Origin of the sequence: Mesorhizobium sp. M7A.F.Ca.CA.001.04.2.1 (assembly GCF_003998485.1) — a bacterium.
Taxonomy (GTDB): Bacteria; Pseudomonadota; Alphaproteobacteria; order Rhizobiales; family Rhizobiaceae; genus Mesorhizobium; species Mesorhizobium ciceri.
Genome location: NZ_RZQT01000031.1, coordinates 1 through 56409 on the forward strand (window position 1 = coordinate 1; position 56409 = coordinate 56409).

Annotated in this window: 55 protein-coding genes and 1 tRNA gene (1 of these 56 only partly in view); 28 read left to right on the forward strand and 28 right to left on the reverse strand. The window is 63.7% G+C overall.

The window, feature by feature from the left end; genetic code table 11:
- The 6 genes from EN955_RS12520 to EN955_RS12545 form a co-directional block, all read left to right on the forward strand.
- A partial coding sequence (locus EN955_RS12520; RefSeq protein ID WP_281034481.1) for a CoA-transferase occupies positions 1 to 364 on the forward strand: 364 nt, incomplete at its 5' end.
- A 1-nt stretch (position 365) separates the two neighbouring features.
- On the forward strand, positions 366 to 1571 hold the full coding sequence (gene pcaF / locus EN955_RS12525; protein ID WP_024504734.1) for a 3-oxoadipyl-CoA thiolase: 1206 nt from the start codon (positions 366 to 368) through the stop codon (positions 1569 to 1571).
- A gap of 143 nt (positions 1572 to 1714) precedes the next feature.
- Entirely contained in the window at positions 1715 to 2746 is a 1032-nt protein-coding gene (locus tag EN955_RS12530; protein ID WP_013528955.1) for a BMP family protein, read from the forward strand.
- Between the two features lie 236 nt (positions 2747 to 2982).
- Positions 2983 to 4494: an ABC transporter ATP-binding protein gene (locus EN955_RS12535; RefSeq protein ID WP_024504733.1), complete on the forward strand. Its 1512-nt coding sequence runs from the start codon at positions 2983 to 2985 to the stop codon at positions 4492 to 4494.
- On the forward strand, positions 4494 to 5549 hold the full coding sequence (locus EN955_RS12540; protein ID WP_024504732.1) for an ABC transporter permease: 1056 nt from the start codon (positions 4494 to 4496) through the stop codon (positions 5547 to 5549). The genes EN955_RS12535 and EN955_RS12540 overlap by 1 nt, the downstream gene beginning before the upstream one ends.
- Entirely contained in the window at positions 5546 to 6490 is a 945-nt protein-coding gene (locus EN955_RS12545) for an ABC transporter permease (protein WP_013528958.1), read from the forward strand. The genes EN955_RS12540 and EN955_RS12545 overlap by 4 nt, the downstream gene beginning before the upstream one ends.
- Before the next feature lie 27 nt (positions 6491 to 6517).
- On the opposite strand, the gene EN955_RS12550 is transcribed toward EN955_RS12545, so the two are convergent.
- The gene (locus tag EN955_RS12550; protein WP_024504731.1) at positions 6518 to 7285 is read right to left on the reverse strand and encodes an SDR family oxidoreductase; all 768 of its coding nucleotides are present in this window, start codon (positions 7283 to 7285) and stop codon (positions 6518 to 6520) included.
- Between the two features lie 289 nt (positions 7286 to 7574).
- Here EN955_RS12550 and EN955_RS12555 point away from each other — a divergent pair, with 289 nt between their 5' ends.
- Together EN955_RS12555 and EN955_RS12560 are read left to right on the forward strand one after the other, a co-directional pair.
- Entirely contained in the window at positions 7575 to 7730 is a 156-nt protein-coding gene (locus EN955_RS12555) for a hypothetical protein (RefSeq protein ID WP_013528960.1), read from the forward strand.
- 110 nt (positions 7731 to 7840) lie between these two features.
- Positions 7841 to 8782 (forward strand): LLM class flavin-dependent oxidoreductase, encoded by a 942-nt coding sequence (locus tag EN955_RS12560; protein WP_013528961.1) that lies wholly within the window; start codon positions 7841 to 7843, stop codon positions 8780 to 8782.
- Positions 8783 to 8788: 6 nt separating this feature from the next.
- Here the strand turns inward: EN955_RS12560 and EN955_RS12565 are convergent, their stop codons facing one another.
- From EN955_RS12565 to EN955_RS12585, 5 genes are all read right to left on the reverse strand, one after another.
- Positions 8789 to 9475 (reverse strand): isochorismatase family cysteine hydrolase, encoded by a 687-nt coding sequence (locus tag EN955_RS12565; protein WP_013528962.1) that lies wholly within the window; start codon positions 9473 to 9475, stop codon positions 8789 to 8791.
- A 35-nt stretch (positions 9476 to 9510) separates the two neighbouring features.
- A complete protein-coding gene (locus EN955_RS12570; protein ID WP_024504730.1) occupies positions 9511 to 11235 on the reverse strand; it encodes an ABC transporter ATP-binding protein in 1725 nt (574 codons plus the stop codon).
- A 109-nt stretch (positions 11236 to 11344) separates the two neighbouring features.
- Positions 11345 to 13348, reverse strand: coding sequence for a Fe(3+)-hydroxamate ABC transporter permease FhuB (gene fhuB / locus EN955_RS12575; RefSeq protein WP_024504729.1), 2004 nt, complete (start codon positions 13346 to 13348; stop codon positions 11345 to 11347).
- Positions 13345 to 14205 carry an ABC transporter substrate-binding protein gene (locus tag EN955_RS12580; RefSeq protein WP_024504728.1) on the reverse strand — a complete coding sequence of 287 codons (861 nt, stop codon included), beginning with the start codon at positions 14203 to 14205 and terminating at the stop codon, positions 13345 to 13347. The genes fhuB and EN955_RS12580 overlap by 4 nt, the downstream gene beginning before the upstream one ends.
- Before the next feature lie 25 nt (positions 14206 to 14230).
- On the reverse strand, positions 14231 to 16414 hold the full coding sequence (locus tag EN955_RS12585) for a TonB-dependent siderophore receptor (protein WP_245265383.1): 2184 nt from the start codon (positions 16412 to 16414) through the stop codon (positions 14231 to 14233).
- 212 nt (positions 16415 to 16626) lie between these two features.
- On the opposite strand from EN955_RS12585, the gene EN955_RS12590 reads away from it, so the two are divergent.
- From EN955_RS12590 to EN955_RS12605, 4 genes are all read left to right on the forward strand, one after another.
- Entirely contained in the window at positions 16627 to 17418 is a 792-nt protein-coding gene (locus EN955_RS12590; RefSeq protein WP_024504726.1) for an ATP-binding cassette domain-containing protein, read from the forward strand.
- A gap of 65 nt (positions 17419 to 17483) precedes the next feature.
- Positions 17484 to 18455 carry a tonB-system energizer ExbB gene (gene exbB / locus EN955_RS12595; protein ID WP_024504725.1) on the forward strand — a complete coding sequence of 324 codons (972 nt, stop codon included), beginning with the start codon at positions 17484 to 17486 and terminating at the stop codon, positions 18453 to 18455.
- 4 nt (positions 18456 to 18459) lie between these two features.
- Positions 18460 to 18927: a TonB system transport protein ExbD gene (gene exbD / locus EN955_RS12600; RefSeq protein ID WP_013528969.1), complete on the forward strand. Its 468-nt coding sequence runs from the start codon at positions 18460 to 18462 to the stop codon at positions 18925 to 18927.
- The gene (locus EN955_RS12605) at positions 18924 to 19868 is read left to right on the forward strand and encodes an energy transducer TonB (protein ID WP_024504724.1); all 945 of its coding nucleotides are present in this window, start codon (positions 18924 to 18926) and stop codon (positions 19866 to 19868) included. The genes exbD and EN955_RS12605 overlap by 4 nt, the downstream gene beginning before the upstream one ends.
- 148 nt (positions 19869 to 20016) lie before the next feature.
- Here EN955_RS12605 and EN955_RS12610 read toward each other — a convergent pair whose 3' ends face one another.
- The 6 genes from EN955_RS12610 to EN955_RS12640 form a co-directional block, all read right to left on the reverse strand.
- The gene (locus EN955_RS12610) at positions 20017 to 20337 is read right to left on the reverse strand and encodes a hypothetical protein (RefSeq protein WP_024504723.1); all 321 of its coding nucleotides are present in this window, start codon (positions 20335 to 20337) and stop codon (positions 20017 to 20019) included.
- Between the two features lie 128 nt (positions 20338 to 20465).
- A complete protein-coding gene (locus EN955_RS12615) occupies positions 20466 to 20726 on the reverse strand; it encodes a hypothetical protein (protein WP_024504722.1) in 261 nt (86 codons plus the stop codon).
- A gap of 4 nt (positions 20727 to 20730) precedes the next feature.
- The gene (locus EN955_RS12620; RefSeq protein ID WP_024504721.1) at positions 20731 to 20985 is read right to left on the reverse strand and encodes a hypothetical protein; all 255 of its coding nucleotides are present in this window, start codon (positions 20983 to 20985) and stop codon (positions 20731 to 20733) included.
- A 68-nt stretch (positions 20986 to 21053) separates the two neighbouring features.
- Positions 21054 to 22118 carry a SagB/ThcOx family dehydrogenase gene (locus EN955_RS12625; protein WP_024504720.1) on the reverse strand — a complete coding sequence of 355 codons (1065 nt, stop codon included), beginning with the start codon at positions 22116 to 22118 and terminating at the stop codon, positions 21054 to 21056.
- Positions 22119 to 22546: 428 nt separating this feature from the next.
- The gene (locus EN955_RS12635) at positions 22547 to 23296 is read right to left on the reverse strand and encodes a helix-turn-helix transcriptional regulator (protein WP_024504719.1); all 750 of its coding nucleotides are present in this window, start codon (positions 23294 to 23296) and stop codon (positions 22547 to 22549) included.
- 331 nt (positions 23297 to 23627) lie between these two features.
- A tRNA-Ala gene (locus tag EN955_RS12640) sits at positions 23628 to 23703 on the reverse strand.
- A 160-nt stretch (positions 23704 to 23863) separates the two neighbouring features.
- On the opposite strand from EN955_RS12640, the gene EN955_RS12645 reads away from it, so the two are divergent.
- Positions 23864 to 24154, forward strand: coding sequence for a YggT family protein (locus EN955_RS12645; protein WP_013528977.1), 291 nt, complete (start codon positions 23864 to 23866; stop codon positions 24152 to 24154).
- Between the two features lie 13 nt (positions 24155 to 24167).
- Positions 24168 to 24485, forward strand: a complete 318-nt coding sequence (locus EN955_RS12650; RefSeq protein WP_024504718.1) for a DUF167 family protein — start codon at positions 24168 to 24170, stop codon at positions 24483 to 24485.
- 16 nt (positions 24486 to 24501) lie between these two features.
- On the opposite strand, the gene EN955_RS12655 is transcribed toward EN955_RS12650, so the two are convergent.
- From EN955_RS12655 to EN955_RS12665, 3 genes are read right to left on the reverse strand one after another with little or no spacing between them, the layout of a single operon-like run.
- Positions 24502 to 25383 carry a MurR/RpiR family transcriptional regulator gene (locus EN955_RS12655; protein WP_024504717.1) on the reverse strand — a complete coding sequence of 294 codons (882 nt, stop codon included), beginning with the start codon at positions 25381 to 25383 and terminating at the stop codon, positions 24502 to 24504.
- A 10-nt stretch (positions 25384 to 25393) separates the two neighbouring features.
- Positions 25394 to 26461: a sn-glycerol-3-phosphate ABC transporter ATP-binding protein UgpC gene (ugpC, locus tag EN955_RS12660; RefSeq protein ID WP_013528980.1), complete on the reverse strand. Its 1068-nt coding sequence runs from the start codon at positions 26459 to 26461 to the stop codon at positions 25394 to 25396.
- A gap of 2 nt (positions 26462 to 26463) precedes the next feature.
- Positions 26464 to 27252, reverse strand: coding sequence for an SDR family oxidoreductase (locus tag EN955_RS12665; protein WP_024504716.1), 789 nt, complete (start codon positions 27250 to 27252; stop codon positions 26464 to 26466).
- A gap of 183 nt (positions 27253 to 27435) precedes the next feature.
- Here EN955_RS12665 and EN955_RS12670 point away from each other — a divergent pair, with 183 nt between their 5' ends.
- The 4 genes from EN955_RS12670 to EN955_RS12685 all read left to right on the forward strand — a co-directional run bounded on the left by EN955_RS12670 (position 27436) and on the right by EN955_RS12685 (position 32349).
- Complete coding sequence (locus EN955_RS12670) at positions 27436 to 28668, forward strand: sugar ABC transporter substrate-binding protein (protein ID WP_013528982.1); 1233 nt, start codon at positions 27436 to 27438, stop codon at positions 28666 to 28668.
- Between the two features lie 490 nt (positions 28669 to 29158).
- Positions 29159 to 30028 carry a sugar ABC transporter permease gene (locus EN955_RS12675; RefSeq protein WP_024504714.1) on the forward strand — a complete coding sequence of 290 codons (870 nt, stop codon included), beginning with the start codon at positions 29159 to 29161 and terminating at the stop codon, positions 30026 to 30028.
- The gene (locus EN955_RS12680; RefSeq protein WP_013528984.1) at positions 30025 to 30849 is read left to right on the forward strand and encodes a carbohydrate ABC transporter permease; all 825 of its coding nucleotides are present in this window, start codon (positions 30025 to 30027) and stop codon (positions 30847 to 30849) included. Before EN955_RS12675 ends, EN955_RS12680 begins: the two co-directional genes overlap by 4 nt.
- Before the next feature lie 24 nt (positions 30850 to 30873).
- Complete coding sequence (locus EN955_RS12685) at positions 30874 to 32349, forward strand: M81 family metallopeptidase (RefSeq protein ID WP_024504713.1); 1476 nt, start codon at positions 30874 to 30876, stop codon at positions 32347 to 32349.
- Positions 32350 to 32513: 164 nt separating this feature from the next.
- Here EN955_RS12685 and EN955_RS12690 read toward each other — a convergent pair whose 3' ends face one another.
- The 6 genes from EN955_RS12690 to EN955_RS12715 all read right to left on the reverse strand — a co-directional run bounded on the left by EN955_RS12690 (position 32514) and on the right by EN955_RS12715 (position 37805).
- Positions 32514 to 34568 carry a M3 family metallopeptidase gene (locus tag EN955_RS12690; protein WP_024504712.1) on the reverse strand — a complete coding sequence of 685 codons (2055 nt, stop codon included), beginning with the start codon at positions 34566 to 34568 and terminating at the stop codon, positions 32514 to 32516.
- 96 nt (positions 34569 to 34664) lie between these two features.
- On the reverse strand, positions 34665 to 35099 hold the full coding sequence (locus EN955_RS12695) for a hypothetical protein (RefSeq protein ID WP_024504711.1): 435 nt from the start codon (positions 35097 to 35099) through the stop codon (positions 34665 to 34667).
- Positions 35096 to 35740, reverse strand: a complete 645-nt coding sequence (locus EN955_RS12700; RefSeq protein WP_023811712.1) for a carbonic anhydrase — start codon at positions 35738 to 35740, stop codon at positions 35096 to 35098. Before EN955_RS12700 ends, EN955_RS12695 begins: the two co-directional genes overlap by 4 nt.
- 148 nt (positions 35741 to 35888) lie before the next feature.
- Entirely contained in the window at positions 35889 to 36659 is a 771-nt protein-coding gene (locus tag EN955_RS12705) for a DUF429 domain-containing protein (RefSeq protein WP_024504710.1), read from the reverse strand.
- A complete protein-coding gene (pdxY, locus tag EN955_RS12710) occupies positions 36656 to 37540 on the reverse strand; it encodes a pyridoxal kinase PdxY (RefSeq protein WP_024504709.1) in 885 nt (294 codons plus the stop codon). The genes EN955_RS12705 and pdxY overlap by 4 nt, the downstream gene beginning before the upstream one ends.
- A gap of 13 nt (positions 37541 to 37553) precedes the next feature.
- Positions 37554 to 37805 carry a hypothetical protein gene (locus EN955_RS12715; protein WP_024504708.1) on the reverse strand — a complete coding sequence of 84 codons (252 nt, stop codon included), beginning with the start codon at positions 37803 to 37805 and terminating at the stop codon, positions 37554 to 37556.
- Positions 37806 to 37966: 161 nt separating this feature from the next.
- On the opposite strand from EN955_RS12715, the gene EN955_RS12720 reads away from it, so the two are divergent.
- The 5 genes from EN955_RS12720 (at position 37967) to ppa (ending at position 41411) form a co-directional block, all read left to right on the forward strand.
- A complete protein-coding gene (locus EN955_RS12720) occupies positions 37967 to 38605 on the forward strand; it encodes a LemA family protein (protein WP_024504707.1) in 639 nt (212 codons plus the stop codon).
- Positions 38606 to 38629: 24 nt separating this feature from the next.
- On the forward strand, positions 38630 to 39493 hold the full coding sequence (locus EN955_RS12725; protein WP_245492100.1) for a YgcG family protein: 864 nt from the start codon (positions 38630 to 38632) through the stop codon (positions 39491 to 39493).
- Positions 39494 to 39501: 8 nt separating this feature from the next.
- Positions 39502 to 40140 carry a TPM domain-containing protein gene (locus tag EN955_RS12730; protein ID WP_024504194.1) on the forward strand — a complete coding sequence of 213 codons (639 nt, stop codon included), beginning with the start codon at positions 39502 to 39504 and terminating at the stop codon, positions 40138 to 40140.
- Positions 40141 to 40258: 118 nt separating this feature from the next.
- On the forward strand, positions 40259 to 40765 hold the full coding sequence (locus tag EN955_RS12735; protein ID WP_013528996.1) for a GNAT family N-acetyltransferase: 507 nt from the start codon (positions 40259 to 40261) through the stop codon (positions 40763 to 40765).
- Between the two features lie 112 nt (positions 40766 to 40877).
- Positions 40878 to 41411, forward strand: a complete 534-nt coding sequence (ppa, locus tag EN955_RS12740; RefSeq protein WP_024504195.1) for an inorganic diphosphatase — start codon at positions 40878 to 40880, stop codon at positions 41409 to 41411.
- 9 nt (positions 41412 to 41420) lie between these two features.
- Here the strand turns inward: ppa and EN955_RS12745 are convergent, their stop codons facing one another.
- Positions 41421 to 42014, reverse strand: coding sequence for a hypothetical protein (locus tag EN955_RS12745; protein WP_024504196.1), 594 nt, complete (start codon positions 42012 to 42014; stop codon positions 41421 to 41423).
- Positions 42015 to 42059: 45 nt separating this feature from the next.
- A complete protein-coding gene (locus EN955_RS12750) occupies positions 42060 to 42677 on the reverse strand; it encodes a TetR/AcrR family transcriptional regulator (protein ID WP_024504197.1) in 618 nt (205 codons plus the stop codon).
- Positions 42678 to 42751: 74 nt separating this feature from the next.
- Between EN955_RS12750 and EN955_RS12755 the strand changes: the two genes are divergently transcribed.
- Both EN955_RS12755 and EN955_RS12760 read left to right on the forward strand, forming a co-directional pair.
- Positions 42752 to 44035 (forward strand): MFS transporter, encoded by a 1284-nt coding sequence (locus tag EN955_RS12755; RefSeq protein WP_024504198.1) that lies wholly within the window; start codon positions 42752 to 42754, stop codon positions 44033 to 44035.
- A gap of 180 nt (positions 44036 to 44215) precedes the next feature.
- The gene (locus tag EN955_RS12760; RefSeq protein WP_024504199.1) at positions 44216 to 45790 is read left to right on the forward strand and encodes an alkaline phosphatase; all 1575 of its coding nucleotides are present in this window, start codon (positions 44216 to 44218) and stop codon (positions 45788 to 45790) included.
- Positions 45791 to 45836: 46 nt separating this feature from the next.
- Here EN955_RS12760 and EN955_RS12765 read toward each other — a convergent pair whose 3' ends face one another.
- On the reverse strand, positions 45837 to 46118 hold the full coding sequence (locus tag EN955_RS12765) for a hypothetical protein (RefSeq protein WP_244506871.1): 282 nt from the start codon (positions 46116 to 46118) through the stop codon (positions 45837 to 45839).
- Between the two features lie 197 nt (positions 46119 to 46315).
- On the opposite strand from EN955_RS12765, the gene typA reads away from it, so the two are divergent.
- Positions 46316 to 48145 (forward strand): translational GTPase TypA, encoded by a 1830-nt coding sequence (gene typA / locus EN955_RS12770; RefSeq protein ID WP_013529003.1) that lies wholly within the window; start codon positions 46316 to 46318, stop codon positions 48143 to 48145.
- A 61-nt stretch (positions 48146 to 48206) separates the two neighbouring features.
- On the opposite strand, the gene EN955_RS12775 is transcribed toward typA, so the two are convergent.
- Entirely contained in the window at positions 48207 to 48833 is a 627-nt protein-coding gene (locus EN955_RS12775) for a DUF1062 domain-containing protein (protein ID WP_013529004.1), read from the reverse strand.
- Between the two features lie 394 nt (positions 48834 to 49227).
- Between EN955_RS12775 and EN955_RS12780 the strand changes: the two genes are divergently transcribed.
- Entirely contained in the window at positions 49228 to 49842 is a 615-nt protein-coding gene (locus EN955_RS12780; RefSeq protein ID WP_024504201.1) for a LysE family translocator, read from the forward strand.
- 9 nt (positions 49843 to 49851) lie between these two features.
- Here EN955_RS12780 and EN955_RS12785 read toward each other — a convergent pair whose 3' ends face one another.
- Together EN955_RS12785 and EN955_RS12790 are read right to left on the reverse strand one after the other, a co-directional pair.
- Entirely contained in the window at positions 49852 to 50175 is a 324-nt protein-coding gene (locus EN955_RS12785; protein ID WP_013529006.1) for a hypothetical protein, read from the reverse strand.
- A 138-nt stretch (positions 50176 to 50313) separates the two neighbouring features.
- Positions 50314 to 50877, reverse strand: coding sequence for a peroxidase-related enzyme (locus tag EN955_RS12790; RefSeq protein ID WP_024504202.1), 564 nt, complete (start codon positions 50875 to 50877; stop codon positions 50314 to 50316).
- Positions 50878 to 51013: 136 nt separating this feature from the next.
- Between EN955_RS12790 and EN955_RS12795 the strand changes: the two genes are divergently transcribed.
- Complete coding sequence (locus tag EN955_RS12795; protein WP_024504203.1) at positions 51014 to 55828, forward strand: NAD-glutamate dehydrogenase; 4815 nt, start codon at positions 51014 to 51016, stop codon at positions 55826 to 55828.
- Positions 55829 to 55908: 80 nt separating this feature from the next.
- Here the strand turns inward: EN955_RS12795 and EN955_RS12800 are convergent, their stop codons facing one another.
- Positions 55909 to 56409 carry the 3' end of a TonB-dependent siderophore receptor gene (locus tag EN955_RS12800; protein ID WP_024504204.1) on the reverse strand. It continues 1644 nt past the right edge of the window, so 501 of the gene's 2145 nt are visible here — the last part of the coding sequence; its start codon lies off the right edge, out of view; the stop codon is at positions 55909 to 55911.

Sequence of the window (56409 nt, forward strand, 5' to 3'; positions counted from 1 at the left end):
CATCACAATGGCGCAGACCACGCGCGGCATGGTCGAGAAGATCGACTTCTTCACCTCCTTCGGCCATGGCGAGGGTGGCGACCATCGCAAGCGGCTTGGCATCGACACATCAGGTCCGACCTTGCTGATCACCGATCTCGCCATCTGGAAGCCGGATCCGGTGACCAAGGAATTCACCGTCGTGTCGCTGCATCCGGGCGTCACGCGCCAGCAGGTGCAGGAGAGCTGTGGCTGGGTGGTAAAGTTCGCGGAGGCGCTTGACGAAACACCGGCGCCAAGCGAACTCGAATTGAAGACATTGCGCGACCTGCAGGCCCGCACCAAGGCGGCGCATGAGGGAACCGGAAAAGCAAAGGCTGCATGACATGGCCGAGGCCTACATCTGCGACTACATCCGCACGCCGATCGGCCGCTTCGGCGGTTCGCTGTCTTCGGTACGATCGGACGATCTAGGCGCCATCCCGCTGAGGGCACTGGTTGAGCGCAATGCCGGCATCGACTGGCAGGCGATCGACGATGTCGTCTATGGCTGCGCCAACCAGGCCGGCGAGGACAATCGCAACGTAGCGCGCATGGCGCTGCTGCTGGCAGGGCTGCCAAAGGAGGTCCCGGGCTCGACCGTCAATCGCCTGTGCGGCTCCGGCATGGATGCGCTGACCATTGCCGCCCGAGCCATCAAGGCCGGCGAGGCGGAGCTGATGATCGCGGGCGGCGTCGAATCGATGAGCCGGGCACCCTTCGTCATGCCCAAGGCCGACACGGCGTTCTCGCGCAATGCCGAGATTTACGACACCACCATCGGCTGGCGCTTCGTCAACCCGCTGATGAAGAAGCAGTATGGCGTCGATTCCATGCCGGAAACCGGCGAGAACGTCGCCGAGGATTTTTCGGTGTCGCGGGCCGACCAGGACGCCTTCGCAGTGCGCAGCCAGAACAAGGCCGTCGCCGCACAAGCCAATGGAAGATTGGCGAAGGAGATCACCCCAGTGACCATCCTGCAGCGCAAGGGCGATGCGCTCATTGTCAGCAAGGATGAACACCCCCGCGCAGGCTCAACGGTCGAGGCGCTAGCCAAGCTGCCGACGCCGTTCCGGCAGGGCGGCACGGTGACGGCCGGCAACGCCTCCGGCGTCAATGACGGCGCGGCGGTGCTGATCGTTGCCTCCGAGGCGGCGGTGAAAAAGTATGGGCTGACGCCGATCGCCCGCATCGTCGGCGGAGCCGCCGCAGGTGTGGCGCCGCGCATCATGGGCATCGGCCCGGTGCCGGCGACGCAAAAACTCTGCGCGCGGCTTGGCCTGACGCCAAAACAGTTCGACGTCATCGAGCTCAACGAAGCCTTTGCCTCGCAAGGCATCGCCGTGCTGCGCCAGCTCGGCATTGCCGAGGACGCCGAACACGTCAACCCGAATGGCGGCGCCATCGCGCTCGGCCATCCCCTGGGCATGTCGGGCGCCCGCATATCCGGCACGGCGGCGCTGGAGCTTCGCGAGCGCGGCGGCCGGTATGCGCTTGCCACCATGTGCATCGGCGTCGGCCAGGGCATCGCGATCGCGCTGGAACGGGTCTGATCGGCAAGTCTCTCCGGCTAACTTCGAGAATCCGGTGCGGTCAAATTTGACCACGTGGACAAAAGTCCGGACCCGTTCCATAGTTCCTCGTCTGATTTTTAGAACAGCCGGCTCGACACGGCTGTCGAACAGAGGGGAATACAATGGAAAACCGAAAGAACAGATTTCAATCCGCACGCGAAGGGCTTTCGCGACGCAATGTGCTGGAGTTGGGCGCGCTTGGCCTGGCTGCGGCAATGCTGCCGGGCGCTGCCTTCGGCAAGGACAAGAAACTGAAGGTGGCGGCGATCTTCGCTACGCCGATCGAGGAGCCATGGGACAACCAGATCCATGTCGCCCTGCAGAAGGCCGAGAAGGAACTCGGCATCGAATACAAATGGTCGGAGAAGGTGCAGACCGCCGATTTCAGCCGCGTCATGCGCGAATACGCGCAAGGCGGCTACCAGCTGGTGCTGGGTGATGCCTTCGCCGCCGAGCGTGAGTCGCGCCGCACCGCCAAGCAGTTCCCGAAGACCGCCTGGCTGTTCGGCTCGGGTGCCGGGCCGGCGGAACCGAATTTCGGCGTGTTCGACAACTGGATCCACGAGCCCGCCTATCTCTCCGGCATGATCGCCGGCAAGATGTCGAAGTCGGGCACGATCGGCGCTGTCGCGGCGATGGGCATTCCGGAAGTGAACCGGCTGGTCAACGCCTTCTTCGCCGGTGCCAAGGAGGTCAACCCGAACATCAAGAAGAAGGTCGCCTTCATCGGCTCTTTCTTCGATCCGCCCAAGGCCAAGGAAGCGGCGGTCGCGCAGATCGACGCCGGTGTCGACGTCATCTATGCCGAGCGCTTCGGTGTCATCGAAGCGGCGGTCGACAAGAAGATCCTTGCCATCTCCAACATGTCCGACCAGTCGAGTCTCGGCCCGGATACGGTCATCACCGGCCCGGTCTGGGACATGTATCCGACGGTCGAACAGGCGATCAAGCTGGTCAAGGCCGGCGTCTTCACCGCGCAGGACTATGGCGACTTCTCGCGCATGGCCAAGGGCGGCTCGCATCTGGCGCCTTACCACAAGTTCGACAAGACGCTGCCGGCTGATGTGAAGGAGCTGGTCGAAAAGAAGAAAGCCGAGATCCTCGAAGGCAATTTCCGCGTCGACGTGGACGAGAACACGCCGGTTTCGGATTGAGTTCTGGTTTGAGGGGCTGGCGCTAGGCGCCCCCCTCTGTCCTGCCGGACATCTCCCCCTCAAGGAGGGAGATTAGCAGTTTCGGCGACGCGCTGTTCTTTCAAGAAAATTGGCGAAAGCCGATATGACATCCAATCTCCCCCTTGAGGGGGAGATGGCCGGCAGGCCAGAGGGGGGTGCAGCGTATTCCTCTCAATCAAAGCTGAATCGCAAAGCCCGTCCGTTCAGGAGCCCCCTTGTCCGCCCCCCTCATCGAAATGCGCGGCATCACCAAGAGCTTCGGCGCCGTCAAGGCGAACGAGGCCGTTGATCTCAGCGTCGCGCCGGGCGAAATCCTCGGGTTGCTGGGCGAGAACGGCGCCGGCAAGACGACGCTGATGAATGTGCTGTTCGGCGCCTATGCGCCCGACGCCGGCGAGATTCTCATCCAGGGCAGGCCGGTGCGGATCACAAGTTCCGCCGATGCGCTAGCCGCCGGCATCGGCATGGTGCACCAGCATTTTCATCTGGCGCCAAGGCTGACGGTGCTGGAGAACCTGCTGATAGGCATTCCCGGCAAGACAGGGCGGATCGACCGCGCCGGCGGGCTGGCGCGGCTGGCCGAGATCGGCCGCCAGCATGGGCTGACGCTTGATCCCGATCTTCCGGTCTCGGCGCTGTCGGTCGGCGAGCAGCAGCGGCTCGAAATCGTCAAGGCACTGTTTCGCGGCGCCAGGCTCTTGATCCTCGACGAGCCGACGGCGGTGCTGGCGCCGAGCGAGGTCGACGGGCTGTTTTCGGCGTTGCGGTCGATGGCGGCGCAAGGGCTCGGCATCATCTTCATCTCGCACAAGCTCAACGAGGTGCGGGCACTGACGCATCGCTGCACAGTGCTGCGGCATGGGCGCGTCGCCGGCCGCGTCGACGATCCCGCCAACACGACATCGTCCGCAATGGCGCAACTGATGTGCGGCCATGAGATCGTGCCGCCGGCGCGGGGACAGTCGACGCCCGGTGCTGCGGTGCTGACCCTCGACGGCATTTCCACCTCGCGTCATTCGGGTACGGCGCTGCGCGACGTGTCGCTTGCCGTGCGTGCAGGCGAAATCCTCGGCATTGCCGGCGTGTCGGGCAATGGCCAGCGCGCGCTGGCGGAGGTCATCTCCGGCGTGCGCGTACCTGACGCCGGCCGGATGACGATCGCCGGCCAGAAAGTCTCACGCTTTTCGCCGCGCGAAGTGCAGGCGCTCGGTCTTGGCCGCATCCCGGAAGACCGTATGACGACGGGGCTGGTTACCAACCTGCCGCTCGCGGATTCGATGGTGTTGCCGCGCATCGGCACCGCCGCGTTCAGCAGCAAGGGCCTGCTCAAGCCGGATGCGATCCGCGCCTTCGCGGAAGAGCAGATCAAGGCCTATGATATAAGGTGCCCTGGGCCGATGACCCGCGCCGGGGCGCTGTCCGGCGGCAATCTGCAGAAGGCGCTCTTGGCACGCGAACTGGCCTTCGACCCGAAGGTTCTGATCGTCTCGCAACCGACGCGCGGGCTCGATATCGGCGCGGCGCGTTTCATCCACGAAAAGTTCCTCGACATGCGGGCCAAGGGCTGCGGCATCATCGTCATCGGCGAAGATCTGGAAGAGCTGCTGGTGCTCTGCGATCGCATCGCGGTGATGTATGAGGGCCGCATTGTCGGCACGCTCGACAGCGCCGATGCGACGATCGCACAGCTCGGCCTGATGATGACCGGGGCGGAGGGGCACAGCTGATGTTTCGCCTGGAAGTCCGCACCTCTACGCCGGCCTGGTTCAACCTCGCTTTGCCGCTGCTGGCTATCGGCGCTACGCTTGTCCTGTGCAGTGGCCTGATCGCGCTGGCCGGCGCCGGCGTGCTCAATGCGTATGGCGTGATGTTCACGGCCTCGCTGGGCGACAGCTATGCGATCACCGAAACGATGGTGCGCGCCGCGCCGATGATCTTCACCGGACTGGCGGTGGCGGTCGCCTTCCGGGCAAAATTCTGGAACATCGGCGCCGAGGGTCAATTGCTGGCCGGCGCGGTGGCCAGCTGCTTTGTCGGCGCCATCCCGATGCCGGGACCGCTCGCCATGGTGTTGATGGCGGTCGCAGGCGCTGCGGCCGGGGCCGCGGTCGCGCTGGTGCCGGCGACCCTCAGGGTAAAATTCAAGGTCGACGATGTCGTCAGTTCGCTGCTGCTCAATTCGGTCATCTACTACGCGCTGATGGCGCTGATCGAAGGACCGTGGAAGGACTCCTTCAGCGGCTATCCGATCTCGCCGCCGATAGAGGATTCGGCCAATTTCCCTGTGCTGATCGAAGGTACAAGGCTGCATCTCGGCGTTATCGTGGCGCTGCTGGCGGCACCGCTGATCTGGTTCCTGATCGTGCGCACCACGCTCGGCTTCAGGATAAGGGTCACCGGCGAAAACCCGGAAGCGGCCAGATATGGCGGCATCCATGTCGAGCGCGTGCTGATCTCGACAGCGCTGCTGTCCGGCGCGCTGGCCGGACTGGCCGGCGTCGGCGAGGTCGGCGGCGTGCATTTCCAGGTGATGAGCGACATCTCGCCGGGCTACGGCTATTCCGGCATCGTCGTTGCCATGCTGGCGCGGCTCAACCCGCTTGGCGTCGTGCCGGCGGCGATCTTCCTTGCCGCCGTGATGACCGGCGCCGAGGCGATGTCGCGGGCGACCGGCGTGCCGGCCTTCCTCAGCGATGTCATCCAGGGCACCGCACTGCTCGCCATGCTGGTGGCGCTGCTGTTCACCGCCTATCGCATCCGCCGCGTCGGGGTTGCCCGATGAGCGCGGTGTTCGAACAGATCTTCCAGGTCGGCTTTCTGGCCGCGATCATCCGCATCGCCACGCCGCTGGCTTTTGCAACGCTGGGCGAAATGTTCTCGGAACGGGCAGGCGTGCTCAATCTCGGCATCGAAGGCATCATGCTTTTGTCGGCGATGACAGGCTTCACCGCTGCCAGCCTCAGCGGCAGCCTGTGGCTCGGCGTGCTGGCGGCGGTGCTGACCGGCATGCTGATGGGTGCGCTGCATGCGTTGTTCACGGTGGTGCTCGGCCTCAGCCAGCATGTCTGCGGCATCGGCGTGACGCTGTTCTCGTCGGGCCTTGCCTATTTCCTCTACCGGCTGATCTTCGGCCAGCAGTCTGTGCCGCCCAACATCAATGGTTTTCAGACGCTGCCGATCCCGATCCTGTCCGACATTCCGGTGCTCGGGCCGGCGGTGTTCAACCAGTTCGCGCTGGTCTACATGGCGATCCTGGCCATTCCGTTGGCCGCTTTCATACTCTACCGCACGCCATGGGGCCTGTCGGTGCGCATGGTCGGTGAAAATCCGCGTGCTGCCGATTCGGCCGGTGTCAGCGTCATCGCCACGCGCTTTCAGGCGGTTGTCCTCGGCGGCGCGCTGATGGGGCTGGCCGGCGCCTTCCTGTCGATGGCGCAGTTCAACGCCTTCACCTTCGGCGTCGTCTCCGGGCGCGGCTGGGTGGCGATCGCGCTGGTCGTCTTCGGTCGCTGGGATCCATGGCGCTCGGCGGGTGCGGCACTTCTGTTCGCCTTCGTCGATGCCTTGCAGCTGCGCATGCAGGCGAGCGGGCTCGGACACATCCCCTACGAGGCGTTCCTGATGCTGCCGTTCATCTTCACCATCGTCGCCATGGCTGTGATGTCGCGCAACGCGGTGGCACCGTCGGCGCTGCTCAAGCCATTTAGACGGGAAGAGCGCTGACAGCCGGGCGGCTGTCGGCGTAGCTGTTCACATCGCGGTAAAACCGTTGTCGACGAACAGATGCGTGCCGTTGACGAAGCTCGACTCGTCGCTGGCGAGGTAAAGCGCCGCCCTCGCCACCTCTTCCGGCTCGCCGATGCGGCCCTGCTGCGCGGCCAGCGCTGCGTCCGAGACATCGACGCCGAGCCTGCCGAGGTCGGCAACCTCGCGCAGGCCGTGCGGCGTGCGGATGAAGCCCGGGCAGACGGCGTTGCAGCGGATGTTGCGGTCGCGGAACTCGACGGCGATGGCGCGGGCGAACATGTGGCAGGCGCCCTTGGTGGTGTCATAGAGCACTTCGTTGGGAGTAGCCGCCACCGCCGAGATCGACGAGGTGCAGACGATCGAGCCGCCGCCCGCCGCAATCATGCCGGGCAAAACGGCGCGCGTCATCAGGAACATCGAGCGCACATTGACGGCATGCAGCCAATCCCATTCCTGCACCGTGGTCTCCAGGAAGGGCTTTATCACGATGGTGCCGGCGTGGTTGAACAGCACGGTGATGGGCCCGAGTTTTTCGATAGCACCCTTCACGGCGGCTTCGACCTGTGCCTCGTCGGAGACGTCGGCGACAAAATGCTCGGCGACATGGCCGCGTGCCCTGATTGTCGCTGCGGTTGCGGCGGCCGCCTCGCCGTTGCGGTCGATGATCGCCACCTTGGCGCCTTCGGCGGCGAACAGCTCCGAGGCTGCTCCACCCATTCCCGTCGCGCCGCCCGAAATGATGGCGACCTTGCCGGCCAGTCTTGTGCCCATTTTTTTTGCCCCTATGTGACGATTTCGCTTTGCTGGTTGGGCGATGCTACCGCGCCGGCGCCGGGCGGCCAATCCACGAATTGAGTGCCGCGAGGCCAAGGTCATAGGTCCATTCGGACGCAGACCCGAAAACGGACGCGCCATACGGATCGGCCGCCCGAGTGCCCCTGTAAGCAAGTGGCTACCAACTTCCCATCACCTAAGAGAAAATTATTCTAGATTTGACCGAAAAATAGCAATCGACAAAGTCTACAAGTTTTATAGATTAACCGACGAGACGGAGGTCGATATGTCCTATATCCAGAACGCCCAGACGGATCGCAGTGGTCAGCGGGCGGCCAATGCCCAGACCTTCCGCCCGGCCTATGCCGGGGCTTTCGCCTATCTCGTCTTTGCCCTTGCGTTCGTGTTCACCGGGGCCGTTGTTCTGGGTCTTATTCCCTGAGTCGTCAGATCGACCGGGGTTAGCTGCCCCACCACTTACAGGCAATTGGAGTTGAATGAACCGAATCCTCGGCGTGCTTTCGCGCGCCCGACACCACGGAGGACATGGCAATGCCGATCGAGTTCACGCATATTCCCGGCAAGACCGCCGATGCCGCGGTTCCTTTTTTCTACGACTTTGCCGAGACCGCGACCAAGCTCGGGCTGATCGAGGACGGCGGCTTCCGCAAGATCGTCGTCGACGATTCGGCCGGACTGCTGACCAACATGGATCTTGCGGCCCAGGTGCTCGATCGCACCTCGTCGCTGGAAGTCGTGCTCACCCATTGGGCGGGCGTGGTCGAACCGACTGTGGCGGCCCGCCAACTGGCGTCGATCGACAGGCAAAGCGGCGGACGCCTGGCGCTGAGAATGATCAGCGAGCCGCTGAGCGATGCCGACGCCGAAACACGGCCGGTCGGGCACACCGTCATCTGGCAGCGAATAGACGAATATCTGGTGCTGCTGAAGCGGCTGTGGTCGAACGACCGGCCCTTCGACCACGAAGGAACGTTCTACAGCATCAAGGGCGGCTACGTGCCGCGCAAGGGACCGCACGGCGCCGACCTGGTCATCCGCATGGGCGGGCAGTCCGGAACGGCGCTCAAGGTGGCCGGCCGGCATGCCGATGTCTTTGAACTGGCGCCGGGCTCGATCGACGAGATCCGGCAATTGATGGAGCGGGTGCGCCGCTCCGCCGCCGAACATGGCCGGGCCGGCAAGCTGCGCTTCGCGCTTCCGGTCGGGATTCACCAGGGTGCTTCCGCCTCCGGCCACAAGGCGGTCGATGTTGCCGGGCCGCCAGCCCAGGCCGCCCTGTCGCTGCTTGCCTATGCAGCCCTCGGGATCGATGAATTCATGATTGTCGGCGTCGACACGCCACGCGAGATCGCAACGCTCGGCCGGGAAACGATCGCCCTGCTGCGCAATTCGCTGGCGCGTCGCGAACACGAGGCATTCCAGCCTGGAGCATATGCGTCTCGTGCAGGATTGGAGACGCGCGCAACGGGCTGAAGTCCTTCAGCCTTTTGTTGCCTCGGGCCTGTCGCCAAGCCGCGACAGGCCTTCAATGACAGCGCCCGAATCCGCCAGCGCGCCGAAGACGCCATCTTCGACCGTCACCATATGAAGCGCGGCCTCGTGGGCTTGTTTGTCGCCGCTGGCGCAGGCGTCGGAAATCGTCAGGCATTGAAAGTTGCGGTCGCAGGCTTCGCGCAGCGTGGTGTGGACGCAGACATCCGTCGTGCATCCGGAAAACATGAGATGCGTGATGCCTTGCGCGCGGAGCACAAGCTCGAAATCCGTATAAATGAAGGCGCTGTTGCAGGTCTTGTCGACGATGATGTCGTGCGGTGCCACGTCGATCTCCGGAACGATCTGGAACCCCGTGCCCGAGCGCAGCAGGATATCGGTGCCGTCGAGACCGGAGCGCTTGCGGCGCCATTTTTCGTAAGGCGTCATATCGGCCATGTCGGCCCTATAGCCCTGCCTGGTATGGATGACCCTGACGCCGGCCTTGCGCGCGGCCGCGATCAGCCGGCTCACCGTCGGCAGGATCGCTCTCAGAGGCGACGGATCATAGCCCTGCCTGGCGAAGTAGCCCGTCGTCGACAGGAAATCCTGCTGCAGGTCGATGACGATCAGCGCGGTGTTTTCGGCCACCAGCCTGCCGTCAAAGGGAAAGTCGAAGGGCGTTGCCTTGATCATCCGGGGGCTCCCTGCTTGGCCGCTACCATAGTGGATCAACGCGATGACACCAGATGCTGGGCGTCGTGCAGGCGTCGATAGATGCCGCCGGCACGGATCAGTTCGCTGTGCGACCCCTGCTCGACGACGCCCGACTCCGAGACGACGACGATGCGGTCGGCGCCGCGGATCGTGGCCAGCCGGTGTGCGATGACCAGCGTGGTTCGGCCTTCGGCAAGTTCGGCCAGCGATTTCTGGATTTCGCGCTCGGTCTCGGTGTCGAGCGCCGACGTCGCCTCGTCGAGGATCAGGATCGGCGGGTTCTTCAAGAACATACGGGCAATCGCCAGCCGCTGCTTCTGGCCGCCGGACAGTTTTACGCCGCGCTCGCCGATGATCGTGTCGTAACCGGCCGGCAGGCCTGATATCATGCCGTCGAGCTGCGCCCGCCGCGCGGCATCGGCGATGGCGTCGTCGGAGGCGCCGAGACGGCCATAGGCAATGTTTTCGCGGATCGAGCCGCCGAACAGGAAGACATCCTGCTGGACGATGCCGATCTGGCCGCGCAGCGAAGCGAGCGTCATGTCCCTGATATCGATGCCGTCGATGCTGATCCGCCCGGCGCTGACTTCGTAGAACCGCGGCAGCAGCGAGCATATGGTGGTCTTGCCGGCACCTGACGGCCCGACGAAGGCGATGGTTTCGCCGGCGCGGATGGTGAGATCGATATCCCTGAGCACCGGCTTGCCGTCGCCATAGCCGAAGCTCACACCGCGATATTTGATGTCGCCCTTGAGGCCGCTGGCGGTAACGGCACCGGCCCGGTCGGCGATGTCGGGTTCGGTGTCGAGCAACTCTGTGTAGCGGCGGAAGCCGGCAATGCCTTTTGGATAGGTCTCGATCACCGAATTGATCTTCTCGATCGGCCGCACGAAGACGCCGACCAAAAGCAGGAAGCCGACGAAGCCGCCATTGCTCAGGCCTCCCGTGATGACGAGGTAGCTGCCGGCAATCATGACCACGAGCTGGATCAGCCTTATGCCCATGTAGTTCAGCGAATTGCTGGCCGACATGATGCGGTAGGCGTCGAGCTTGGTCTGGCGGTAGCGCTGGTTGTCATGCGCGAACAGCGTGCGCTCATGCTCCTCGTTGGCGAAGGCCTGGACGACGCGCATGCCGCCGACATTCTCCTCGATGCGGACGTTGAAATCGCCGACACGCCGGTAGAGCGCCTGCCAGTTGCGCTCCATGCGGTCGCCGTAGCGCATCGTCACCCAGGCGATCAGAGGCACGATCACCGCCGTGATCAGCGCCAGATGCATGTTGACCGTGAACATCAGCACGAAGGCGCCGGCGAACGTCATGATGGCGATGAACAGGTCCTCGGGGCCATGATGCGCGATCTCGCCGATCTCCTCGAGATCCTTGGTGACGCGACCGACGAGATGGCCGGTCTTGTGGTTGTCGTAGAAGCGGAACGACAGTTTCTGCAGATGATCGAAGCTCTTGCGCCGCATCTCGGTCTCGATGTTGATGCCAAGCATGTGGCCCCAATAGGTGACGACCGCCATCAGCACCGTGTTGAGCAGATAGATTACCAGCAGCCCGGCCGAGGCGATGATGATCAGCGTCCAGTCCTGCCGTGGCAGGAGCTGGTCGACGAAGGTGCGGACCGCCATGGGAAAGCCGAGTTCGAGCAGGCCGGCCAGCACCGCGCAGGAGAAGTCGAGCGCGAACAGCCCCTTCCAGGGCGCGTAATAGGACAGGAAACGTCTGATCATCGAGGTGAACCGCAAGCTGTCTTGATGGACGCGGCGAGGGCACCGGCCGCCATCGATGGGCGCTGCTTACAATCGGCAGGGCAGGGTCGGCAATATGCCAGGGCCGACTTCATTGCCTGCCTTTCCACATCAGCGCCATGAAATAGGGGCCGCCGACGAAGGCGGCGATGAGCCCGGCCGGCACCTGCCAGGGAAAGATCAGCGTCCGGCCTGCCCAGTCGGCGGCAACGAGGATCAGCCCGCCTGTCATGGCCGAGGCCAGAAGCTGCGGCACGGCACGGCGGAAGCCGAGCATGCGCGCGAGATGCGGCGCCATCAGGCCGACGAAGCTCAGCGGGCCGATGACCAATGTCGCGGTTGCGGTGGCCAGCGCGGTAAGTGCCAGCAGAATGGCGCGAACCCGTCCAAGCCGCAGGCCAAGGCCACGCGCGGCAGTTTCGCCGAGCGGCACTATATCGAGCCAGCGCGCCGTCAGCGGCGCCAGCGCGAGGACGGCGACCGCGACCGCAGCGGCAGTGAAGGCATCATTGGGCGTTGCGCGATAGGTCGATCCCGATAGCCAGGCGAGCAGGAAGCCCGTGCGCGGATCGCCGCTGGCCAGAAGCAGCGCGGCGAAGGCCGACGCGACCGTCGCCACGGCGACGCCGGCAAGCAGCAGCCGCGCCGGCGACAGTGCATTGCGCCGCCCGACCAGCACGACGATCGTCAGCGCCAGCAAGGCGCCCGCGAGTGCGGCGCCGAGCATTGCCGCGCGGTCGAAGCCGTCGCTGAGCAACAGCAGCGCCAGCACGCCGAAAGAGGCGCCGCCGGAAATGCCGAGCACTTCGGGTGCTGCCATCGGGTTGCCGGTCATGCGCTGCATCAGCGTGCCGGCGACCGCGAGCAGGACGCCCGCCGACAGGGCGACGACGACGCGAGGCGCGCGCAGGGCAAGCAGCTCGGTCAAATCCTCGGATGCGATCCAGTGCCAACCGCCTGCGCCACGGCCAAAGCCCATTGCGACGACAACCGCGAGGATGAGCGCCAGCAGGCCGGCGATCAACGGCAGGCCGTTTGTCGGCAGGCGTACGGACGACATCATATCGGCCTGCCTTTCGGGGGTGGTTCGCATTCGCGGCAACAGGAACAGCAGCAGCGGCGCGCCGAGCAAAGCGGTCGCGGTGCCGGCGGGGATTTCGCCGGCGAACGGCAGATGCTGCACCAGACGGTCGGTGAGCCAGAGCAGGGCGCCGCCGACCAGCGGCGACCAGACCAGGCGGCGGCCAAGCGTGCGCGCTCCGGCCAGCCGCGCCAGCGCCGGGGCAGCGAGCGCCACGAACCCGATGACGCCGACCTCGGCGACGACCAACGCGCCAAGCGAGACGGCGACAGCCATGCCGGCAAGGCGGATGACGGCCGGGCGGGTGCCGAGCGATGCCGCGCCGTCGTCGCTGAGATCGAGCAGGCGTAGCGGTCGCCAGAGCAGGAACGCGGCGCAGATGCCGGCCAGCAGCCACGGCGCCAGAGCAACGACGGCCGCATCGCCATTCTGCACCAGCGAGCCGCTCTGCCAGATGAACAGCTCCTCGGTGTATTCGCGGTTGAGCGCCATCAGCAGCGCGCCGGCCGAACCGAAAGTGAGGCTGACGACGAGGCCGGCGATGATGATCGACACTGGCGAAAAGCTGCGCCCGCGCGCCAGTGCGAAAACGGCTGATGTGGCGAGAGCGCCGCCAGCCAGCGCCACCCCTTCACGGCCGCCTTCCAGCAGCCATGGTGCGTAGAGGGTGGCGGCCGCCAAAGCGAGGCTTGCTCCGGCATTGGTGCCGATCGTGGTCGGCTCGGCCAGCGGGTTGCGCAGCACATGCTGCATGACGACACCGGCGAGACCGAGCGCCGCGCCGGCCAGCACGCTGACGGCGACACGTGGCAGGAAAGCATAGCGATACAGCAACTGCACTGGATCGGATGTGTCGGGGGCGGTGAGCGCCTGCCACCACAGGTGCGCCGGCAGAAGGTGGATGAGATCGATGACGCTCAGCACCAGCGCCAGACCCGCGGGCACGGCCACCAGCAGGATGAGCGCGCCGATGCCGTCGCGCTGTCGCGGCAGGGACATTGCCTGAGCGATCATGCCGCTGCCACGAATTCGGCGAAACGCGCGGCGGCAGTAAGACCGCCGAACGGCCAGACCGGCGGAATGGTCCGCACCTGGCCGTTCCGGACGCAGGGCAGATTGGCCCAGAGCGAGTTGCGGGCGATCCTGATCCTGACGTGCGGCGGGATCGGATCGAGCGAGATCAGTTGCGCCTCGCCGACGGCGACCAGTTCCTCGATGCCGACCGTCGAAAAACCCCATTCATTGGTGGCGCCAGTCCAGGCATTGACGAGGCCGAGCCGGTCGAGGACGTCCTGCAGCAGGCTGCCGGCGCCGTAGACGCGGACATGGCGATCGTCGAACATGCTGACGACGCAGACCGGTTTTTGCGCCGCCCGCTCCAGCCTGGCACGCGCTTGGGCGATCGAGGCTTCGGTGCGCCCGACAAGGTTTTCTGCTTCCGTCCCACGGCCAAGCATGTCGCCAAGCTGCAGCGTCACCTGCTGCGCCTGCGCGTAAGGTGGAGCCTTGCCGCTGTAGAACGGCACATTGAAGGTCGGCGCCAATCTGGTGAAGCTGTTCTCGTCCAAGCCATAGCCATAGGCGCCGACGATCAGGTCGGGCCGCAATTCCCGAAGCAGTTCGAGATTGGGCTCGCTGCGCGATCCCAGGTCGATGGTGGCCTGCGGCAGCGCCGGGCCCTGGACCCAGTCGCCATAACCCCTGGTGTCGCCGACGGCGAGCGGCGACACGCCGAGCGAGACCACCATTTCGGCCGATGTCCATTCCAGGCAGACGACGCGGGCAGGTGCCGCGCGTGCCGTGCCGCCCGGCAAAGCGAGGCCGGTCGCGGCGAGGCCGGCAAGATACTGGCGCCGTGTCAGCGCCGCCATTTTGGGCCGGCCCGCCACATTGCTTCTACCATGTGTATTTCACCGAACCGTTGATCCTGCGGCCCTCGCCGTAGAAGCAGCCGAAGCCCGAGGAGAAGCAGGAGGCGACGTAGCGTTTGTCGAACAGATTGCTGGCATTGGGGCTGAGCGTGGCGTTCTGCCAGGCGTAATGCACCGCCGCGTCGGCGAGCACGACCGACGGAACCTTGAAGCTGTTGGCGTCGTCGCCATAGGTCGAGCCGACATAGCGGACACCGGCGCCCAGGCCGAGACCTTCGAGCTTGCCGCTCATGAAGGTGTAATTGGCCCAAAGCGATGCGGAATGGGCCGGCACGCCGAAGGGCGTGTTGCCCTCGTTGCTGACCCAGACGCCGTTGACGTCTTCGACAGCGGTCGCCCTGGTGATCTTCGTGTCGAGATAGGTGTAGGCCGCTCTCAGGTCGAAGCCGGAATCGAGGCTGGCAACGGCCTCGAATTCCACGCCGCGCGAACGGATCTCACCGGTCTGGAACAGATCGTTGGGTGAGCCCTCATTACCGGAACGCACGACATTCTGTCGGGTCAGGTCGAAAACCGATGCCGTAATGAAGGAATTCCAGCCAGTCGGCTGGTACTTCAGGCCGATCTCGTACTGCCTGCCGGTCTCGGGCACGAACAGATTGCCGTCGCTATCGGCGCCGGCCACCGGCTGGAACGACTCGGAATAGCTGACATAGGGTGCCAGGCCGTTGTCTGCGAGATAGACCAGGCCGGCGCGGCTGGTGAAGGCGTTGTCCTTCTGCTCGGGAATGTAGCCGCCGGCCAGATTGTCGTAGACCTTGGCATCCGACCAATCCTGGCGGCCGCCAAGGGTCAGCCGCCAGTTGCCGAACTTGACCTGGTCCTGGGCATAGAGACCGACCTGCTGCTGGGTGGTGTCGGTATCGGTGTAGGGCGTCAGATCGGTGATCGGGTACCCGTAAACCGGATCGAAGATGTTGAAACCGTCCTCGACGGTCCCTTCCGAGGCATAGTCGCGGTAAGTGTAGCGTTTGTAGTCGAGGCCGACGAGCAGCGTGTGGGCAAGCGGCCCGGTGTCGAAATCGGCTTGTGCCTGGTTGTCGATGGTGACGCCGCTGAGTTTGGTGCCGCCGGCATCTGCGTAACGGTAGTAGTCGCCGCTTGAAGGTTCCAGGCCGTTCGAGTCCGTCAGTCCGCCACCAAAGACGCCCTCCTCGGTGTGGGTGAGGTGGACGTAGCGGGCATGCTGTCGCACCTGCCAAGTTTCGTTGAAACGGTGATCGAATTCGTAGCCGATCGAGGCCTGGTCGTTGTTGTAGGAATCGAAGCCGGGTTCGCCGACGAACATGCTGTTCGGCAGGTACTTGCCGTCCTTGCCCGGTATGACCGTGCCGTAGGCAGGCAGGTACTGCATCGCCCATCCCGAGCGGTCGCGCTGATAGTTGGCGAGGATGGTCAGGCTGGTGTCGGCATCGGGCTGCCAGGTGATCGCCGGCGCGATGAAGATGCGATCGTCCTTGACGAAATCGGTCTGCGTGTCGCCCATGTGAGCGGCACCGGTGAGGCGAAACAGCAGCGACTTGTCGGCGTTCACGGCACCGCTGAAATCGAACTTGCCTTCATAGCGATTGAAGCTGCCGCCACCGAGTTCGATCTCGCGCAGGTTTTCCTCGGTCGGCCGCTTGCTGACATAGTTGATGATGCCGCCGGGGCTTGCCTGGCCATAAAGCACCGAGGCTGGTCCGCGCAGCACTTCGTAACGTTCCGCCCCGTAGGAATCGAGCGCGGTGAACAGGGTGAAATTGCTCTCCTTGAGCTGCAGCCCGTCCTTGTAGAAGACGCCGTTGGCGTTCGAAATGCCGCGCAATTGCAGGCCGAGGCCGCGATTGTCGGTGCCGTAGAGATCGCCAGTGGCGCCGGGCGTGTAGCGCAGAACGCCGCCGAGATTGTCGATCGCCTGTGCTTCCATCTGGCCCTTGGTGATCACCGATATCGACTGTGGCGTCTCGATCAGCGGCGTGTCGGTCTTGGTGCCGGTGGAGCCCTTGGTGGCCACGTAGCCCTTGACCGGCCCGAAGGCGCTTTCGACACGTTCCTGGACGTTGATCGGGTCCAGGGTGGTGGTGACCGTCTCCTGGGCCAGTGCATGGCCGCAGCCAAGCAGGGCCGGCACCGACACCGCTGCGATCAGCAGGCGCTTTCGCGCCATCCGGTCCTGCCAAATCAGTCCACGTCCCGAGATCATCCTGCGCCCCCTTTTCCAAATTTCATGTCGATATTGCCGGTCGCGACGATTTGTTGATCGTTGCAGTCATCTTCAATGTTGACTAGTAAGGTCATGTTTCATAGTCAACCGGGCATGAGCCGTCGAAAGCCGGAATCTGGAAATGCGGGCGGCCGCACTGGAGAAAAGCCATGAGCATGGCTGGAATTGATGCCCAGACTGCCTTCCATATCGACGCGGTGCGCTTTGCCGTCGGCGAGCGGACGCTGCTCGGTCCGGTCTCGCTCGAACTGGAGCGCTCGCGCGTCTATGGGCTGATCGGCCACAATGGTTCGGGCAAGTCGACGCTGATCAAGCTCATGGCGCGCCAACAGCCGGCGAGTTCAGGCGCCATCACTTTCGCCAGGCGTCCGTTGCCGCAATGGGGCGCCCGCGAATTTGCCCGCGCGCTTGCCTATCTGCCGCAGACGACACCGGCGGCGACCGGCCTGACCGTGCGCGAACTGGCGACGTTGGGACGCTATCCCTGGCATGGCGCGCTTGGCCGCTTCCGCGCGCAGGACAGGCAGCATGTCGACGAGGCGCTGGCCCTGACCGACATGGACGGGTTCGCGGATCGGCTGGTGGACGAATTGTCGGGCGGCGAGCGCCAGCGCGCCTGGCTCGCCATGCTGGTGGCGCAGAACGCCGGCGTCATGCTGCTCGACGAGCCGATCTCGGCACTCGACATCGCCCATCAGGTCGAGGTGCTCGGGCTGGTCAAGGAACTCAGCCGCAAACGCGACCTGTGCGTCGTCGTCGTGCTGCACGATCCCAACATGGCGGCGCGCTACTGCGACGAGCTGATCGCGCTCAAGGACGGCAAGCTGCTGACGCGCGGCACACCAGCCGAGATCATGCGCAGCGATGTGCTGAAAGGCATTTTCGGCGTGGAGATGGGCGTGTTCGCGCACCCCGTCACCGGCCAGCCTGTCGGCTATGTGCAGTGACGAGATCTGGTGCGGCGGCGGGAAATAGAAGGCGGCTGGCCGCTGTGAGAACAAGGAAGAAGCTGTTGTCGAGAAGTGGTTTGTTGGCGGCGTTGGTCGCATCCGTCATCCTGTCGGCCGGCAGCGCGATGGCCCAGGAGCAACCGGCCGGTGCCGCGCCGGCGATTGATGCCCCCACCCCGGCTGCTCCCACGGCCCCAGCGCCGATTGCGCCGGCGCCCGCCGCACCGGCAGTCGCTCCGCCGGCCACGATGGCGCCTTCGCAGCCGGGCACCCAGCCGAACACGGCCGCGCCAGCCGAGGCCGGACCTTCGACGGCGATGGAATTGACCTTGCCGCATGACCTGTCGCCATGGGGCATGTTCATGGCGGCCGATATCGTCGTCAAGGCGGTGATGATCGGGCTGGCCTTTGCCTCCGTCGTCACCTGGACGATATGGCTGGCCAAGTCGCTGGAGCTTTTCGGCGGCAAGCTGCGCATCCGTCGCGCCGTGCGGGCGATCGGCAAGGCCGCCACGCTGAAGCAGGCCAGCAGTACCCTCGACCGCAGCGGCGGCCCGGGCGCGCTGCTGGTGCGGGCGGCCGAGGAGGAGACCGCACTCTCAGCCGGCGCCCTCGATCATGTCTCAGGCGATGGCCTCAAGGAACGGGTTACGTCGCGCCTGTCGCGCATCGAGGCGGCGGCGGCGCGGCGCATGTCACGCGGCACCGGCGTGCTGGCGACGATCGGCTCGACCGCGCCCTTCGTCGGCCTGTTCGGCACGGTCTGGGGCATCATGAACGCCTTCATCGGCATCTCGCAGGCGCAGACCACCAATCTCGCCGTGGTCGCGCCGGGCATCGCCGAAGCGCTGCTGGCCACCGCGATGGGCCTGGTCGCGGCCATACCGGCCGTCGTCATCTACAACGTCTTCGCCCGCTCGATAGCCGGCTATCGGCAGATCCTCGCCGATGCCTCGGCAGGGGTCGAACGACTGGTCAGCCGCGACCTCGACTTCCGCACCGTCGCGCCGGCCGCGCCACTGGCGGCGGAGTAGCGCCATGGGAAGCAGAATCCGACAGACCATGGATGACGATCTCGAGGAAAGCCACGAGATCAACGTCACCCCGTTCATCGATGTCATCCTGGTGTTGTTGATTATCTTCATGGTCGCGGCACCGCTGGCCACGGTGGATGTCAATGTCGACCTGCCGGGTTCGACCGCAACGCCCGCGCCGAGGCCCGAGACACCGCTGTTCCTGACGCTGAAGGACGATCTGACGCTGGCGATCGGCAATGACGGCGTGCCACGCCCGGCTTTCGCCGCGACGCTGGACGCCAAGACCAAGGGTGACAAGCAGACGCGCATCTTCCTGCGCGCCGACAAGGCGGTCGCCTATGGCGACCTGATGGAGGCGATGAACCTGTTGCGCGGCGCCGGCTATCTGAAGATCGCGCTGGTCGGCCTGGAGACGGCTCCCGCGTCCAATGCCCCCGCGCCCACAGCCACCGGTGCGGCGGCGCCATGACGCAAGCGGTCGCCGTGCCCTCGGTCCAGATGTCGCGCTTCGGCTGGCGCGACCTTGGCTTGTGGGCCGGTGCTGCCGCGCTGGTCCTCGGAGCCCATGTCGCGGTCGCCTATGCAGTGCAGAATCTCACCATGGTCACCGAAGCGGACGGCGGTCCGCCACCGGCCCAGGTGATCGAGATGGCGCCGATGGTGGTGATGCCGGCCGTACGAGAACAGGTCGCCGCGCTGGACGCGGTGACGCCAGATCAGACCGAACCGACACCGACGACCGAGCCGACGCCTGAAGAACCGGTCGAAAAGGCGGAGCCGGTTGTCGAGCCGCCGGAAGCGGTCGCGCCTGACGAGGCCGAACCCAACCGGACCGAAACGGCTGAACAGGCCGATCAGCCGCCGCCGGATGAGGTCATCCCGGATGTTGTCGAGGCCGTTACGCCAGACGTCGTCATTCCCTTGCCGCAGCCGAAACCGGTCGAAATTGTCAAAGACAAGAAACCGGTCGAGGCCAAGGCGAAAAAACCTGTCGAGAAGCCCAAGCCGCGGCTTAAGAAGGAGAAGGCGGCTCCGCCGAAGACGGCAACCGTCGCCAGCGCCGACGCACGGCCCGCGGCCAGGACCGCGGCGCCGAAGGCGGCGGAATCGACGTCGCGCTCCGGCGACTCCAGCAAATGGGACTCCCGTCTGGGCGCCTGGATCAAGCGGCACACGCGCTATCCCAGCTCTGCCAAGGCCCGAGGCGTGGAAGGCAGGCCGTATGTCGCCTTCACGGTCGACTCGTCCGGCCGGGTCCTGTCCGCCAAGCTCTCTCGTTCCTCCGGGGATGCGGATCTGGACCGTGCGGCGCTCGCCGTGCTGCAAGGCGCCACGGTGCCGGCACCGCCACCGGACCTCGGCTCGCGTCTGAGCCGTACAGCGCCGTTCGTGTTCAGCCTGCGCAACTAGAGCAGCTCACCGTTTCACGGAAACGGCCAACTACTCTAACTCTTGTTTTGACGCAATTCCCAAGGGAAAACGCTATGCGTATTCCCGGGAAAACCGTTTCACACTTTTCCTGGAATTGCTCTAGAGCCGAACTTGATCGGCTGGCCTGTCAATAGGTCAGTGACAGGCTCAGGGCCTCGACCTGTTCGAGGTAGAAACGGCATTTCGTGCGCAACAGCCCGAGGCTCGGGTCATCGGCTCCGTTGATCTCGATGGTCTGCATCATGAAGTCGAAATGGGCGTGGAAGGCGTCCACTGTACCCCAGAGACTGTCGGCCTGGCAGCTGTCGGCAATCGCCATCGAGACGAGTTGGCGGGCCTCGATCCGCGCGGCGTCAGGCGATGGCGGTCGCCTGGCGATCAAGACGTCGAGCCGACTGAAAATGCTTTCCCTGGCATCGACGCTTCTGATGTTGGCTATCATGTTCATGTGCAGGTCCCCCTTGGCATTCCAGGCGCGCAATAGGCTCCGGTCTGGAATTGCCTGAAAGCTGGTGATCAGAGCGGTTCAGCGGCGCTGAACCACTAAGCGCGTGGCGTTTGGGCGGGCGACTTGCATCAAGCCTGAGCGACCGGATGCCGGTCCTGCGGGCAGGATGCAATCAGGGTCGGGATCGCGGTTGCATCGGAGGGGTGGCCCCTGATGATGTTGGCGACCTCGGCATCGGCCTGCTCGAACCAGTAGACCATGTCGGCGCGGTGCAGATCCGTCGCGGCTTTCTTCAGCAGCGGCAGCAGGCTTTGCAACGCGCACAGCGTCTCCCAGCGGTTTGGCCGGGAGGTCGAGCCGGCCACCGCGCATGCGGCTGACGATTGCATGTCGCTACGCTCTCCGTGGCTGGGCGGCACGATTGTCTTTTGCCTGCGCCTTGGGGTGCAGCGGGTTGCCGCTGAGCTGCGCATGCCTGGCCGGCCGTGCGCCGCGAAGAACGTCGAAGGCCTCCGCATAGGCCATGCCCAGCAGATAGGAGATCATCGGAAAACGGCTTGATTCGGCCATTTGCACGAGCTCATTGGTCATCGACGAAATATATTGAAGACTATCGATTTCCGACTGGCGTAAGGATTGATTTGGCACGTGCTGCTCCTGTCTCTGGTTATACCCTGGGGAACGCGTTACTGGCCGGACTGCACATTGTTGGTCGACTAATTGATGGATTGGCTCGCGGTGGACGGGTCTCTTTCCGGGGTCGAGAGGGTCAAGGCATAGATCGGTGCGTCGGTGAGACTGTCGAGACCAAGCAGCCGCTTGATGGCGGAATGATTGAGCGCGGCTGTCGGACATGCCGACAGGCCATGATTGGTCGCCGCCAGCATGATATTCTGGCCGATATGGCCGGCCTCGATCAGCACGACACGATAGGCGTTGGCGTCCTCATATTTCCACATCGTGCGATCGAGCCTGGCGCAAAGCAGGATCAGGCACGGCATGCTATCAGCCCACTCCTGTCCGCCGACCAGTTCGGAGATCTTCGGCAGATGGTTCGCGGAAATCCTGCCAAGGTCGTGATCGGCGGCGGAATAATGATAGACACCGGGCTCGAGGCCATCGACGCCGAGCGCGACCACATAGGCCTCATAGGGATTCCGCGCGCCGCCGGAAGGGGTCATGCCAAGCGGCAGGGTGCCAACGCAATTGGCGGTCTCGCCGATGATGCCGAGCCCTGCGAACAGGCAATCGGAAAGCTGTTTGGCTGTGATGGTGGGCTGAGCCGCCGTGCGGTTGGTGCGGCGCCGCGCCATCAAGCTAAGAAGTTCGTTGTCTTCCAGTGCATTCGGCAGCTGGATAGCGCCGGCGGAATTCTTGAGCAGGAGGTCCGGCTGCGGCGTATGGCCGGCGCGTTCTATCTGCCGCTCTTCCGCCTGCTCGATGGTCATGTATTCGCTGTCCTGGACGCAGAAATGCATCAGCGCCGTCGGAAGCCCCCAACTCCATTGTCCTGAAAATTGTTCCTCCTGCTCGGCGAGAGGCGATCCGGCGGTGACCAGGGCGGAAAAATCGAGCAACTGCGGAACGACAGCCTTCAACTCGGACTTCGACCACCCATGGGCGCGGGCAATGTCCGCCGTCGATGCCCATTTGTCCCACGATGCGAGAAGGCCGACCATCTCAGGGCTGCATTCGAAGACGCTTCTGGTCAGGAAGTTGCATGCCGTGACCTTGTTCGGTCCGGGGTAGAAAACGAGCGTTTTCGAAGAGCGCATTTTCATGAAGCTGGATGCCATCTGCGGAGCCGAGGCGCCGACAAGCGAACCGCTCGTCGGCGCAGAACGGCTTCAGCGCTTGTTGTAGTGCATACCCTGCGAAAAGAAGACGGTCTGCGTGCCGGCGGCAATCGTCAGCTTCGGAGCGTTAGTCACTTTCTTGGCCATTTTTATCCCTTTCCTGACCCCCATTTGGGATCCGTTGAAAGACCCCCAGAATGGGATCCGCGTGAAGAAAGGTAAGGTCGGAAGAGTTAATGGTTTGTTAAAATTATAGTAAAACCACGAGCCGAAGACGGACGTGTGGATTATCTTTCCTGGCATTAAAGTGTAAAATATCGATTTTATTCAGATACAGAGTAGACAATCGTTGGCATACGCTTTATCGGCGTACGCTTATTCTTATTTGGCGTAAGACACGGCGATCCGAGGGATTAGCCCAACCCGTCCCGGGTCAGGCTGACAACCAGTTGGTCGACGCCCGCATCGTCGAGGCTGATGACATGCGCCATGCTGATGGCATCCCTTGCCTGGATATTGGCAATGTCGCGCCGCATGATGACGGACACGAATGCCGGGCCGGCCTCCGTCAGAAGCATGGCCTTGCCCATCAGCACCGGTTCGGAGATGGGAGCCCATTGCACGGAGATCAGCGACGGCTCTCCGGTCTGTCGGCGATTGATGCCGCTGAAATAGATCCAGTTCAGCCGCGAGATCGCCACGCCATAGTGATTGCCGCGCGCTCGTGCCCAGGTCGATCCCTGGCGCTCCGACCATCCGGTGACCCTTCGGAAGGTGACCAGTTCGGCTTCGCGCCGCACGAAGGTCACCGAGCGCATCAGGAGGTCGAGGCGGCCCGGGATCGAGAAATAGGTGAAATAGGTGCCGCCCGCGATCGAAGGACTGGGAGGGCGGATCATCTGGTTGAACAGGCTCTCGGAAACCGGCGGCAGGCCACGCATCGCGGGCTCGGGTGCGCCGGGATCCTGGTACAGTTCGGCCTCGTCGATCCGAAAGTAATCGCATATCAGCTTGGCGGTGGCCTTGTTGGGAACGGTCTGCCCTTGCAGGTAGCGTTCGAACTGCGTGCGATTGATGTGCAGCTCACGGCATACCGCACTTACGGAGGCATGGTCCTTGCTCAGCCGTCTAAGATTTGCAGCGAGATTCTCGCGAATTGACACGTCTTTGCTTCCGCGGGCGGGTTTTTCATTTCAACTCGAAATCCATATAGCGTCTCCGGTCGCCCCCGCCGAAACGCCTTGGCCACAACGCACAGAAAAAACTGATTTGGTAACGTCAATTTAGTGGGGCGGTTTGCAAAAAAAACGGAAACAATCGACGAGCGCTTCCGCCATAAGTCCAATTGACAAAAGTCTTGCCGGAGATTGCGAAAACAGGCGGCGCGGCGCGCGGCCTTTTAGGCGCGCCGGCACGGCAAATGCCAGCCGTGGAGGCCAGCCCGGACGAGCGTCGCGGACTGCATATGGCGCGGAGAGCGAGGAATTAATCCGCTGGTGGAGCTGAGGAGGATCGAACTCCTGACCTCGTCATTGCGAACGACGCGCTCTCCCAGCTGAGCTACAGCCCCGTCCAGCGGATGGGCGCATTTATCGGGCGCCGCGGTTTCCTGTCAAGGCGGAGGTTTGCCGAAATCCAGTGGCCTGGCAGCCGTACCGGCGCACCGTGGCAGGCGGCCCTTGCCGGTTTCGCGTGCAATGGCTACATGTCGGCAACAATTGGAGACCGGCATGCTCGCCCTCATTCAGACAATCGTCATGGCGCTCGACCTCTACTGGTGGATCATCATCGCATCGGCGATCTTTTCCTGGCTTTACGCCTTCAACGTCGTCAACTCGCGCAATCAGTTCGTCGGTTCCATAGGCAACATGCTCTATCGGCTGACCGAACCGGCGTTGCGGCCGATCCGCCGGTTCATGCCGGACCTTGGCGGCATCGACATCTCGCCGATCATCCTGCTTCTGATCCTGTTCTTCCTGCGGCAGTTCATATTGACCAGTGTGGCGCCTCTGGTCCTGTGAGGCCGATGATCGTATGAGCGCGCCGTTTCGCCTGCGCGATGATGGCGTCGAGCTGTTTGTCCGGCTGACGCCGAAGGCTGCGCTGGACAGGCTCGAAGGCATCGAGACCACGGCGGACGAGCGAAGCCATCTGAAAGCGCGCGCCCGCGCCGTGCCGGAAAACGGCGCCGCCAATCATGCGCTCGAAAAGCTGATTGCCAAGGCGATTGGCGTGCCGGGGTCCGCCGTCTCGGTTGTCGCCGGCGGCACGGCGCGGCTGAAGACCGTGCGCATTGAAGGCGATCCGGAGACGTTGGCGAAAAGCATCGAGGCGCTCGGCCATCAGGCCTGATGTCCTTGCCGGAGGGTCAATCCCCCAGCGGCAAACGCGGATCGTCAACTTTCAACGTGTTGACGCTCTGCTTGATGCGGCGCAGATTTTCCAGAACCCTTGGTCCGCGCGTCTCGGCGACCGAGGTGACGATCATGTCGACGATCGACAGCAGCGCATAGCGCGACGATGTCGGCTTGTAGATATTGCCGTCTTCCAGCGACTGGAAATGGATGACCGTGTCGGCGACCTTGGCGAGCGCGGAGTCCGGCGGGGTGATGGCGATCGTCGTGGCGCCATATTGCTGGGCGACCTGCACCGCATCGATGACCGATCGTGCATAGCCGGAGACGGAGAAGGCGATCAGCGTGGTGTCGGGGGTGGCGACGGCGGCGTACATGCATTGCAACTGTCCGTCGATTTGCGCCAGCACCGACACGCCAAGCCTGAACAGCCGGTTCTGCATTTCGGTCGCCATCATCGACGAAATGCCACCGGAGCCGATGCACAGCACATTGCCGGAAACCGCGATGCGTGCGGCGACGGCGACCAGCGTCGTCATGTCGAGGTTTTCGCTGGCGCGCTGGATGGCCGATATCGCCGCTTCGGTGATGGCGGAAGCGATGCGCTGTTCGCGGGCATCGCGGCTCAACGGCTCCGGCGACAGATACTGGCCGCCGATGGCGATGGCTTGCGCCAGATAGAATTTGAAGTCGCGCAGGCCCTCGCAGCCGAGGTTGCGGCAGAACCGCGTCACCGTCGGCTCGCTGATACCGACGCGCGCGGCAATTTCCGAAATCGCCGCCTTGGAAACGAAGTCGAGGTCTGCCAGCACGAAGCCGGCCAGCTTGCGATCCGACTTCGTTCCGTCCTGCGACATCAGCTGCAGGCGCGTGATGATGTCGGCCGGCGTCTTCATGCTGATATTTTCATAGAGGCAGGCCCGTCGCCTTGTCGAACAGATGGATGTTGCCGGGATCGACCGAAACCGGCAGCAGGTCTCCCGGCCTGACCGGCACCCTGTCACGGAACACGGCGCGTACCGTATCAGCACCGATAGCGCCATAGACATGTGTTTCGGAGCCGGTGGGCTCGACGACATCCACCCTGATCGCCATCGCGTCGACAGCCTCGCCGATGACAAAATGCTCGGGCCGGATGCCGGCCTCCACCGCGCTGTCCGCCGGCACCTGTTTGCCGGCAAGCGCCAGCCGCCCGCCACCGGCCGATTCGAACCAGGTTTTCTCAAGCGTCGTCTTGAGCGAACCCGAGACGAAACTCATCGACGGCGAGCCGAGGAAGGAGGCGACGAACTTGTTGGCCGGCCTGTCATAGAGCTCCAGCGGCGCCCCGACCTGCTGGATCCTGCCGCGATCCATCACGACGATGCGGTCGGCCATGGTCATAGCCTCGATCTGGTCGTGGGTGACGTAGACGATCGTCGATTTCAGCCGCTGGTGCAGAGCCTTGATCTCGACGCGCATCTGCACGCGCAATTGTGCGTCGAGATTGGACAGCGGTTCGTCAAACAGGAACACAGACGGTTCGCGCACGATGGCGCGGCCCATGGCGACGCGCTGGCGCTGGCCGCCCGACAGCTGGCGGGGATAGCGGTCGAGATAGGAGAAGAGATTGAGGACCCCGGACGCCTTCTTGACCTTCTCATCGATTACCGTGCGCGTCTCGCCGCGTATCTTCGGGCCGAAACCGATATTGTCCGATGCCTTCAGATGCGGAAACAGCGCATAGGACTGGAACACCATGGCGATGTTGCGCTGCTGCGGCGGCAGCGCGTTGGCGCGCACGCCGCCGATCAACAGATCGCCGGAAGTGATCGTCTCCAGGCCGGCGAGCATGCGCAGCAAGGTCGACTTGCCGCAGCCGGACGGCCCGACCAGGACGACGAACTCGCCGCTCTTGATATCGAGGCTGATGTTCTCGAGGATCTTGTGCTGCCCGAAGGATTTCGACAGGTCGCGGAACTCGACGTCGGTCATGCTCACGCTCCCAATATGTCGTCGATGAAGGGCAGGCAACCGGCGGTCAGTCCCGCGTCCACGGGCATCACCACGCCTGTTACTCCCGATGCGCGATCGGACGCAAGGAAAGCGACGGCTTCCGCCACTTCCGCAGCGTTGACGATGCGACCGAGCGGATAGAGCCGCTGCAATTTGCCGAGGATTTCGGGATCCTTGGCAAGGCGGTGGTCCCAGGCGGCGGTGCGGATCGATCCGGGGCAGACGACATTGGCGCGCAGGCCGCTGCGGCCGAGCTCGACGGCGATCGCCTTGGCATAGGCGTTGATGCCGGCCTTGGCCGCGGCATAGGCGGGATTGCCGAAATGCGTGATGGCGTTGACCGAGGAGATGAAGACGACGCTGCCGGAGCCACGGCTGGCCATCGCCTTGACCAGCGGATCGGCGAAATTCATCACGCCGGTCAGGTTGAGGTCGAGTTCCTGCTCAATCCTGTCGGGGTTGAGCGCGGGGAGCGTCTCGGCGCGCGTCCAGCCGGCATTGTTGATGAGAATGTCGGGCACACCGTCCCGGTCGAGGATGGCGGCGATCGCCGTGGCTATCGACGCCTTGTCGAGAAGATCGAAGACGTGGCGGGCGGCAAAATACGGGCTCTTCAACGCCTCGCTCGACTGGTCGCAGCCTACGACCCTGGCGCCCCTTTGCGCCATCAGCGCCACGATGGCCGTGCCGAGGCCGCCGCCCGCACCCGTCACAACGACAGTCTTGCCCTCGAATTCGGCCCTGCCTTCGAGTTCCGTTTGCGAAACCACCGTGCGTCATCCTCCGGGATCTTCGACAGGTCGGATCAGGCCTAGTCCACAAAATGTAATTAAGCAACAGAATAATCTGCTTGCAAGCCTTCAAATCCTCGATAATGTAGGAAAGTCACATAAATCTTTTGCTTGGGTAACGAAGAGGCGCGCAGGCGCAAAAATCAAAATGGGAGAGTTCAAATGAGTCTTGCAAAATGGACTGTCGGCCTGATGGCCGGAATGAGCATGCTGGCAATTGCGGCGCAGGCGGATGCGGGCGAGGTGCGGGTCACCGTGGCCGAGTACAGCGCCAAGACTGGCCCATATTTCGACAGCGTCAAGAAGGAATTCGAGGCGGCGAACCCCGGCATCACGGTCAAGTTCGAAGTGGTGCCGTGGGATGTGCTGCTGCAGAAGCTGACCACCGACATCACCGCCGGCACCAATGCCGATCTGTCGATCATCGGCACGCGCTGGCTGATCGACTTCGTCCAGCAGGATGTCGCCGAGCCGCTCGACGGCTACATCAAGCCCGACTTCAAGGACCGCTTCATCGACACCTTCCTGTCGCCCTCGATCATGGATGGCAAGACCTACGGCCTGCCGATCGCTGCCTCGGCGCGCGCCATGTACTACAACAAGGAGCTGTTCGAGAAGGCCGGCATCGCCAAGCCACCGGCAAACTGGACCGAGCTGCAGGAAGATGCGCGCAAGATCAAGGCTCTGGGGTCCGGCACGTTCGGCTTCGGCCTGCAGGGCAAGGAGATCGAGACCGACGTCTATTACTACTATGCGATGTGGTCCTACGGCACGGAAATCCTCAACAAGGACGGCACTTCGGGCCTGAGCACGCCCGGCGCGCTTGAAGCCGCCAAGCTTTACAAGTCGATGATCGACGAAGGCCTGACCGAACCCGGCGTCACCTCCAACAACCGCGAGGACGTGCAGAACCTGTTCAAGCAGGGCAAGGTCGGCATGATGATCACCGCACCCTTCCTGTCCAACCAGATCAAGGACGAGGCGCCGAACCTGAAATACGGCGTTGCGGCCATTCCCGCCGGACCGACCGGCGCGCGCGGCACCTATGGCGTCACCGATTCCATCATCATGTTCAAGAACTCCAAGAACAAGGACGAGGCCTGGAAGCTGCTCGATTTCCTGTTCACCACGGAGCAGCGTGCCAAGTTCACACAGGGCGAAGGCTTCCTGCCGGTGAACAAGGAAGAGGCCAAGATGGACTACTACGTCAACAATGCCGATCTGGCCGCGTTCACCGCTCTGCTGCCCGACGCCCGCTTCGCGCCGGTCATCCCGGGCTGGGAAGAGGTCGCCCAGATCACGTCGGACGCCATGCAGAAGATCTATCTCGGCGGCGACCCCGAGGCAGGCCTGAAGGACGCGGCGGCCAAGGCCAATGCGGTGCTGAAGAAGTAGGGGCAGTGCTGAAGGAATAGGGCGTATCTCCCTGCGCCCGTGGCGCGCCCCAGATTCAGGCGGGGCGCGCCACATCTTGCAGCCTCGAGCAGAAAGATAGTTCGTCGATGTCAACGCCGCCCAGCCAGGCTCCTTTCCTCTCCCACCGGAGGGGGGAGAGGTGGCTCGGCGAAGCCGAGACGGAGTGGGGGAACCACCTGGCAGCCACCGCGAACGGATATAGGAAGAGCACCAGGCGCAAGCCTCGCCTTGCGCCCAAGGGGTCGACCCCCACTCCGTCGAGCTTCGCTCGACACCTCTCCCCCGATCGACGGGCGAGAGGAAAGGGGCCCTTCCGCAACTGCTGCGGAGAACGGACGAGCAGGTGAGGGCAGCGCCGACGGTTGCAAGGAATCCTGAAGCGGTGCCCTGAGAAGAACGAGGCCGGACCAAGTCAATCTGTTAAGCCAGCGAAATCCAATCTCCCCGCAACGCGGTACAAAGCCAGCCGATGCAAAATCGTTTCTTGCCCTATCTCCTGACCTTGCCCAGCCTGTTTCTGGCGGCGGTGGTCATCTTCTGGCCGGTCTGGGACCTGATCCAGATCTCGACGCATGACGTCAGCCGCTTCGGCCAGCTTCGTGACTTCAACGACTTCGCCAATTTCGCGGCACTCGCTGCCGATCCCGATTTCACGGCCGCGCTTTGGCGCACCGGCCAATGGACGGTGATGGTGGTCGGCGGCGCGCTTCTCTTGTCGATCCCGGTGGCGATGATCCTCAACACCGATTTCTATGGCCGCGGCATTGCCCGCGTCATCATCATGCTGCCCTGGGCGGTGTCGCTGACCATGACTGCGGTGGTCTGGCGCTGGGCGCTGAGCGGCGAAAGCGGCATGCTCAATTCGGCGCTGATCGGCCTCGGCCTCATCGATCACAACATCCAGTGGCTGGCGAGTGCCGAAACCGCCTTTCCGATGCAAGTGCTGATCGGTATCCTGGTGACGGTGCCGTTCACGACGACGATCTTCCTCGGCGGGCTGTCGTCGATCCCGGACGATCTCTACGAGGCGGCGGCGCTTGAAGGGGCGACGCCGCTGCAGCAGTTCCGCGAAATCACCTTTCCGCTCCTGAAACCGTTCATCAACATCGCCATCGTGCTCAACACCATCTACGTCTTCAATTCCTTCCCGATCATCTGGGTGATGACGCAGGGCGGGCCGGCCAACTCGACCGATATCCTGGTCACCCATCTCTACAAGCTGGCCTTCCGCATCGGCAAGCTGGGCGAAGCATCGGCGGTGTCGCTGGTGATGTTCGCCATCTTGCTGGTCTTCACCATGATCTATGTGCGGCTGGCGATGCGGGAGCAACGCGCATGACGAGCAAGCTCAAGCGTTCGATCATCGCCTGGCTGCTGCTGGCGCCGCTGATTGTGGTGACGCTCTTTCCCTTCGCGGTGATGTTCCTGACCGCAGTCAAGCCGAGGCAGGAAGTGCTGTCGCCGACCTGGTGGCCGAGCGAATTCCGCTGGTCGAATTTTTCCGACATGTGGGTGGCGACGGGCTTCGGCCAGGCGCTGCTCAATTCGCTCTACGTGTCTGTGATCGCCACCGTCGGCGCCATCCTGATCTCGGTTCCGGCGGCCTATGCGATGTCGCGCTTCCGCTTTGCCGGCTACGGCGCCTTGCGCCAGTTCCTGCTGATTTCGCAGATGATCTCGCCGATCGTGCTGGTGCTCGGCCTGTTCCGGCTGATGGCCGCCTGGGGCCTGGTCGAGAGCACGACGGCGCTCGGCTTCATCTACATGGCCTTCAACGTCGCCTTCACGGTGTGGATGCTGCAGAGCTATTTCGACACCATCCCCCGCGATCTCGAGGAAGCCGCCTGGATGGAGGGCGCCGGCCGCTGGCTGACCTTGCGCAAGGTGTTCCTGCCGCTCTGTCTGCCGGCGATCGCGGTGACGGCGATCTTCACCTTCATCAACGCCTGGAACGAGTTCGTCGTGGCGCTCACCATGCTGCGCAGCCAGGAAAGCTACACGCTGCCGATCCAGGTGTTTTCGCTGGTCGCCGGCCGCTACACCATCGAATGGCATCACGTCATGGCCGCGACGCTGCTGGCGACCTTGCCGGTGGCCATCCTGTTCATCTGGCTGCAGCGCTACCTCGTCAGAGGCCTGGCGCTCGGGGCGGTCAAATAGCGCCTATTCACGGACGGAGCTTTCATGCGCATTTTCACCGCCTCGCTGGCGACGGAAACCAACACCTTCTCGCCGGTGCCGACCGATAGGGCTTCGTTCGAGATGGCCTTCTATGCCGGGCCCGGCAAGCACCCGGAAACGCCGACGCTGTGCTCCTCGCCGATGGTGGCGCTACGCCGGCGTGCGGTGGCCGAAGGCCTCGATGTCATCGAAGGCACCGCCACCTGGGCCGAGCCGGGCGGCCTGGTGCAGCGGCAGACCTATGAGGCTTTGCGCGACGAGATTCTGGGCCAGCTCAAGGCGGCGCTGCCGGTCGATGCTGTCATCCTCGGCCTGCATGGCGCCATGGTGGCGCAAGGCTATGACGATTGCGAAGGCGATCTGCTCGAACGGGTTCGCGCAATGGTCGGGCCGGAGGTGGTGATCGCCGTGGAACTCGATCCGCACAGCCATCTGACACCGAAGCGCGTCGCGGCCTCCGACATTCTCGCCTATTTCCTCGAATTTCCGCACACCGATTTCTACGAGCGCGGCGAACATGTCGTCAAGCTTGGCCTGGCAGCAGTGCGTGGTGAGATCAACCCTGTCATTTCGACCTTCGACTGCCGCATGATCCAGGTGCTGCCGACCAGCCGCGAGCCGATGCGGTCCTTCGTCGATCGCATCAAGGCGCTGCACGGCAAGGACGGCGTGCTGTCGGTCTCCGTCATCCACGGCTTCATGGCGGCCGATGTGCCCGAGATGGGCACGCGCATCCTGGTCGTCACCGACAATGACAAGGCCAAGGGCGACGCGCTGGCGGAACGGCTCGGGCGGGAACTCTACGCGCTGCGCGAAAAGACGGCGATGACGATGCTGAGTGCTGCCGACGGCATCGATCGGGCGCTGGCCGTGCGCACAGAAAATTCGGGCAAGCCGGTGGTCATCGCCGATATCTGGGACAATCCCGGCGGCGGTGTGCCCGGCGACGGCACCTTCGTGCTGCGCCAGATGCTGGTGCGTGGCCTGGACAGGTTCGCCGTCGCGACCATCTGGGATCCGATCGCGGTCACCTTCTGCCTGGCGGCAGGCGAGGGCGCAGTCATCGACCTGCGCTTCGGCGGCAAGGCCGGGCCGCAAGCCGGCGAGCCGATCGATGCGCGCGTGCGCGTGCTGAAGGCGGTTGCGGAGGGCTGGCAGAGTTTCGGGCCAAGCCGGGTGACGCTTGGGCCGACGGCGCTGGTCCGCCTCGAAGGCACCGAGGTCGACATCATCCTCAACACCAACCGCACGCAGACCTTCGAGCCGGATATCTTTTCCAACATCGGCGTCGATCCGCTAGCCAAGGACATGCTGCTGATCAAGTCGACCAATCATTTCTACGCCGGCTTCGAGCCGATCGCCGCCGAGATCATCTATGTCTCGGCGCCGAGTTCGTATCCCAGCAATCCGGCGGTGACCGATTACAAGAAGCTGACAAGGCCGGTGTGGCCGAGGGTGACGGATCCGTGGAAAGTGTAGGGTTCTCCCTTCTCTCCTTGTGGGAGGAGGTGGCCTCGCGAAGCGAGGTCGGATGAGGGGTGTTCCAGCGGAGTGAGGCGTTGGCATTTCCTGGAGCACCCCTCATCCGTCTCGGCGCTACGCGCCGATCCACCTTCCCCCACAAGGGGGGAAGGGAAAGCCAATCACGCCAGCCCGCGCTTGGCCATCATCGCTTCCGGCGACGGCATCTTGCCGCGAAATGCGGTGTAGAGTTCTTCCGGATCCTTCGAGCCGCCGGCGGCGTAGATGTTCTTGCGCAGCCGCTCGGCGAGCGCCGGGTTGAAGGGGTCGCCGGTTTCCTCGAAGGCGGCAAAAGCATCGGCATCGAGCACTTCCGACCACATGTAGGAATAGTAGCCGGCCGAATAGCCTTCGCCGGAAAAGACATGCCCGAAATGCGGCGTGCGGTGACGCATGGCTATGGTGTCCGGCATATGCAGTTCTGCAAGCGTTTCGGCTTCGAAACGAAGCGGCGCTTCAGGCGCCTCCGCCCGCGCGTGATAGGCCATGTCCATCAAGGCGGAGGCGGTGAATTCGACCGTGGCGAAGCCGGCGCCGAAGGTGCGCGCGGCCAGCATCTTGTCGAGCAGCGCCTTGGGCATCGGCTTGCCGGTCTTGACGTGCAGCGCGTGCTTCTCCAGCACTGCCGGCACGGTCAGCCAGTGCTCGTAGAGCTGCGAGGGCAATTCGACGAAATCACGGCTGACCGAAGTGCCCGAAACCGAGGGCCAGGTGACGTCGGTCAGCATGCCGTGCAGCGCATGGCCGAATTCGTGGAACAGCGTTTTGGCCTCGTCGACCGACAGCAGAGCCGGCTCGCCCACCGGCGGCTTGGCGAAGTTCATGATGTTGTAGATGACCGGGCTTGCACCGTGGCCGAGCCTATAGCCGGATTGCAACGCGCTCATCCAGGCGCCGGATCGCTTTGACGGCCGGGCGAAATAGTCGGCCAGGAACAGGCCGCGCTCGCTGCCGTCGGCATTCTTCACCACGAAGACGCGGGCGTCCGGATGCCAGGCCGCGATGCCCTTTTTCTCTTCGAAGGTGATGCCGAACAGCCGTGTCGCCACGTCGAAGCAAGCGTCGATGATCCGGTCGAGCTGCAGATAAGGTTTCAGTTCCGCCTCGTCGAAGGCGAATTTCTCCGCGCGCAGCTTCTCCTGGTAGAAGCGCCAGTCCCAGGCAGCGAATTTTTCGTTGCTGCCGGCTGCGGTGGCCAGCCGTTGCAATTCGATCTGGTCGCTTGCTGCCTTCTCAAGCGCTTTTTCCCACACCGGATCGAGCAGCGCGTGCACGGCCTTCGGCGTCTTGGCCATGGTGTCGTCGAGCTTCAGCGCGGCGAAAGAGGCGTAGCCGAGCAGCTTTGCCTTTTCGGCCCGCAGGCGCAGCATGTCGCGCACCACGTTCGTGTTGTCGGTGGCGCCGCCATTCTGGCCGCGCATGGTGAAGGCGCGGAAGGCGATCTCGCGCAGATCGCGGCGTTCGGAGAAGGTCGAGAACGGCTCATAGATCGAGCGCGACAGAGTGACGGCATAGCGGCCCTTCTGGCCACGCATTTCGGCGGCCTCGGCCATGGAGCTTTTCACGAAGTCCGGCAGGCCGGCAAGGTCGGCTTCATCGAGGAACAGCGCCCAGTCGCGCTCGTCGGCCAGAACATTCTGGCCGAAAGCTGTGCCGAGCGAGGACAATTCCTCGCTGATGCTTGCCAGCCGCTTCTTGCCGTCGGCGTCGAGCTTGGCGCCGGAACGGACGAAGCCCTTCCAGCTCTTTTCCAGCACCCGCAAGGTCTCTGCGTCGAGCTTCAGGCTCTCACGGCGCTGGTAGAGATCGTCGATGCGGGCAAACAGCCGCTCATTCATTGAAATCGCCGAGAAATGCCTGGACATTTTCGGCGAGATGTCGCGCTCCAGCGCCTGGATCGTCTCGTTGGTGTAGGCGCCGGCGCGGCACCAGAAGATCGACGAGACACGATCGAGCGCTTCGCCGCCGAGTTCCAGCGCGGCAAGCGTGTTCTCGACGGTCGGCGCATCCTTGTTGCCGGCGATCGCCTCGATCTCGGCCTCGTGCGCCTTCAGCGCCGCGTCGAAGACCGGGGAGAAGTCGCCGTCGCCAATGCGCGTGAAATCGGGCAGGCCGAGCGGCCCCTGCCACGCGGTCAGCGGATGGGCGGCGAGGTCGACGGCTTTCGTGGAAGGCATGGACAGTCTTTCGTTGGTGGAGCAGGCAGGCGGGTCGTACCCGATGTAGGGCGCGGCCGGCGGACCCGCAATATGCGGATTTGGCCGATATCGCCCTCAAAAGCCGTCGCAGTTTTCGGCGATCGCCGCTTGTGAACTGGCGGTGATGCGGTTGTCGGTGACCGCGAAAGTTTCCTGCATCAGCATGTCGTTGTTGGGGAAATCGTAGCAGGCGACTACCGTGGTGACGCCGCCTTCGCTTTTCTCGATCCGGTGCCGGATCGCAGCACCGGCAACGGCACCTTTCCATTCGTCGATCGAAGCGATGAATTCCTGCTTGCTTTGCACGATGCCGAGGTCGTCCAGCTTGATGCGGACATCGTCGGCGAGCAGGTCGGACAGTTCCGTGCGGTCGGCGACCAGCAGCGCCGAATACCAGCGGCTGATGAGGGCACGATCATCGGCGCGGGCGGCAATAATCGCCAGCAGCAGTGCGGCCGCCGCAAAAGCGACCGACCTGATGTTCACCAGCTTGCGCGCCGCCGCGTTCATCCCAGTTCCGGCCGTTCGAAATCGCCAGTCTCCTTGTTCATCGTCCAGAGTTCGCCGGTCGAGATATCGAACCAGGCCCCATGCAGCGACAGCCGTCCCTTGCCTTCGAGAATCGAGACGCAGGGAAAGGTTCTGAGGTTGGCGATGGAATAGCGGATCGAGATGCGCTCCAGCGCGGTCTGGCGCTCCGAAGCGGTCATGAAGGTGCTGGAGGAGACGGTTTCGGCCGCCGGCGCGATCAGGCTCATCCACTTGCCGATGAAGTCGCCCGGCGACAGCGGCGCGGAATTGGTGTCGAGCGCTGCACGGATGCCGCCACAGCGGCCATGGCCCATGACGACGATGTTCTTGACCTTGAGGCTCTGCACGGCGAATTCAAGCGCCGCCGAGGTCGAGTGGAACTCGCCGTCGGGTGCATAGGGCGGCACCAGATTGCCGACATTGCGCAGAACGAAGAGTTCGCCCGGCCCAGCGTCGAAGATCGCCTCGGGCGCCGAACGCGAATCGCAGCAGGCGACGATCATCGTCTCCGGCGCCTGGCCTTCGCGAGCGAGATCGCGATAGCGCCCGCTCTCGGTGAGGTAGCGGCCATTCATGAAATTGCGATAGCCGGCGAGAAGATGTTCAGGGAGATGGGACATGGGCGGCGTCTGGAGCCTTTCCGGGTTGGATGCGGCAGCTCGTTGCGGTCTAGAGAGGCTCTAGCGGCAAAAGCCGGTCGCGAGCAATGCAGAATTATGAGGGCTGGCTAGAAATGCCATGCATCGAGCGCAACCGTGGCCAACAGCGTCACGCCCAGATGGCGACGGGAATGCCAAAGCTGTCGCGGCCCGGCGGGTCGGGAAACGGCCGCGCCTCGCCGCCGACGATGCGACCGGCGATCAGCGTCATCGCGGCTGCGTCGAGGAAGTCATCAGCGGCGGCACCGCGGGGCGGCGGCTGGTCGAGAAAGCCCTTATCATAGCCGAGCCGGCAGAGCAGCGCCTTGCGTTCCGCCATGCCGGCCGGATTGATGCTGCCCTTGATCTTCTTCGGCAGTTGCATGGCTTGATTGCCGTTCAAGCGGCAGAAAGCGACTTCCGGGTGCGATTCAAACACGCGGCTGCGCAAATCGGGCCGCGCGATCAGCACGGCGTCGATCTCGCGGATCTTGGCAAAAATGCCGAACGCCTGGATCGACACGCCGCGCGGCGGATCGGATGTGGTCAGGGCCACCGCGCTTGCCCTGACGTGCGCGGCATACCAGGCTTCGATGGTGGTGAAGCCGTTGGTGTCGGCATAGAGCGCGGCACGGGACGGGATCGAGAAGACACTGGACTGGCGTGCCCCGAGCAGCGGCCGCACCAGGGCTTCGGGGCCGCGCCCGCCCTTGCCCGAAAAGCCGGGCAGGCCGATCGGCATGTCGACGGCGATGACAGCGTCTACGGGAAGGGATGCGAGCAGGGCAGTGAAGGTTGCAAAGACACCGACCGACGGTGCCATGCCAAAAGTTCGTCGGACGGCGATCCAGCCGGCCTTGCAGCCATCGACGCCGACAAGTACGGCCTCAGTCGATGTCACGCCCGGCGGCCCCGCCCTGGATGTGTGAGGTGGCGAAGCTGGACCATCGCCATCGGATGCGACAGGCTCTGCGCATCGGTTTCGAGCTGCAGTTCGTCGCCGCCGCGCTTGGCGGTGCGTGCCAGGATCTCGTAGACCGCCGCCGTCGTCGATTGCAGCGCCTTGATCGGCGGCTGGCTGGACAGGATGCGTGCCAGGTAAACGGCCGCCGTCAGATCGCCCAGGCCATTCGGCGGCTTGTCGATCAGGCGATGTTCGGCGAGCAGCGCCTGGCTGTTATCGAGCAGGAGGTTGCCGGTGCCGCCCGTCATCATCGACGGCGCCGAGGTGACCAGCATGGTCGATGGTCCGGCGTGCAGCGCCGCCGCGATCACCGATTTCATGTCTGGCAACGCGGCGCCGGCCATCCATTCCAGTTCGTAGCGGTTAGGGGTGGCTATGTCGGCGATCGGCATCAGCCGGTCGCGCATGGCGATGGCGGTCGGTTCGGGCACATAGAGGCCGCCCGAATCACCCATCACCGGATCGCAGATATAGACGGCGCCGGGCGTCCTTGCCTTGACCGCGGCGACCAGCGAGGCGACGGCCTCGGCCTGGCCCGCCTCGCCGAGATAGCCGGACAGCACGGCGCCGACCTCACCCAGCCATGGCGCCCGCTCGAGATCGGCCATCAGAGCCTTGAACTCGTCGAGCGGCGGCACGATGCGCGTCGCGCGCCCATGGCCGGGATGCCAGGGCAAGATGACGGTCGGCACCGCCCAGACCGGGAAACCCAGGGTCTCCAGCGCAAAGACGGCGGCACGGTTGCCGACCGAGCCACGCGCGACATGGCTGGAAATGACGATGACCGCACGCGGCGCGTCGGTTTGTTCGGCGCTCATTGTCGTTTGATTCCTAACTGCCCCGGATGACGTAAAGCACGAGCCAGACCATCAGGCCCAGCGCCAGCAGCAGGCCCAGCGTGCGGCCAAAGCGGGTGCCCCAGACTTCGATCGGATCGGCACGATCGGCATCGGCCGCGGTGACGTGATCGTGCATGCCTTTCGCTGCCCGCGCTACAAACGAGTTGCCGGCCGGATCCGTCTCGCGCGCAATGCGCTCGAGGATACGGCGCGATTCCTTGTCGCTGTCCTGGCGTCCCGCCATGATGATGTCCCGTTTTGCCGGACCTTATCGCGTTCGCACGGCCAATCACAGAGCCTTGCAGCGGCACCGGCGTGCCAGGCGAGGGGCTGCCGGCGCGGGCGGTTTTCTTGCGCGCTGATTGTGGTAAAGCTTCGCGTGCAACTTCTACCGAGGGACCCATCATGTTTGCCCAGCGCCTTGCCTTGCCGTCCACGTTCCGCACGCTGCCCGCCTTCCTGATGATGGCGATCGTGCTGCCGCTGCTTGCAGGCTGCGGCTATAACACCATCCCGACGGCGGAAGAAAATGCCAGGGCGGCATGGAGCGAGGTGCTGAACCAGTATCAGCGCCGCGCCGACCTCATCCCCAACCTGGTCGAGACGGTCAAGGGCTATGCCTCGCATGAAAAGGATACGCTCGACGCGGTGGTCGAGGCGCGCGCCAAGGCAACGCAGATCACGGTAACACCGGAAACGCTGAAGGATCCCGAAGCCCTCAAGAAGTTCCAGGATGCCCAGGCGGGGCTGACCAGCGCGCTGTCGCGGCTGATCGCGGTCTCGGAGGCCTATCCCGACCTCAAGGCCAATCAGAACTTCCTGGCGCTGCAGGCGCAGCTCGAAGGCACCGAGAACCGCATCGCGGTGTCGCGGCGCGATTACATCCAGGCGGTCAGGGACTACAATCTGACGCTGAGGACGTTCCCCTCGGTGCTGTGGGCGACCTTCTGGTTCCGCGGCAACGAGCCCTTCGCCAATTTCACCGTCGCCGAAGACAAGATGCAGCCGCCGAAGGTCGATTTCGGCACGAAGCAGGGCGGGTGAACGGCGGGGCCAAACGTCGTGATCTTGCTGGCCGGTGAGAGGCGGCGCGTCATTCGTCTTGTCGCAGTCGTCCTCCTCGTCCTTGTGCTGCCGTTCTCGGCCCTCGCGGCCGATCTCCCGGCGCTGACCGGCCGTGTCGTCGACGATGCCGGCATCATCGACGCCGCGACCAGGGCGGCGCTGACCCAAAAACTCGCCGATTTCGAGACAAAAGGCTCCGACCAGATCGTCGTCGCGACGATTCCCAGCCTCGATGGCGAGGAGATCGAGCCTTACGCCAACCGGCTGTTCCGCTTCTGGAAGCTCGGCCAGGCGAAGGAAAACAATGGCGTCCTGCTGCTGGTGGCCCCGAACGACCGCAAGATGCGCATCGAGGTCGGCTATGGGCTGGAAGGCACGCTGACCGACCTGCACACCAAGCTCATCATCGAGAATGACATGGTGCCGGCCTTCCGCGCCGGGGACTTCTCCGGCGGCATCAGCAAAGCCGTCGACGACATGGTCATGGTGCTGGAGGGCAATCCCGAAGAACTGGAAGCGCGGGGCAAGCGCAATCCCGCCGATGACGGCACGTCCATCGATCCGATCTTTGCCGTGTTCTTGATGCTGTGGGCGACGATGTTCTTCGGCGGGATGGCGATGGCGTTCCTGCCGCCGATGTTCGGCACGAAATTGTCGCCGGGCGTGTACAAATGGCTGGGCATGACGTTTCGTTATGGCCGCGGGCCGAGCGGGTACTCGGGCACTGGCTGGACAACCGGTTCATCGTCGGGCGGCGGCTGGTCTTCGGGTTCGGGCAGTGGCTGGTCCTCGGGGTCAAGCGGCGGTGGCGGATTTTCCGGTGGCGGCGGCTCGTCCGGTGGTGGCGGTTCTTCAGGAAGCTGGTGAGACAGATCATGGCAACACGACCAATCAGCCCGCAGGATCATGAGCGCATCGCAACCGCGATCCGCGCCGCCGAGGAGAAAACCGACGGCGAAATCTACTGTGTCGTGGCGCATGCCAGCGACGGCTATTTCTTCCCGGCCGCCTTCATGGCGACCGTGTGCATGCTGATCGTCAGCCTGGCGGTCGGCTACGGTCTGGAGGCCTGGTGGCTGTCGATCCGGCTGCCGCATTTCGTCCTCGCCCAGCTCCTGGCGCTTGCCTGCGTGCTGGCCTTGTTGTGGGCGCTGCCTGGTATGCGCATCCACCTGGTGCCGAGGCGGCTGCGCTACCAGGCGGCGCACGCCAACGCGATCAAGCAGTTCCTCGCCCGCAACGTCCACCGCACCACGGCGCGCACCGGCGTGCTGGTCTTCGTCTCGATCGCCGAGCGCTATGCCGAGGTGGTTGCCGATTCGGGTATCGACGCCAAGGTCGGCCAGCATGTCTGGGACGGCGTCGTGCGCGACCTTACCGCGCATGCCGGCGACGACCGGCTTGCCGACGGCTTCGTCAAGGCGATCGAGTTGGTGGGTGCGGTGCTGGCCGAGCATTTCCCGGTCACTGCGGGCGACAGCAACGAGCTCGACGACCATCTCGTCGAGATTTGAGCCTTTCCACAGAAGTCTTGAAGGCCCCTTACCAGGGCGGTGATCGCCTGTGAGAAAGCAGCCGGCTGGCCGCCCGGACCCTTGCAATCGGGCGATGCGGGTTTATGGTTAACAAATCATGAATACGCTGACGATCGACATCCGGAAAGCCGACCCGCGCGATGCCAGTGCCATCGCCGAGGTGCATCTGGAAGCCTGGCGCGGCGCCTATTCCGGCATCATTCCGCACCGGACCCTGACATCGATGATCAACCGCCGTGGCGCCGACTGGTGGGCGAATGCGATTCGCCGCGCCGCCACCGTTCTGGTCGTCGAAATCGGCGGCAAGATCGCCGGCTATGCGACGATCGGCAAGAACCGCGCCCGTGAACTGCGCCAGCAGGGCGAAATCTACGAGTTGTACCTGCGCCCGGAATATCAGGGCATCGGGCTCGGCAGCCGCCTGTTTTCGGCGGCCAAGGCGCGGCTGGCCGATCACGGGCTGAAAGGCATGGTCGTGTGGGCGCTGGAGGACAACCAGAACGCGCTTGCCTTCTATGCCGGCGCCGGTGGCCGCGATGTCGCCGAGGGCGTCGAGATCTTCGAGCAGAAGGCGCTGAAGAAGGTCGCTTTCGTCTGGGAATGACAACTCGGCCTTTCGGCAATTGGGCGTTCCATTCGCATCCAGCACCATTCGCCGCATTGCACCATGACGCGCCGCCCGCTATCGATCGTCCATCGAGAGAGGGATTTAAGCCATGCGCATTGAAGCCATAGCCAGCGGAAAGAATCCGCCTGAGGACGTCAACGTCATCATCGAGGTGCCGATCGGCGGCGAGCCGATCAAGTACGAGATGGACAAGGAGGCCGGCACGCTGTTCGTCGACCGCTTCCTGCACACCTCGATGCGCTACCCCGGCAATTACGGCTTCGTGCCGCACACGCTGTCGGGCGACGGCGATCCGATCGACGTGCTGGTCTGCAACACGCGCGCGCTGGTGCCGGGCTGCGTCATCAACGTGCGGCCGATCGGGGTGCTGATCATGGAAGACAATGCCGGCCAGGATGAGAAGATCATCGCCGTGCCGTCGCCAAAACTGACGCTGCGTTACGAGAACGTCACCGAATACACTCAGCTGCCCGACATTACGCGCCAGCAGGTGCAGCACTTCTTCGAGCACTACAAGGATCTAGAGCCCGGCAAATGGGTCAAGATCGAAGGCTGGCACGATTCCAAATATGCCAAGAAGATGATCGTCGACGCGATCGAGCGGGCCAAGGCGAACAAGTAGCCCGATCCGTCAGTTGTCGACCCGGCCGAAGGCCGGCACTTTGCCGATGACGGTGTGTCTGTCCTTGCCGCAGGCGAAGGTGCGTGCCTTGTCGTCGGCAAGCTTGCGCGCCTGGTCGTTGGCGGCGGGATTGCCGGTGGCCAGCACCAGGCCGACGGTGCAGCCGTCGCGGGCGTCCATCTGGCCGACCTTGGCGACGAGCAGCACCTCGGTCGGCTTTTTCTCGTCCTCGGGATTGCTGATCGAGCGGCGATGGATGACGGCATAGGGCACTGCCGTGTCGCCCTTGGTTTCGATGCGCCATTCGACTTTGGCTCCGGACGAATTGAGGCCGGAAAAGCTTTCCCAGACCGTCGTCATGTCGCCGCCGGGCGGAAAACCGTAGAACAGCGATTCACGGGCGTCGTCATAGGCGATCAGTACGGGATAGCCGCGATAGCCTGAACAGGCGAGTTCGGCCCAGTCGCCGTCGCCTTCTTCTGCCTGCGCGTAGGTCACGCAGTCCGTTTTCGAATCCAGATCGGTGTAGGCGCTGGAAATGCCGTCGGCTTGCGCCGCCTGACCGAGACTGACCAGAACAAGCGGGATCAGAATGGCACGCATGGCGGTCAATCTCCGTTGCAAGCCATTGCAGCGTAGCGCCAAACGCTATTTCTTCAAGCTGGCTTCGATCAGCAGGTCGGCATTGCGGGCAACCGCTTGCGCCGGACCGCCGAGGCCGAACAACTGGCCGCTGATATAGGCCCCCTCGATCAGCAGCAGCAGGCCGTCGCCGAGCGTGTCTGGGTCTTGCGCGCCCATCGCAGCCGCCATGGCGCGCAGGCGGCGGCGCAGTTCCTGCTTGTTGGCCTCGCTGACCACGCGGGCCGGATGGCTTTGGTCGGGATATTCGACCGCCGCGTTGGTCATGCCGCAGCCGCGATAGTCCGCCACCTGCGTGCGCTTGCCGATGCGGGTCAGGAAAGCCTTGATCTGAGCGCGCGGGTCGCCGGGATGAGCGGCGACCGCTTCGTCGAAGCGCTCCCAGTATTCACGGTCATATTGCCTGAGATAGGAAGCGGCCAGTTCGTCCTTGGACGGAAAGCTGCGGTAGAGGCTGGGCTTGGTGACGCCGGCACGCTTGACGATCTCGTCGACGCCGATCGCCCTGATACCGCGCCGGTAGAACAGGTCATAGGCCACATCGAGGATCTTCTTGGCGGCTTTCGGCGGAGCGGATGCATGACCGTCGCTGATGGTCAGTTCAATATTTTTGTCGGTTGGCATCGTGTGACTCGATTGACAATGTTACCGATCGGTACGTATACATGTTCCCACCCTGCAACGTACCGGTCAGTAACATGATAACTCAATCTCGCCCCTTTGGCCAGCGCTACGCTTTCGTCGTGGTCGGCGTCATCTTCCTCAGCCTGCTGGTCGCGGCTGGCCTGCGCTCCGCACCCTCGGTCATGATGCTGCCACTCGAGAACAGTTTCGGCTGGCGCCGCGACATCATCTCCCTGGCCGCCGGTGTCGGCATTCTGCTTTACGGTTTGACGGGGCCATTTGCCGCAGCCCTGATGGAGCGCATCGGGCTGCGCCGCACGCTGCTCGCCTCGCTGGTGGTGATGTCGGGCTCGACCATGCTCAGCCTGCTGATGACCAAGCCGTGGCATCTGTTCATCACCTGGGGCGTGTTCTCGGGCATTGGTTCCGGTGCCGTCGCCAGCGTGCTCGGCGCGACCATCGTCAATCGCTGGTTCAAGACCAATCGCGGCCTTGTCATGGGATTGATGTCGGCCTCCAGTGCCTCGGGCATGCTGGTGTTCCTGCCGCTGATCGCCGCTCTGGCACAGTCGGGCGGCTGGCAGCCGGTTGTCATTGCGGTCGCGATCGCGACCGCTGCCCTGATACCGCTGGTCTGGCTGCTGGTGCCGGAGCGGCCGGCATCGATCGGCATGGTGCGCTATGGCGCCGAGGCTGACGATGTGCCGCCGACCCCGCCTGCGTCACAGGGCAACTTTCTGGCGCATACGTTCTCGACGCTGCGCCGTGCTGCCGGCACGCGGGTGTTCTGGTATCTGTTCGCCACCTTCTTCGTCTGCGGCTTCACCACCAACGGGCTGGTCGGCACGCATCTGATCGCGTTTTGCGGCGACATGGGCATTGGCGAGGTGCAGGCCGCCGGCCTGCTGTCGATGATGGGCATTTTCGATCTGATCGGCACGACATTGTCGGGCTGGCTCACCGACCGTTTCGACCCGCGCAAGCTGCTCGGCGTCTATTACGGCATCCGCGGCCTGTCGCTGATCTACCTGCCCTATTCCGGCTTCTCAGCGACCAGCCTGATCATCTTCGCCGTGCTCTACGGTCTCGACTGGATCGCCACCGTGCCGCCGACTCTGAGGCTCGCTAATGAGGCGTTCGGCGATCGCAGTGGGCCGATCGTGTTCGGCTGGATCGTCGCCGGCCACCAGATCGGTGCGGCGACCGCCGCCGCCTTCGGTGGCACCATGCGCGAGTTGCAGGGCAATTACGAACTGGCCTTCCTGATCGCCGGCATGACGGCAATAGCCGCTGCCTGTATCTCGCTGCTGATCAACACCAGCAAGCCGGCATTCGAGCCGGAGCCGCAGGCGGCGTAGGGAGAGGCGCTACCGGTCAAGCTGCGATCTCCCCCACACGGAGGAAGATCGGCAGCTTCGCCGTCCGCGCAAACGCCCACCCGCCTGTTGATCGTCAGAAAAACTTCATGATCCCGAGATGTCCCTGAAACATTGACGCTGGATTTTGGTGGCACCGTTCAAGCCATCCAGGAGACAGCCGTGAACAAGCTTTCGATGACTCGCCGTGCTTTCGTCACCTCCGCCAGCGCCGTTGGCCTGGCTGGCGTCTCGAGCCTGGCGCTGCCCTACTATTCGCGCGCCAGTCAGCGGCCGGCCTTCACCCATGGCGTCCAGTCCGGCGATGTCGACGCCACCAGCGGCATGGTGTGGACGCGCACCGATCGCCCGTCGCGCGTCATGTTCGAAGTGTCGTCGACGGAGAACTTCGCCACTGCGACACGCCTGGCGTCGCTCGATACGTCGCCGGCCAGCGACTACACCGTCAAGCGGCTGCTCACCGACCTCGCTTCGGACCAGGATATCTTCTATCGCATGACGGCAGCCGATCTCGCCGACATCAACGCCGTTTCCGAGCCGATCACCGGGCGCTTCAGGACGGCGCCGGCCTCGAAGCGCGACATCCGCTTTGCCTGGTCGGGCGACACCGCCGGCCAGGGCTGGGGCATCGATGAGACCGGCATGAAGACCTACGCCACGATCGGCAAGCACACGCCCGACTTCTTCCTTCATTCGGGCGACACCATCTATGCCGACGGCGCCATGAAGGACGAGGTCGACCTGCCCGGCGGCGGCAAGTGGAAGAACGTCGTGCTGATCGACGGCAAGCGCAAGGTTGCCGAGACGCTGGACGAATACCGGGACCAGTGGAAATACAACATGATGGACAGGAACGTGCTCGGTCTCAGCGCCATCTGCCCGACTTTCTACCAGTGGGATGACCATGAAGTCCTGAACAACTGGTCGGATTCGAAGGATCTCAGCGCCGACAGCCGCTATACGGAAAAATCCATCCACGTGCTGGCGGCCCGTGCGGCGCGGGCTTTCCACGAGATGACGACGATCCGCTACGAACCTTCCGAGCCCGGCCGCGTGTATCGCAAGATCGCCTACGGGCCGCTGCTCGACGTGTTCTTCCTCGACATGCGCTCCTATCGCGGCCCCAATGGTCCCGACATGCAGGATGAGATGACGCCGCAATCGCGCATGCTCGGCGAACAGCAGACGAAATGGCTGAAGCGCGAACTGGCGAATTCGAAGGCGACCTGGAAAATCATCGCCGCCGACATGCCGCTCGGCCTCGTCGTCTGGGACGACGGCACCAAGAAGGTTGGTGCCGAAGCAGTCAGCAATGGCGACAATGGCTTGCCAAAAGGGCGTGAGCTCGAGATCGCCGACCTGCTGCGCTTCATCAAGAATGCCGGCATCAGCAACACCGTCTGGCTCACCGCCGACGTGCATTACACGGCCGCGCATTATTACAACCCGGACAAGGCGCAGTTCCAGGATTTCAATCCGTTCTGGGAATTCGTTTCGGGTCCGATCCATGCCGGAACATTCGGGCCGAACGATTTCGACATGACGTTCGGTCCGGAGCTGAAGTTCATCAAGGCGCCGACCGCCGAACAGGGACAGAACCTGCCGCCCTCGGCAGGTCTGCAATTCTTCGGGCTGGTCGATATTTCAGGCGCCAGCGAGCAGATGACGGTGCGGCTGATGGATCGCGACGACAATGAACTCTACAAGGTGACGCTCGACCCGGTACGGTCGGCATAAGCGCGCGCTGATGGAAAGGTGTCGCGCGTCTAGGGCGCGCGATGTCTTAGTCCGGGTAGCAGACCATGGAGATATTCGGCCAGACGGCGCTGTCGCAGTTGGCGGCGTCCTGCCGCTGCTTGAAGGCGGCGCTGACCGGGCCGGTCACCACCGGGTCGACGCCGTCGGGCGCGTCGGCGAAAATCTGCTCGGCCGACTGTGCCTCTGACGGCAAGGCAGGCCGTGATTCCTTCGTCGTCGCGGCCGACTGCGCGGCGTTGGCCGCCAGCAGGACGGCGAAGGCAACAGAGGCGATGAGCGGCCAGAATCGGTTGAGTTTGTCGGTCATGATGTTCGAACTGCCCGGGCCCCGAAGGGTTCCCGCCTTGGTTAACAAAATCATCTCACACGCAGATGCTTAAGATTTGATGAGTATTTGGTGACGCGCCTCCTCTTTCGCAACTGCGAAAAACCCTGTATGAGCCGCGCAACCGAAAGAGGCAGCGCCTTTTGGCCTGCTGCCTGCAACGCTTCCGAGACCAGAACATGAAAATCCGTAATATCGCGATCATCGCGCACGTCGACCATGGAAAGACCACCCTGGTCGACCAGCTTTTGAAGCAGTCCGGCTCCTTCCGAGACAATCAGCGCGTGGCCGAGCGCGCCATGGATTCCAACGACCTCGAAAAGGAGCGCGGCATCACCATCCTGGCCAAAGCGACCTCGGTCGACTGGAAGGATACCCGCATCAACATCGTCGACACCCCCGGCCACGCCGATTTCGGTGGCGAGGTCGAACGCATCCTGTCGATGGTGGACTCAGCCATCGTGCTGGTCGATGCCGCCGAAGGGCCGATGCCGCAGACCAAATTCGTCGTCGGCAAGGCGCTCAAGGTCGGCCTGAAGCCGATCGTCGTCATCAACAAGATCGATCGCCCGGACGCCCGTCATGTCGAGGTGGTCAACGAGGTGTTCGACCTTTTCGCAGCGCTCGACGCCACCGACGAGCAGCTCGACTTCCCGATTCTGTACGGCTCAGGCCGCGATGGCTGGGTTTCGGAAAATCCGGAAGGACCGAAGGACCAGCAATTGGCGCCGCTGTTCGACCTCGTCATCAAGCATGTGCCGGAGCCGACCGTTCATCCCGGTCCGTTCCGCATGATCGGCACCATCCTGGAAGCCAATCCGTTTCTCGGCCGCATCATCACCGGCCGCATCGAGAGCGGCACGCTGAAGGCCAACCAGCCGGTCAAGGTGCTGCACCATGACGGTACCCAGATCGAAACCGGCCGTATTTCCAAGATCCTGGCCTTCCGCGGCCTTGAGCGCCAGCCGATCGAAGAAGCGCAGGCGGGCGACATCGTCGCCATTGCCGGCTTGTCGAAGGGCACCGTCGCCGACACGTTCTGCGACCCGAGCGTGAGCGAACCGCTGCATGCGCAGCCGATCGATCCGCCGACCGTGACCATGTCGTTCCTGGTCAACGACAGTCCGCTGGCCGGCACCGAAGGCGACAAGGTGACCAGCCGCGTCATCCGCGACCGCCTGCTGCGCGAAGCCGAAGGCAATGTCGCGCTGAAGATCGAGGAATCGCCTGACAAGGATTCGTTCTTCGTCTCCGGCCGCGGCGAATTGCAGCTGGCCGTGCTGATCGAGACGATGCGGCGCGAAGGCTTTGAAATCGCCGTGTCGCGTCCGCGCGTCGTCATGCAGAAGGGCGAGAATGGCGAATTGTTGGAGCCGGTCGAAGAAGTCGTCATCGACGTCGACGAGGAGCATGCCGGCGTCGTCGTGCAGAAGATGTCCGAGCGCAAGGCCGAGATGGTCGAACTGCGCCCATCCGGCGGCAATCGTCAGCGCATTGTCTTCCATGCGCCGACCCGTGGCCTGATCGGCTACCAGTCGGAGCTTTTGACCGACACGCGCGGCACCGCCGTGATGAACCGGCTTTTCCATGCCTATGAGCCCTACAAGGGCGAGCTGCCAGGCCGCACCAATGGCGTGCTGATTTCCAACGAACAGGGCGAATCGGTCGCCTACGCCATGTGGAACCTGGAAGATCGCGGCCCGATGGTCATCGATCCGGGCGTCAAGGTGTATCAGGGCATGATCATCGGCATCCATAGCCGCGACAATGACCTTGAAGTGAACGTGCTCAAGGGCAAGAAGCTGACCAACATCCGTGCCGCCGGCAAGGACGAGGCGGTCAAGCTGACCCCGCCGATCCGCATGACGCTGGAACGCGCGCTGGCCTGGATCCAGGACGACGAGCTGGTCGAAGTGACGCCGAAGACCATTCGGCTGCGCAAGCTCTATCTCGATCCGAACGAGCGCAAGCGGTTCGAGAAGTCGTCCAAGGTGGTCGGCGCGGCGTAAGCTCTTATTTTTTCCAACAGCGGAGAGGGGCGGAGCAACCAGTGTTCCGCCCCTTTTTCGTTCATCCACCGGCAGCCGCGATGATGGCCTGCCGATCGGCCTCGCCGGCCAGATCGATGCGGATCGTGTTTCCCGCACGGGCCGGCTTGCGCAGGGCCTTTGCTCCATCCGGGTCAACGATGAGCAGCCGCTTCTCCTCCAGCGCCTGAAGCCGTGATCGCGAGATGCAAAGTTCGCTTGCGAGCAGCCGGTCGAGCCGCAGCGATGTCGGCATTTCGAGCCCGAGCTGGAGTTCCAACACGGTCGCGGCTTCCCTGGTGTCGCCGAGCCTGCGCTTGTGAACGCTGACATCGGAGAACTCCTCGACGCGCCCGATCCGGTTGCGCAACGCCACCGCATCGAAGGCATGACGGTGAGCGAGTGCAGGATCGTTGCTTTCGAGCGCCGCCAGCAGCGCCGGGTCGATGTCGCGGCGGTTGCAGCGTTCGAAAATGCCGAAATTCCAGGAATTGTCGCAGTCGATGCAGCGATAGATCAGCCACACGTCGATGCGTTTGCCATTGGCGTTGACGCGGAACTTTCCGCTGCTGCAATAGGCCCTCACGGTGCCGCAGCGGTTGCAATTGATGAGCGGTCGAGGTGCGGTCTTGGGCGCGATTGCCCAGTGGATACGCAGAAGTCCAGACATGCCGATAAGCCCTTCCCGTCGGGAAGTTCATCAGGCCGGCGATGTCGAGATGCCCATGCGGGCGCGGCGTGGCGGTCGCTTGCTATGATTGGAAATCGGATGTCACGGGCGGCAGCGCGCAACAACGGTTCAGCAGTGCCAAACCGGTCTCGAACCGCCGCCCAGAAGAACACATGAAAATGAAAACAGATACCGCAAATGCGGTGTCATGCAGTGTGTCGGGGGAGTTGGCGAGACCGGCGGTTACGTAGGCAAAGTGAAGCTCAAAATTGTTTCGCGATGGCCTTTCTAGCCGCGACATGCCGGACCGACAAGGGTCTTTTGTCGGTGCTACCGCAGCCGAGCCACTTGCGTTAATATCCGAAATCGAAGGTTTTCAACCAGAGACCCGGTTATGCATCCCACCTCGCTCCTGATTTTCGCCGCCGCTCTGTTCGTTGCCGCGGGCTCGCCCGGGCCATCGATCGCGGCGCTTGTCGCCCGCGTCATCTCGAAAGGGTTTCGCGACGTGTTCCCGTTCCTGCTCGCCATGTGGATCGGCGAGGGCATCTGGCTATCGCTGGCGGTGTTCGGGCTGGCTGTCGTGGCGCAGACCTTCCATTTCGCCTTCGTCGTGGTGAAATGGGTCGGCGTTGCCTATCTCGCTTACCTCGCCTGGAAGATGTGGACCGCGCCTGTCGATGCAAAAGAGGGCGAGATGCCGCGCGAGGATTCGGCGATAAAACTGTTCTTCGCCGGCATGGCGGTGACGCTCGGCAATCCCAAGATCATGATGTTCTACCTGGCGCTGCTGCCGACCATCATCGACCTCGCTTCGGTCAGCATCGTCGGCTGGGTCGAGCTGACGGCGACCATGGCCGTGGTGCTGGTCGCCATCGATCTCGCCTGGGTGCTCGCCGCATCACAGGCGCGCAAGCTTTTGAAGAGCAAGCGCGCCATGAAGATCGCCAATCGCATCAGCGCCACGACGATGGCCGGTGCGGCGGCCGCCATAGCGACGCGGTCCTGAGCCGGCGCGTCACATCACTTCAATGATCGGCGCGATCTCGACGCTGAAGGCCGGGTTCATCAGGATCGGGCAGTCCTTGGCCTTGGCGACGGCATCGTCGATGTCTTTCGCTTCGACGATCGTGTAGCCGGCGGCCGGATTGCTGCCGCCATTGTTCTCGACCTTGCCGCCGGGCAGCACCATCTTCGACATGCCGACCGGATTGCCGCCGTCGACCACGGCCGAGCCGAGCTTGCCGTACCAGCCGTTCCAGGCGTCCATTGCGGCCTTCCGCTCGGCCTCGTCGGTCGGCATCTTGCCCGAGCCATGATAGACGTAGAGATACTTCGCCATGTTCTCCTCCCTTGGTGAGCGGCATCGAACCGGCATGCGGTCATGCCGCCTGCCGATCATCGGACCAAACCGGCAAACAAGCAACGAGAATGCGACACTGCTAATATAACGCCCCGGTCTCGCCCCTGCCGCAATCCGTCACCTTGCCATGGCGTGGTATTCGTCGTTCGGCCGCATATCGATTGCCGCAGCCACTCGGTTCGACATGTTGAAGAAGGCAGCGGTCGAGGCGATGTCCCAGATGTCGCGATCGGTGAAGCCGGCCTGACGCAGCGCGGCCCGGTCGGCCTCGACGATCTTGGCCGGCTCTTGCCTCAGCTTGACGGCGAATTCGAGCATTGCCGTCTGCCTGGGCGAAAGATCGGCGGCGCGGAAATTCATCACCATCATTTCACCGAGCGGCGGGTCGCCGGAGAGCTGGCGCACCGCCGCGCCGTGCGCGGTCAGGCAATAATAGCAATGATTGATCGAGGAGACGGCGACCGCGATCATTTCGCGCTCCAGCTTCGACAGGCCGGACTCACCCAGCATCAAATCGTTGTACATGTCGGTGAAGGCGCGCAGCTTCTTGTCGTCGAAGGCATAGGCCCTGAGCACGTTGGGGACGAGGCCGAGCTTCTCCTCGCATTTGGCGAAATAGGTTTTTGTCGCCTCGCTCAGCTCTCCCTGGCCAAGATCAAGCGCGCTGATTTTACCGGTCATGGGTCATTTCTCCTCGTTGCGCGGCATCTTGTCGCCAAATTCCGATAATTCTTGGCAAGCCGTCAAACCTTTGTCGCCAAACAGCGGTCATCTGCTACCATAGTCGTAAAAGCATTCGACGGGAGGGACGTGCGTCATGGCCAGCGTGAAATCCGCGAGCAAGCCGAAGAAAAAAGCCACGGCAGCGCTTAAAGCGGAGGAAAGGCCAGCCAGGCTTGCAGACTATCTGCTCGCCCGCGCGCCAGCTGAAGACATTGCTCCCTACGATGTGGCCGACCTGGAGCGGGCTGCCGATCTCGCCGGCCAGGCAGTCGCCACTCACAGGAAAGGCGAGTGCGTCGTCGCCGTCGATGCCGATTCGGGCGTTGTGCGAGACGGCCGCCCGATGACGGTTGTCACGGTCGTCAACGACAACATGCCGTTCCTGTTCGATTCCATCCTCGGCGAGATCACCGAGACATCGGGCGAACCGACCCTGGTCACCCATCCGGTTATCGTCGTGCGCCACGGCAAGGGCGGCGTGGAAGAAATCCTCGGCGACGGCAATTTCGCCAAGGACGATGGCAGCCACGACCGGCTGAGCGTCATCCATGTCCACATCCCGCGGCTGACATCCGAGCAGGCGAGCGGATTGAGCGAGCGGCTGCGCAAGATCCTTGGCCAGGTTCATGCCGCCGTTCACGACTGGAGGCCAATGCTGGCCCGCCTCGATCAGGCGATCTCGGAATTCCGCTATACGGCCGTGCCGCTCGACAAGAAGAGCGTTGCCGAGGCTCTCGCCTTCCTGGAGTGGCTGCGCGACGACAATTTCACCTTCCTTGGCATGCGCGAGTTCAAATACACCGGCGGCGAGGAAAGCGGCACGCTGGAGCGCGCTGAAAAGCCTGGCCTCGGCATCCTGTCCGATCCCGACGTGCTGGTGCTCAGGCGCGGCACCGAAGCGGTAACGACGACGCCGGAGATCCGCGCCTTCCTGCATGGGCCGGAGCCGCTGATCGTCACCAAGGCCAATGCCAAGTCGTCCGTGCACCGCCGCATCTATCTCGATTACATCGGCATCAAGACCTACACCGCCAAGGGTACGCTCGCGGGCGAATTGCGCATCGTCGGCCTGTTCACCTCGACCGCCTACACGCGCTCGGTGATGAAGATCCCGTATCTGAGGTCAAAAGCCGAAACCATCATCGCCAAGTCCGGCTTCGACAGGCACGATCACTCCGGCAAGGCGCTGATCAACGTTTTAGAGAGCTATCCGCGCGACGAACTGTTCCAGGTGCCGGTGCCGATCCTGCGCAAACATGCCGCCGCCATTCTGGGCCTGGTCGAGCGGCCACGCGTGCGGGCGCTGGTGCGCGCCGACCAGTTCGACCGTTTCGTCTCAATCCTCGTCTTCGTGCCGCGCGACCGTTACGACAGCGTCGTGCGCGAGAAGATTGGCTCCTATCTGAAAACCGTATTCGAAGGCCGGCTGTCGGCCTACTACCCGGCCTTTCCCGAGGGCGGGCTGGCGCGCGTGCACTTCATCATCGGCCGCTCCGGCGGCAAGACGCCGAAGGTCGAGCAAGCGACGATAGAGGCGGCGATCCGCGACATCGTGCGTACCTGGGAGGACGCCCTTTCCGATGCGGCCGAGGCCAGTGGCGGCGACCAGGCTTTGAAGGCGATTGCCGCGCGGCTGCCGGAAAGCTACCGCGATTCGTTCAGCGCGGCGGTGGCGCTGGCCGATGCCGGGCGCATTGCCAAGATCAGCGCCGGCAATCCGATCGCCATCGACTATTATCGCCATGCCGAGCAGAAGCCGCACCAGGCATCGCTGAAGATCTATCACCACGGCAGCCCGGTGGCGCTGTCGCGCCGCGTGCCGGTGCTGGAAAACATCGGCTTCCGCGTCATCAGCGAGCGCACTTTCGAGGTCGGCGACGACCAGGTCGGCACGATCAATAGTGATCGGCCCGGCTTAGTCTTTATTCATGACATGGAGCTTGAGAACAGCTACGGCCAGCCGATCGACCTGACCGATGGCGGCGCGCTGTTCGAAGATGCGTTCCTCTCCGTCTGGCGCGGCGACGTCGACAATGACGGCTATAACGGCCTCGCCCAGACCGCCGGCCTGTGGTCTGGCGAGATCACCATCCTGCGCGCCTATGGCCGTTATCTGCAGCAGGTCGGCATTCCGCAAAGCCAGGATTTCATCGCCGCCGCGCTCAACCGCTATCCCGACATAGCGCGTGGCCTGCATGCGCTGTTCATCGCCCGGCTTGGTCCGACAGCCGAGACCGAAGGCGTGGTGGCCGCAAAGCATCTCAAGGCCAAGATCAAGGATGCGTTGGAGGATGTGCCGAACATCGACGACGACACCATCATCCGGCGCTACCTCAATCTGATCGAAGCCACGCTGCGCACCAATCATTTCGTTGCCGATACGAAAGAAAAGGGCCAGTCGCTGGCGATCAAGCTGGACTCGCACGCGGTCGAGGGCTTGCCGGCGCCGCGGCCGTGGCGGGAGATCTTCGTCTACGGCTCCGAGGTCGAAGGTCTGCATCTGCGCTTCGGTCCGGTGGCGCGCGGTGGCTTGCGCTGGTCCGACCGCGCCCAGGACTACCGCACCGAGGTGCTCGGCCTGGTCAAGGCACAGCAGGTCAAGAATGCCGTCATCGTGCCGGTGGGCGCCAAGGGCGGCTTCTATCCGAAGAAGCTGCCGATGAGCGCCGGCCGCGACGCGATCTTCGAGGCCGGTACTTCGGCCTACAAGAACTTCGTCTCCAGCCTGCTGTCGATCACCGACAATATCGGCCTCGACGGCGTCATCCCGCCGGCCGGCGTTATCAGACGCGACCCGGACGATCCGTATTTCGTCGTTGCCGCCGACAAGGGCACGGCGACCTTCTCCGATACCGCTAACGCGATCTCGGAGAAGCACGGCTTCTGGCTCGACGACGCCTTCGCCAGCGGCGGCTCGGCCGGCTATGACCACAAGAAGATGGGCATCACCGCCAAGGGCGCCTGGGAAGCGGTCAAGCGGCATTTCCGCGAGATCAACCGCGACATCCAGACCTCGTCCTTCACCGTCGTTGGGGTCGGCGACATGTCGGGCGACGTGTTCGGCAACGGCATGCTTTTGTCCCCGAAAACCCGGCTGATCGCGGCCTTCGACCATCGCGACATCTTCATCGATCCCGATCCCGACATGGCAGCCTCGATGGCCGAGCGCGAGCGCATGTTCGCGCTGCCGCGTTCGAGCTGGCAGGACTACGACAAGACGAAACTGTCGGAAGGCGGCATCATCGTCTCGCGCAACCAGAAATCGATCACCTTGCCGGCGGCGGCGGCGGCGGCGATCGGCCTGGCCAAGACCACCGCCACGCCGGTCGAGATCATGACCGCCATCCTCAAAGCGCCGGTCGATCTTCTGTGGTTCGGCGGCATCGGCACGTATCTCAGGGCATCGACCGAGACCAATGCCGAGGTCGGCGACCGCGCCAACGATGCCATTCGCATCACCGCGCTCGACGTCCGGGCGAAAGTGATCGGCGAGGGCGCCAATCTCGGCGTCACGCAGCGGGCGCGCATCGAGTTCGGCATGAATGGCGGCCGCTGCAACTCCGACGCCATCGACAATTCGGGCGGCGTCAACTGCTCCGACGTGGAGGTCAACATCAAGATCGCGCTGGCTTCCGCCATGCGCAAGGGATCGTTGACACGCCCGGCACGCAACAAGCTGCTGGCCGAGATGACCGAGGAGGTCGGCTCGCTGGTGCTGTCCAACAACTACCAGCAGACGCTGGCGCTTTCGATCGCCCGCAAGCGTGGCCTCGCCGACATCGCGCATCAGAGCCGTTTCATGACAGCGCTGGAGGCGCGCGGCCTGCTCGACCGTGCCGTCGAGACGCTGCCGTCGCCGGCAGCGCTGGCCGAGCGCGAAGCGCGTGGCGAACCGATGACCAGAGCCGAACTCGGCGTGCTGCTCGCCTATGCCAAGATTGTGCTGTTTTCCGACATCGTCGCCAGCGACGTGCCTGATGACGCGCATTTCGACCGCGACCTGATGGGCTATTTTCCCGACCAGATGGCGAAGAAATATGCCGCCGAGATCCATGGCCACAGGCTGCGCCGCGAGATCATCACACGGGTCGTCGCCAACGATCTGGTCAATCGCGGCGGCCCGTCCTTCGTCAACCGGCTGCAGGAGGCCACCGGGCGCACCGCCGCCGACGTGGTGCGGACCTTCGCGGTGGTGCGTGACGGTTTTGCCTTGCCGGCGCTCTATCGCGAGATCGACGCGCTCGACAACCAGATCGACGGCCAGGTGCAGCTCGATCTCTATCAGATGGTCAGCCGGCTGATCTATGTGACCAGCGGCTGGTATCTGAAGAACGATGCCGGCACGGCACCCCTCAGCCAGCGCATTGCCGAGTTGCAGGAAGCCCGCAAGGCGCTGGAGCCCAAGCTCGTTTCGCTGCTGCCGGCCTTTTCACGCGAGCGCATCGAGGAGAAGCGGCATGGGCTGTTCAAGGCCGGCGCGCCGGAAAGCTTGGCCGGGCAGCTGGCACTGAGCGAGGTGGCGGAACTCATCCCCGACATCGCGCTGACGGCGCGCACCGCCGGCGCCGATATCGTCGCCGCGGCCAAGGCGTTCTTCGCCGTCAGCGATGCCTTCCGCATTCCGCGTGTCGAGGATGCCGCACGCTCGATCACGCCATCGGACTACTACGATCAGCTGGCGCTTTCGCGCGCCACCGACACGATCGATGCGGCACGGCGCGGCATCGCGGTGGCGGCGCTCACCGGCCACGCCAAGACGGCCGATCCGGTGGCTGCCTGGCTGGACGCCGGCGGCGAGCGGGTGGCGCGCATCCGCGAGCGGCTGCAGGCGTTGACCGAGGGCGGCGACATCACCGTGTCGCGGCTGTCGGTGGCGTCGGGGCTGATGAGCGATCTGACGGGGATGTGAACCGTCGATGATTGCCACACGCATTGTCGGGTGCGTGTGGCGGCTTTTCCAATGTTGTCGGCGCTTGGCGTTCAGCAAGCTCACCAGGAATGTTTGAGGGTGCCGACGATTTTCAGCCGGTCGCCGTAGAATTCGGTCCCGTAATAGCTGGTTGTCAGATACTTCCGGTCGAACAGGTTCGTTGCGTTCAAGGCCAACGTCACGTCCTTGGTCATCTTGTAGCTAATCGCCGCATCCACCAGTGCGTAGCCGCCAATCGAAATGGTGTTCGCGTCATCCCCGTAGGTTTGTCCGATATAGCGCAGGCCGCCGCCGATGGTCAGGTCGCCACGCGGTCCTTCCTCGGGAAGCGTATAGTCAACCCAGGCTGACGCCAGGTGGCGAGGAACGCGCTGCGGCCGATTGCCGGCATTCCCGCCAATGCCGTCTTCCAGGATCTCGGCATCCCAGTAGGAATAGGCAAGCGTCAGGTTCAGGTTTTCCGCGATGGCGGCCTTGCCCTCGAGTTCGATGCCGCGGACGCCAACCTTGCCGATCTGCTGCTGGACAACAGGCGTGACATAGGTCGGAACATTGGTTTG

Coding starts and splice junctions, on each gene's coding strand:
- EN955_RS12715 (WP_024504708.1), bottom strand. CDS start 37,805: ATGGCGGGACGCCAGGACAGCGACAAGGAATCGCGCCGTATCCTCGAG.
- EN955_RS12615 (WP_024504722.1), bottom strand. CDS start 20,726: ATGCAATCGTCAGCCGCATGCGCGGTGGCCGGCTCGACCTCCCGGCCA.
- EN955_RS12585 (WP_245265383.1), bottom strand. CDS start 16,414: ATGGCGCGAAAGCGCCTGCTGATCGCAGCGGTGTCGGTGCCGGCCCTG.
- ppa (WP_024504195.1), top strand. CDS start 40,878: ATGCGCATTGAAGCCATAGCCAGCGGAAAGAATCCGCCTGAGGACGTC.
- EN955_RS12555 (WP_013528960.1), top strand. CDS start 7,575: ATGTCCTATATCCAGAACGCCCAGACGGATCGCAGTGGTCAGCGGGCG.
- EN955_RS12645 (WP_013528977.1), top strand. CDS start 23,864: ATGCTCGCCCTCATTCAGACAATCGTCATGGCGCTCGACCTCTACTGG.
- EN955_RS12765 (WP_244506871.1), bottom strand. CDS start 46,118: ATGACCGACAAACTCAACCGATTCTGGCCGCTCATCGCCTCTGTTGCC.
- fhuB (WP_024504729.1), bottom strand. CDS start 13,348: ATGATCGCTCAGGCAATGTCCCTGCCGCGACAGCGCGACGGCATCGGC.
- exbD (WP_013528969.1), top strand. CDS start 18,460: ATGGGAAGCAGAATCCGACAGACCATGGATGACGATCTCGAGGAAAGC.
- EN955_RS12560 (WP_013528961.1), top strand. CDS start 7,841: ATGCCGATCGAGTTCACGCATATTCCCGGCAAGACCGCCGATGCCGCG.
- EN955_RS12695 (WP_024504711.1), bottom strand. CDS start 35,099: ATGAACGCGGCGGCGCGCAAGCTGGTGAACATCAGGTCGGTCGCTTTT.
- EN955_RS12720 (WP_024504707.1), top strand. CDS start 37,967: ATGTTTGCCCAGCGCCTTGCCTTGCCGTCCACGTTCCGCACGCTGCCC.
- EN955_RS12655 (WP_024504717.1), bottom strand. CDS start 25,383: ATGAAGACGCCGGCCGACATCATCACGCGCCTGCAGCTGATGTCGCAG.
- EN955_RS12610 (WP_024504723.1), bottom strand. CDS start 20,337: ATGAACATGATAGCCAACATCAGAAGCGTCGATGCCAGGGAAAGCATT.
- EN955_RS12550 (WP_024504731.1), bottom strand. CDS start 7,285: ATGGGCACAAGACTGGCCGGCAAGGTCGCCATCATTTCGGGCGGCGCG.
- EN955_RS12580 (WP_024504728.1), bottom strand. CDS start 14,205: ATGGCGGCGCTGACACGGCGCCAGTATCTTGCCGGCCTCGCCGCGACC.
- pcaF (WP_024504734.1), top strand. CDS start 366: ATGGCCGAGGCCTACATCTGCGACTACATCCGCACGCCGATCGGCCGC.
- EN955_RS12780 (WP_024504201.1), top strand. CDS start 49,228: ATGCATCCCACCTCGCTCCTGATTTTCGCCGCCGCTCTGTTCGTTGCC.
- EN955_RS12745 (WP_024504196.1), bottom strand. CDS start 42,014: ATGCGTGCCATTCTGATCCCGCTTGTTCTGGTCAGTCTCGGTCAGGCG.
- EN955_RS12570 (WP_024504730.1), bottom strand. CDS start 11,235: ATGATCAGACGTTTCCTGTCCTATTACGCGCCCTGGAAGGGGCTGTTC.
- EN955_RS12775 (WP_013529004.1), bottom strand. CDS start 48,833: ATGTCTGGACTTCTGCGTATCCACTGGGCAATCGCGCCCAAGACCGCA.
- EN955_RS12785 (WP_013529006.1), bottom strand. CDS start 50,175: ATGGCGAAGTATCTCTACGTCTATCATGGCTCGGGCAAGATGCCGACC.
- EN955_RS12685 (WP_024504713.1), top strand. CDS start 30,874: ATGCGCATTTTCACCGCCTCGCTGGCGACGGAAACCAACACCTTCTCG.
- EN955_RS12755 (WP_024504198.1), top strand. CDS start 42,752: ATGATAACTCAATCTCGCCCCTTTGGCCAGCGCTACGCTTTCGTCGTG.
- EN955_RS12675 (WP_024504714.1), top strand. CDS start 29,159: ATGCAAAATCGTTTCTTGCCCTATCTCCTGACCTTGCCCAGCCTGTTT.
- EN955_RS12680 (WP_013528984.1), top strand. CDS start 30,025: ATGACGAGCAAGCTCAAGCGTTCGATCATCGCCTGGCTGCTGCTGGCG.
- EN955_RS12565 (WP_013528962.1), bottom strand. CDS start 9,475: ATGATCAAGGCAACGCCCTTCGACTTTCCCTTTGACGGCAGGCTGGTG.
- typA (WP_013529003.1), top strand. CDS start 46,316: ATGAAAATCCGTAATATCGCGATCATCGCGCACGTCGACCATGGAAAG.
- pdxY (WP_024504709.1), bottom strand. CDS start 37,540: ATGAGCGCCGAACAAACCGACGCGCCGCGTGCGGTCATCGTCATTTCC.
- EN955_RS12690 (WP_024504712.1), bottom strand. CDS start 34,568: ATGCCTTCCACGAAAGCCGTCGACCTCGCCGCCCATCCGCTGACCGCG.
- EN955_RS12530 (WP_013528955.1), top strand. CDS start 1,715: ATGGAAAACCGAAAGAACAGATTTCAATCCGCACGCGAAGGGCTTTCG.
- EN955_RS12790 (WP_024504202.1), bottom strand. CDS start 50,877: ATGACCGGTAAAATCAGCGCGCTTGATCTTGGCCAGGGAGAGCTGAGC.
- EN955_RS12605 (WP_024504724.1), top strand. CDS start 18,924: ATGACGCAAGCGGTCGCCGTGCCCTCGGTCCAGATGTCGCGCTTCGGC.
- EN955_RS12540 (WP_024504732.1), top strand. CDS start 4,494: ATGTTTCGCCTGGAAGTCCGCACCTCTACGCCGGCCTGGTTCAACCTC.
- EN955_RS12670 (WP_013528982.1), top strand. CDS start 27,436: ATGAGTCTTGCAAAATGGACTGTCGGCCTGATGGCCGGAATGAGCATG.
- EN955_RS12700 (WP_023811712.1), bottom strand. CDS start 35,740: ATGTCCCATCTCCCTGAACATCTTCTCGCCGGCTATCGCAATTTCATG.
- EN955_RS12590 (WP_024504726.1), top strand. CDS start 16,627: ATGGCTGGAATTGATGCCCAGACTGCCTTCCATATCGACGCGGTGCGC.
- EN955_RS12545 (WP_013528958.1), top strand. CDS start 5,546: ATGAGCGCGGTGTTCGAACAGATCTTCCAGGTCGGCTTTCTGGCCGCG.
- EN955_RS12650 (WP_024504718.1), top strand. CDS start 24,168: ATGAGCGCGCCGTTTCGCCTGCGCGATGATGGCGTCGAGCTGTTTGTC.
- EN955_RS12750 (WP_024504197.1), bottom strand. CDS start 42,677: ATGCCAACCGACAAAAATATTGAACTGACCATCAGCGACGGTCATGCA.
- EN955_RS12735 (WP_013528996.1), top strand. CDS start 40,259: ATGAATACGCTGACGATCGACATCCGGAAAGCCGACCCGCGCGATGCC.
- EN955_RS12625 (WP_024504720.1), bottom strand. CDS start 22,118: ATGAAAATGCGCTCTTCGAAAACGCTCGTTTTCTACCCCGGACCGAAC.
- EN955_RS12795 (WP_024504203.1), top strand. CDS start 51,014: ATGGCCAGCGTGAAATCCGCGAGCAAGCCGAAGAAAAAAGCCACGGCA.
- EN955_RS12730 (WP_024504194.1), top strand. CDS start 39,502: ATGGCAACACGACCAATCAGCCCGCAGGATCATGAGCGCATCGCAACC.
- ugpC (WP_013528980.1), bottom strand. CDS start 26,461: ATGACCGACGTCGAGTTCCGCGACCTGTCGAAATCCTTCGGGCAGCAC.